Source organism: Chitinophaga sp. W3I9, from assembly GCF_050434025.1.
GTDB lineage: Bacteria > Bacteroidota > Bacteroidia > Chitinophagales > Chitinophagaceae > Chitinophaga.
Genome location: NZ_JBNPWC010000001.1, coordinates 5,846,791 through 5,904,461, shown reverse-complemented (window position 1 = coordinate 5,904,461; position 57,671 = coordinate 5,846,791). Strand labels below are relative to the sequence as shown.

Annotated in this window: 47 protein-coding genes and 1 tRNA gene (2 of these 48 only partly in view); 22 read left to right on the top strand and 26 right to left on the bottom strand. The window is 48.4% G+C overall.

Annotated elements, in window-relative coordinates; genetic code table 11:
• The 3 genes from QFZ51_RS23905 to QFZ51_RS23895 form a co-directional block, all read right to left on the bottom strand.
• A protein-coding gene (locus QFZ51_RS23905; RefSeq protein WP_429049706.1) for a TonB-dependent receptor crosses the window boundary here: on the bottom strand, positions 1-1,102 show its beginning. 2,369 nt of this gene lie to the left of the window's left edge; the window shows 1,102 of its 3,471 coding nt (coding positions 1-1,102); the start codon lies at positions 1,100-1,102; its stop codon lies beyond the left edge, outside the window.
• A 254-nt stretch (positions 1,103-1,356) separates the two neighbouring features.
• A complete protein-coding gene (locus tag QFZ51_RS23900; RefSeq protein ID WP_429049703.1) occupies positions 1,357-2,421 on the bottom strand; it encodes a FecR family protein in 1,065 nt (354 codons plus the stop codon).
• A gap of 116 nt (positions 2,422-2,537) precedes the next feature.
• The gene (locus QFZ51_RS23895; RefSeq protein WP_370907496.1) at positions 2,538-3,131 is read right to left on the bottom strand and encodes an RNA polymerase sigma-70 factor; all 594 of its coding nucleotides are present in this window, start codon (positions 3,129-3,131) and stop codon (positions 2,538-2,540) included.
• A gap of 166 nt (positions 3,132-3,297) precedes the next feature.
• Between QFZ51_RS23895 and xseA the strand changes: the two genes are divergently transcribed.
• The gene (xseA, locus tag QFZ51_RS23890; protein WP_429049699.1) at positions 3,298-4,737 is read left to right on the top strand and encodes an exodeoxyribonuclease VII large subunit; all 1,440 of its coding nucleotides are present in this window, start codon (positions 3,298-3,300) and stop codon (positions 4,735-4,737) included.
• A complete protein-coding gene (gene xseB / locus QFZ51_RS23885; RefSeq protein ID WP_370907494.1) occupies positions 4,715-4,918 on the top strand; it encodes an exodeoxyribonuclease VII small subunit in 204 nt (67 codons plus the stop codon). The genes xseA and xseB overlap by 23 nt, the downstream gene beginning before the upstream one ends.
• Before the next feature lie 191 nt (positions 4,919-5,109).
• Here xseB and QFZ51_RS23880 read toward each other — a convergent pair whose 3' ends face one another.
• The 4 genes from QFZ51_RS23880 to QFZ51_RS23865 all read right to left on the bottom strand — a co-directional run bounded on the left by QFZ51_RS23880 (position 5,110) and on the right by QFZ51_RS23865 (position 8,823).
• Positions 5,110-6,264, bottom strand: a complete 1,155-nt coding sequence (locus tag QFZ51_RS23880) for a BamA/TamA family outer membrane protein (protein WP_429049696.1) — start codon at positions 6,262-6,264, stop codon at positions 5,110-5,112.
• A gap of 134 nt (positions 6,265-6,398) precedes the next feature.
• A complete protein-coding gene (locus tag QFZ51_RS23875; RefSeq protein WP_429049693.1) occupies positions 6,399-7,289 on the bottom strand; it encodes a hypothetical protein in 891 nt (296 codons plus the stop codon).
• Positions 7,276-8,628: a hypothetical protein gene (locus QFZ51_RS23870; protein ID WP_429049690.1), complete on the bottom strand. Its 1,353-nt coding sequence runs from the start codon at positions 8,626-8,628 to the stop codon at positions 7,276-7,278. The genes QFZ51_RS23875 and QFZ51_RS23870 overlap by 14 nt, the downstream gene beginning before the upstream one ends.
• Positions 8,629-8,706: 78 nt before the next feature.
• Positions 8,707-8,823 (bottom strand) — tRNA-OTHER (locus tag QFZ51_RS23865).
• Between the two features lie 241 nt (positions 8,824-9,064).
• On the opposite strand from QFZ51_RS23865, the gene QFZ51_RS23860 reads away from it, so the two are divergent.
• On the top strand, positions 9,065-10,075 hold the full coding sequence (locus QFZ51_RS23860) for a helix-turn-helix transcriptional regulator (protein WP_429049688.1): 1,011 nt from the start codon (positions 9,065-9,067) through the stop codon (positions 10,073-10,075).
• Between the two features lie 21 nt (positions 10,076-10,096).
• Here QFZ51_RS23860 and QFZ51_RS23855 read toward each other — a convergent pair whose 3' ends face one another.
• The 6 genes from QFZ51_RS23855 to QFZ51_RS23830 form a co-directional block, all read right to left on the bottom strand.
• Positions 10,097-11,536, bottom strand: a complete 1,440-nt coding sequence (locus QFZ51_RS23855) for a c-type cytochrome domain-containing protein (protein ID WP_429049686.1) — start codon at positions 11,534-11,536, stop codon at positions 10,097-10,099.
• Positions 11,533-12,465 (bottom strand): sugar phosphate isomerase/epimerase family protein, encoded by a 933-nt coding sequence (locus QFZ51_RS23850; protein WP_429049683.1) that lies wholly within the window; start codon positions 12,463-12,465, stop codon positions 11,533-11,535. Before QFZ51_RS23850 ends, QFZ51_RS23855 begins: the two co-directional genes overlap by 4 nt.
• A 7-nt stretch (positions 12,466-12,472) precedes the next feature.
• Positions 12,473-13,960 carry a DUF1501 domain-containing protein gene (locus QFZ51_RS23845; protein ID WP_429049681.1) on the bottom strand — a complete coding sequence of 496 codons (1,488 nt, stop codon included), beginning with the start codon at positions 13,958-13,960 and terminating at the stop codon, positions 12,473-12,475.
• A gap of 6 nt (positions 13,961-13,966) precedes the next feature.
• Positions 13,967-16,705, bottom strand: coding sequence for a DUF1553 domain-containing protein (locus QFZ51_RS23840; protein ID WP_429049678.1), 2,739 nt, complete (start codon positions 16,703-16,705; stop codon positions 13,967-13,969).
• Between the two features lie 76 nt (positions 16,706-16,781).
• Complete coding sequence (locus QFZ51_RS23835; RefSeq protein ID WP_429049675.1) at positions 16,782-17,663, bottom strand: helix-turn-helix domain-containing protein; 882 nt, start codon at positions 17,661-17,663, stop codon at positions 16,782-16,784.
• Between the two features lie 449 nt (positions 17,664-18,112).
• Positions 18,113-18,697 carry a pentapeptide repeat-containing protein gene (locus tag QFZ51_RS23830; protein ID WP_429049673.1) on the bottom strand — a complete coding sequence of 195 codons (585 nt, stop codon included), beginning with the start codon at positions 18,695-18,697 and terminating at the stop codon, positions 18,113-18,115.
• Positions 18,698-18,821: 124 nt separating this feature from the next.
• On the opposite strand from QFZ51_RS23830, the gene dinB reads away from it, so the two are divergent.
• Positions 18,822-19,940 (top strand): DNA polymerase IV, encoded by a 1,119-nt coding sequence (dinB, locus tag QFZ51_RS23825; RefSeq protein ID WP_429049670.1) that lies wholly within the window; start codon positions 18,822-18,824, stop codon positions 19,938-19,940.
• Between the two features lie 21 nt (positions 19,941-19,961).
• On the opposite strand, the gene QFZ51_RS23820 is transcribed toward dinB, so the two are convergent.
• The 5 genes from QFZ51_RS23820 to QFZ51_RS23800 all read right to left on the bottom strand — a co-directional run bounded on the left by QFZ51_RS23820 (position 19,962) and on the right by QFZ51_RS23800 (position 24,771).
• On the bottom strand, positions 19,962-20,369 hold the full coding sequence (locus QFZ51_RS23820) for a contact-dependent growth inhibition system immunity protein (protein ID WP_370907483.1): 408 nt from the start codon (positions 20,367-20,369) through the stop codon (positions 19,962-19,964).
• Positions 20,370-20,701: 332 nt separating this feature from the next.
• Positions 20,702-21,013 (bottom strand): hypothetical protein, encoded by a 312-nt coding sequence (locus tag QFZ51_RS23815; RefSeq protein WP_429049667.1) that lies wholly within the window; start codon positions 21,011-21,013, stop codon positions 20,702-20,704.
• A 94-nt stretch (positions 21,014-21,107) separates the two neighbouring features.
• A complete protein-coding gene (locus QFZ51_RS23810; RefSeq protein WP_429049664.1) occupies positions 21,108-22,010 on the bottom strand; it encodes an NAD(P)/FAD-dependent oxidoreductase in 903 nt (300 codons plus the stop codon).
• Between the two features lie 72 nt (positions 22,011-22,082).
• Entirely contained in the window at positions 22,083-22,919 is an 837-nt protein-coding gene (locus QFZ51_RS23805) for an ankyrin repeat domain-containing protein (RefSeq protein ID WP_429049662.1), read from the bottom strand.
• A gap of 91 nt (positions 22,920-23,010) precedes the next feature.
• Positions 23,011-24,771 carry an ABC transporter ATP-binding protein gene (locus tag QFZ51_RS23800; RefSeq protein ID WP_429049660.1) on the bottom strand — a complete coding sequence of 587 codons (1,761 nt, stop codon included), beginning with the start codon at positions 24,769-24,771 and terminating at the stop codon, positions 23,011-23,013.
• A 135-nt stretch (positions 24,772-24,906) separates the two neighbouring features.
• On the opposite strand from QFZ51_RS23800, the gene QFZ51_RS23795 reads away from it, so the two are divergent.
• Both QFZ51_RS23795 and QFZ51_RS23790 read left to right on the top strand, forming a co-directional pair.
• Positions 24,907-25,428 carry a DUF4251 domain-containing protein gene (locus tag QFZ51_RS23795; RefSeq protein ID WP_429049658.1) on the top strand — a complete coding sequence of 174 codons (522 nt, stop codon included), beginning with the start codon at positions 24,907-24,909 and terminating at the stop codon, positions 25,426-25,428.
• 494 nt (positions 25,429-25,922) lie between these two features.
• On the top strand, positions 25,923-26,543 hold the full coding sequence (locus QFZ51_RS23790) for an HAD family hydrolase (protein ID WP_429049656.1): 621 nt from the start codon (positions 25,923-25,925) through the stop codon (positions 26,541-26,543).
• Between the two features lie 105 nt (positions 26,544-26,648).
• Here QFZ51_RS23790 and QFZ51_RS23785 read toward each other — a convergent pair whose 3' ends face one another.
• Positions 26,649-27,017, bottom strand: coding sequence for a hypothetical protein (locus tag QFZ51_RS23785; RefSeq protein ID WP_429049653.1), 369 nt, complete (start codon positions 27,015-27,017; stop codon positions 26,649-26,651).
• A 100-nt stretch (positions 27,018-27,117) separates the two neighbouring features.
• Here QFZ51_RS23785 and QFZ51_RS23780 point away from each other — a divergent pair, with 100 nt between their 5' ends.
• Together QFZ51_RS23780 and QFZ51_RS23775 are read left to right on the top strand one after the other, a co-directional pair.
• Positions 27,118-28,977, top strand: a complete 1,860-nt coding sequence (locus QFZ51_RS23780; protein WP_429049652.1) for a family 16 glycoside hydrolase — start codon at positions 27,118-27,120, stop codon at positions 28,975-28,977.
• A 21-nt stretch (positions 28,978-28,998) separates the two neighbouring features.
• The gene (locus QFZ51_RS23775; protein WP_429049650.1) at positions 28,999-30,942 is read left to right on the top strand and encodes a hypothetical protein; all 1,944 of its coding nucleotides are present in this window, start codon (positions 28,999-29,001) and stop codon (positions 30,940-30,942) included.
• Positions 30,943-31,338: 396 nt separating this feature from the next.
• Here QFZ51_RS23775 and QFZ51_RS23770 read toward each other — a convergent pair whose 3' ends face one another.
• Together QFZ51_RS23770 and QFZ51_RS23765 are read right to left on the bottom strand one after the other, a co-directional pair.
• Positions 31,339-32,031 carry a response regulator transcription factor gene (locus tag QFZ51_RS23770; protein WP_370907473.1) on the bottom strand — a complete coding sequence of 231 codons (693 nt, stop codon included), beginning with the start codon at positions 32,029-32,031 and terminating at the stop codon, positions 31,339-31,341.
• A gap of 4 nt (positions 32,032-32,035) precedes the next feature.
• Positions 32,036-33,466, bottom strand: coding sequence for a sensor histidine kinase (locus tag QFZ51_RS23765; protein ID WP_429049648.1), 1,431 nt, complete (start codon positions 33,464-33,466; stop codon positions 32,036-32,038).
• 199 nt (positions 33,467-33,665) lie between these two features.
• Between QFZ51_RS23765 and QFZ51_RS23760 the strand changes: the two genes are divergently transcribed.
• Positions 33,666-34,583 (top strand): hypothetical protein, encoded by a 918-nt coding sequence (locus tag QFZ51_RS23760; protein ID WP_429049645.1) that lies wholly within the window; start codon positions 33,666-33,668, stop codon positions 34,581-34,583.
• Between the two features lie 32 nt (positions 34,584-34,615).
• Here the strand turns inward: QFZ51_RS23760 and QFZ51_RS23755 are convergent, their stop codons facing one another.
• Positions 34,616-35,083 carry a hypothetical protein gene (locus QFZ51_RS23755; protein ID WP_429049642.1) on the bottom strand — a complete coding sequence of 156 codons (468 nt, stop codon included), beginning with the start codon at positions 35,081-35,083 and terminating at the stop codon, positions 34,616-34,618.
• Positions 35,084-35,357: 274 nt separating this feature from the next.
• Here QFZ51_RS23755 and QFZ51_RS23750 point away from each other — a divergent pair, with 274 nt between their 5' ends.
• The 5 genes from QFZ51_RS23750 (at position 35,358) to QFZ51_RS23730 (ending at position 40,962) form a co-directional block, all read left to right on the top strand.
• Positions 35,358-35,990 (top strand): TetR/AcrR family transcriptional regulator, encoded by a 633-nt coding sequence (locus tag QFZ51_RS23750; protein ID WP_429049639.1) that lies wholly within the window; start codon positions 35,358-35,360, stop codon positions 35,988-35,990.
• Complete coding sequence (locus QFZ51_RS23745; RefSeq protein ID WP_370907468.1) at positions 35,980-37,341, top strand: TolC family protein; 1,362 nt, start codon at positions 35,980-35,982, stop codon at positions 37,339-37,341. The genes QFZ51_RS23750 and QFZ51_RS23745 overlap by 11 nt, the downstream gene beginning before the upstream one ends.
• 28 nt (positions 37,342-37,369) lie before the next feature.
• Positions 37,370-38,500 carry an HlyD family secretion protein gene (locus QFZ51_RS23740; RefSeq protein ID WP_429049636.1) on the top strand — a complete coding sequence of 377 codons (1,131 nt, stop codon included), beginning with the start codon at positions 37,370-37,372 and terminating at the stop codon, positions 38,498-38,500.
• Between the two features lie 174 nt (positions 38,501-38,674).
• Complete coding sequence (locus QFZ51_RS23735; protein ID WP_370907466.1) at positions 38,675-40,252, top strand: DHA2 family efflux MFS transporter permease subunit; 1,578 nt, start codon at positions 38,675-38,677, stop codon at positions 40,250-40,252.
• Positions 40,253-40,389: 137 nt separating this feature from the next.
• Complete coding sequence (locus QFZ51_RS23730; protein ID WP_370907465.1) at positions 40,390-40,962, top strand: hypothetical protein; 573 nt, start codon at positions 40,390-40,392, stop codon at positions 40,960-40,962.
• A 5-nt stretch (positions 40,963-40,967) separates the two neighbouring features.
• Here the strand turns inward: QFZ51_RS23730 and QFZ51_RS23725 are convergent, their stop codons facing one another.
• Positions 40,968-41,429 (bottom strand): DUF962 domain-containing protein, encoded by a 462-nt coding sequence (locus QFZ51_RS23725; RefSeq protein WP_370907464.1) that lies wholly within the window; start codon positions 41,427-41,429, stop codon positions 40,968-40,970.
• A gap of 159 nt (positions 41,430-41,588) precedes the next feature.
• Between QFZ51_RS23725 and QFZ51_RS23720 the strand changes: the two genes are divergently transcribed.
• Entirely contained in the window at positions 41,589-42,476 is an 888-nt protein-coding gene (locus QFZ51_RS23720; protein ID WP_429049633.1) for an NAD(P)-dependent oxidoreductase, read from the top strand.
• Here the strand turns inward: QFZ51_RS23720 and QFZ51_RS23715 are convergent.
• From QFZ51_RS23715 to QFZ51_RS23705, 3 genes are all read right to left on the bottom strand, one after another.
• Complete coding sequence (locus tag QFZ51_RS23715) at positions 42,473-42,877, bottom strand: winged helix-turn-helix transcriptional regulator (protein ID WP_079472767.1); 405 nt, start codon at positions 42,875-42,877, stop codon at positions 42,473-42,475. The two genes, QFZ51_RS23720 and QFZ51_RS23715, sit on opposite strands and share 4 nt — an antisense overlap.
• 166 nt (positions 42,878-43,043) lie before the next feature.
• Positions 43,044-43,340 (bottom strand): hypothetical protein, encoded by a 297-nt coding sequence (locus tag QFZ51_RS23710; protein ID WP_429049629.1) that lies wholly within the window; start codon positions 43,338-43,340, stop codon positions 43,044-43,046.
• Positions 43,300-44,955, bottom strand: coding sequence for an SPFH domain-containing protein (locus QFZ51_RS23705; protein WP_429049626.1), 1,656 nt, complete (start codon positions 44,953-44,955; stop codon positions 43,300-43,302). Before QFZ51_RS23705 ends, QFZ51_RS23710 begins: the two co-directional genes overlap by 41 nt.
• Positions 44,956-45,471: 516 nt before the next feature.
• Between QFZ51_RS23705 and QFZ51_RS23700 the strand changes: the two genes are divergently transcribed.
• The 7 genes from QFZ51_RS23700 to QFZ51_RS23670 all read left to right on the top strand — a co-directional run.
• Positions 45,472-46,350 (top strand): ROK family protein, encoded by an 879-nt coding sequence (locus QFZ51_RS23700; protein WP_429049623.1) that lies wholly within the window; start codon positions 45,472-45,474, stop codon positions 46,348-46,350.
• Positions 46,351-46,550: 200 nt separating this feature from the next.
• Positions 46,551-47,168 carry an RNA polymerase sigma factor gene (locus QFZ51_RS23695; RefSeq protein WP_429049620.1) on the top strand — a complete coding sequence of 206 codons (618 nt, stop codon included), beginning with the start codon at positions 46,551-46,553 and terminating at the stop codon, positions 47,166-47,168.
• 70 nt (positions 47,169-47,238) lie between these two features.
• Entirely contained in the window at positions 47,239-48,360 is a 1,122-nt protein-coding gene (locus QFZ51_RS23690) for a FecR family protein (protein ID WP_429049617.1), read from the top strand.
• A 120-nt stretch (positions 48,361-48,480) separates the two neighbouring features.
• Entirely contained in the window at positions 48,481-51,753 is a 3,273-nt protein-coding gene (locus QFZ51_RS23685; protein WP_429049614.1) for a TonB-dependent receptor, read from the top strand.
• 18 nt (positions 51,754-51,771) lie between these two features.
• Positions 51,772-53,370, top strand: a complete 1,599-nt coding sequence (locus QFZ51_RS23680; RefSeq protein ID WP_429049611.1) for a RagB/SusD family nutrient uptake outer membrane protein — start codon at positions 51,772-51,774, stop codon at positions 53,368-53,370.
• Positions 53,371-53,536: 166 nt separating this feature from the next.
• Positions 53,537-54,814: a Gfo/Idh/MocA family oxidoreductase gene (locus QFZ51_RS23675; protein ID WP_370907454.1), complete on the top strand. Its 1,278-nt coding sequence runs from the start codon at positions 53,537-53,539 to the stop codon at positions 54,812-54,814.
• 19 nt (positions 54,815-54,833) lie between these two features.
• On the top strand, positions 54,834-57,671 hold the 5' portion of the coding sequence (locus QFZ51_RS23670) for a DUF1080 domain-containing protein (RefSeq protein WP_429049608.1). Its footprint extends 519 nt past the window's final position; only the first 2,838 of its 3,357 coding nucleotides appear in the window; its start codon is at positions 54,834-54,836; its stop codon lies beyond the right edge, outside the window.

Genomic DNA, 57,671 nt, shown 5'->3' with positions numbered 1-57,671 from the left:
CGTCGGAATAGTTTACATAGTCCCACGGCGTATTATCGGTAGCTGTTTCCAATACGCGTGAGTAAATATAGGGATCGGTGATAGCGTCCGGCATAATGGTGCGGCGCGACATGGCGAAGTAGTTACTATAGCTGACGGTTTGTTTGCCGCCGGTGGTACCTTGTTTGGTGGTGATGAGAATAACGCCGTAGGCCGCGCGTGCACCGTAAATGGCGGCAGAAGCGGCATCGCGTAAAACGGAGATGGACGCGATATCTGCGGGGTTGATGCGTAACAGGTCGTCCATTACTGCGGCAATACCATCGATAACGATAAGCGGAGCAATATTACCGTTAGAAGAAGCGATACTGGCCACACCCCTGATGTTGATGGTAGGCGTTTGTCCGGGCCGGCCGCCAGGGTAGCTGATATTCAGCCCGGGACTGAGGCCCTGCAAGCCCTGCATCACATTGGCAATAGGACGGGCAGCCAGTTGTTTACCGGAGATCTGGTCGATGGCGCCGGTTACGTTCAGCTTTTTCTGCGTACCATAACCTACCACAATCACTTCTTCCATAGAATTTTTTGAAGGTTCCATGGTGATGGTAAGGGTTTCGCGGCCGCTGAGTGACACTTCCTGCTGATCAAAGCCTACGTAGGTAAGCACGAGGATGGCATTTTCAGGTACCTTTAATTCAAAGTCGCCTTTTACATCCGTAACAGTGCCTATGGACGTGTTTTTAAGCCTTACGCTTACGCCTGGCAATACCTCGCCGGTAGGATTCACTACGTGTCCTTTTACCAGGTTGTCTTTACTCACCACCGCCTCCGGGGCAATCACGATCAGTTTGTCGGACATTTTCCGGAAGTGAAGGGAGGTATTGTTGAGGATTTCGTTCAATACTTTGTCGATAGACCAATCTTTTGCATCGATGGATATTTTATGGTTTAACGGAAGATTATCATCGTTATAAACAAACCTGTAATGGCTGTTCTTCTCCAGCAGGGTGAGGGCTTTATCCAACTGCACCTGCGTGAGCTTCACTGTTATGGTGGATTGAGAATGTACCTTTGCGCTTACGTGTAAACAGGCAACGGTGACAAGCAGCATAGAAAGCTTCATAAAAATTAACAGTTTATACAACCTCCGGCCGGGCGGAAGCCAATTGTCCACTGTACTTTTTTTCATACATTTGTTTTGTTGGTTAATTAATTTGTTGATGGAAAGTTTACCCAATACAAAGCTGTTAACCGATATTTACACGGGGAATGGTGCGAACATTTCCCGTTTTTTTTCGGTTTTAAGCGGTCCTTGATAAATTAGTAATTACTCGTTGTTCAGACTGTCAGTTTGATTTTTTTACAGGTGAAGAAATGTTAGTCAATCCATATTTTGCCTTCTGCATCTTTATGCCATGAAAACGATAGGGTTGTTTCCAGGGCATTCAATACTTCTTCCAGGCTTTCTGATTCGAAAACACCAGTAAAGTAGAGTTGTTTTTTACGGTTGTCACTAAAGTTGATTTCCACCCCATACCACTGCTCCAGCATATATACTACTTTGTCGAGCTGCATATGTTTAAAGGCCAGTTTGTTTTGTACCCAGGCCGTTTCCGGAATGATGCTATCTCTTAATGTGGTGAGTTTGGTTTTATATACGACGACAGGGATATTTACTGTGGTGGTGTTTTCTGTTGTTGCGGCTGTTTGCGGGTGTACAGGCACTGTCAGTTTTTCGTTGGGCTTCAGCGATACTACCTGGCTGGAAGCATCATTCAGCACCACTTCCACGGAGCCTTGCACGAGCGATGCTACTGCACTGTCTTCCTGCGGATAGGCCCTTACATTAAAGGAAGTACCGAGTACTCTTACATTAAAGGCTTTCGTATGAACGCGGAAGGGGCGTTCCGCATCGGCGGTTACCATGAAAAAGGCTTCTCCTTCCAGGGTAACTTCCCGTGGCTGATGTGCGGCGAATTGTTGGGGATAGTCCAGTTTACTGCCGGCATTGAGCCATACCCTGCTACCATCGGGTAACAGCACCTGTGAGCGCATGCGTTTGTCGGTAACCAGCTGTGATAAAGCCGGTGGCAGTTTTGCTTTTTGTGTGTACCGCCAATATCCGCCCAGGGCGAAGAGCAGGAGAAGTCCTGCTGCGATGCCGCTGTACAGCAACCATCTGCGTCCGCCTGCGGGCGTTTCCTCATAGGGCGTAGTGTCGGGCAGGTTTTGCAGGCGTTGCTGGTGTTTTTCCAGTTGCAGCTGCACCTGCATTGGTGTGTATACTTTACCTGCCGGTGCCCAGTTTTGCGCAAACACTTCCCGGATGTAGCTGGCATCCGGGTATTGCTGCAGCAATTGTTCCAATGCAGCAGCTTCTTTTTCAGTTAATTCGCCGGCCATTTCGCGGGCCAGCAACGCATAAAGTTTTTCCTGATCCATAGTGTCAGTGAAGAACAAAAAGGCGCCTGTTTTAGTGTAGGAGGCAATTTTGTTCCTGCATCTATAAGAAGGACAAACTAAACAGTGAAAGTTCCCTAAAGGAAATCAAAAAAAAATTATGAGTCCAGCCGGAGGTAGGTTTGGGCGGTTTCGTCGGAGAGGTCGAAGCGGATGGCCTGGGATATTTTTTTAACGGCGATGGTGAGTTGTGCGTCTACCGTTTTAGTGGAAATATTCAGTAGCTCTGCTACTTCGCGGTAGCTGAGGCGGTCTTGTTTTATTAAGCGGAAAATCAGCTGGCAGCGGGACGGCAGGCTGCGGATGGCCCTTTCTATTTTTTGAGATACTTCGGCGGATACCATCCCGTTCTCTGCATCGGGGGCAATGGCCAGCATGTCTGTATTCAACGCATCCAGTGAATGATGCTGATGTCTTTTCTGTTGGCGGAGCGTGTTCAGGGAAAGATTTTTAGTGCTTACATAAAGGTATACCACCGGGTTTTGTACATGCGACAAATCATTCCGCTTTTGCCACAATGAAAGAAATACATCCGACACAATTTCTTCTGCCAGATGGAATGATGAAACAATGGATGCAGAAAAGTGTATCAGCCGGGCACATAATGCTATGTATAGTTCATTGTACGCCTGGATACTGTTGTCATAGCAGACCCTTTCAAAAAGCCCTTTTATCTGCTCATTTTCTCTCATGGCGCAAAAATATATAAATCGGAATAAGTCTGTTATTAAGTGTTTGTTACGGTTTTGGTTGATCCGGCATTCTTTTCATAACTCAATGGACAGCAATATATACATTTCCCCCGGTATTCCATGAGAGGGTTCATAATAAACGTTTTACTTATCTTTACCTATTAGCATGACCGATTCTCCATCCATAAAGTTATCTGTTCTTACCGGGAAAATCCAGCAGGCGCTTCAACAGGTGTTTGCGGAGCAAACTTATTGGGTAGTGGCAGATATCACCAATCATTCTTATTACCAGCAAAAGGGATATCATTATTTCGACCTGGTGGAAAAAGAAGAACATGCGGGTGGTATTGTGGCCAAAGTTTCGGCGGTTGCCTGGGGAAATGGCGCTATCCGGGTAAAGGAATTTGAAATTGTTACCGGGCAGCAGTTTAAGAACGATATTCACGTATTGGTAAAGGTATCTGTAGGATACCACCAGGTGCATGGATTACAGATCACGCTGCTGGATATAGATACCAGTTTTACGGTGGGATTGCTGGAGCAGCAGAAGCAGCAAACCCTGTTGCGGCTTACCACTGAATGCGCCGATTATATCCGTAAGTCGGGCGACCGCTACATTACCCGCAACAACCAGTTGCCGTTGCCTGCTGTGATCCAGCGGCTGGCGGTGATTACATCCGGCAACTCCGCCGGGTACCAGGATTTCCGGCACACACTGGAGCACAATCATTTCGGGTATACCTTTAAAATCGACAACTATTTCACCGTAGTGCAGGGGGAAACAAAAGCGGAGCTGGTGCAACAGCGGCTGATAGACATCTACCAGCGCGGGGTGCCATACGATGCTGTGGTAATTATCCGTGGGGGCGGTGCGCAAACCGACTTCCTGATCTTCGATACTTTTATCCTGGGCAGGGCGGTGGCAAAGTTCCCTATCCCCGTGATCACCGGGATAGGGCATCAGAAAAATGAAACCATCACGGATATGATGGCGCATACCGCCACCAAAACGCCTACCAAAGCGGCGGAGCTGATCATTGCGCACAACCGGTTGTTTGAAGAAGCGGTGGTCAATATGCAACAGAATATTATCATCCGTTCGCAGCAGTTGTTTTCCGCGCATTTCCAGGCATTATCTTATCTCAACAATGCCATCATTAACCAGTCGCGCACACTGCTGGCCAATCATAAAGAAGCGTTGCATGCGCGTAACAACGTGGTGCTGCATACTTCGAAGTCGATATTGCTGAACCGCCACCGGGAGCTGATGACTGTATCCAACGCGGTGTTATCCAAACCGCGGATCATTGTTTCCAACCGGCTGAATGACCTTAGCAATATGGTAGGTCGTTTCCGTTCGTTCAGCAGGCTATTTATTCAAAGCAAAAGGGGGCAGGTAGCGCATTACGACTCCCTGTTCAAACTGATGAGTCCTGCCAGTATCCTGAAACGCGGCTTTGCCATTGTATACCAGGACGGGCACATTCTTCCCGATGCAACCTCCCTCCAGCCGGGAAGTCATATCACGGTGCTGTTGCAGGATGCATCGCTGGAAGCAACTATTACTGAAAAAAATACTGTACATGAGCCAGGAACTGACATATGAAGCTGCCTATAATGAATTGCAGCTGATCGCTGAAGAAATAGAGAATGAAGCTGTTTCGGTAGATCTGCTGGCAGAAAAGGTAAAACGGGCGGCTATTCTTATTGAATTTTGCCAGCAAAAATTACGCGCCACCGAAACGGAGGTGAATAATATTATTAAACAGATGGAGGGGAATAAGTAAGCTTCTTACCAGGTAGCCATAGGGGCAAACCTGCTTCGCAGTGGCTTAGGACATACCTGGCGCATGCCTTATTCATGGAGGAAACACGGAGGTGATGTGGAGGTGACGTGGACTTGATCTGGGAACCTTCTGCTGTAAAGGATTTGAGGCCGGTGAAGCGATGGTGTTTAGACAGAAAAGCTGCCTTCTCCCTAGAAAACCTCGTTAATGCCAAAGTAAAAACCCTGCTGATCTTTTCCCCTGCCATAATCCAGCCGGATATTGACTCTTTTTTTAAACTCCCAGCGGTAGCCGATGCCATAGCTGACCAGTGACTGGCGGAATTCAAACTCATTGAAGCGGGGAAACACGTTGCCGCCACCTACCCATAGGGCCAGACCGCTGCGGTTGTAGATCTTCTGGCGGAGTTCCACCTGTGCGGCCACGTAGTTTTTGTCGCGGAACCGGCCTTCATAATAGCCCCGGAGACGGCTGGAGCCACCGGCTTCACCGAGCAGGCTCCAGGGAACATCGCCACTGCGTTCTTCTGCATACAGATCGGTGGCCAGTACGGCGCCTTTCCATAGTTGTTTGTACCAGTCGAACTGCAGATCCAGTTGCGAAAATACGGCTTTATTGCCCATGAACGAGGGGAAGAAACGGTATCCCAACCGTATATACATGCCTTTGTAGGCATTGGGAATAAAGTCGCGGGTGTCGTATACAATAAATGGGCCGGCCCCGATGCCGAGTACCTTTCCGGGAACCATCAGGGGTTTGCCGCCGGCAGTATCCAGTTTTTTGGTTTGTACGTTCTGGATTTGTGTGCAGAGGCCCACGAACAGGTTTCCGTTCACGTTGATGCTGAAGTCGGCCTGGAGTTTTTCTGTGAGCTGCACGTATTCCGTATAATCATCTTTGCGGCTGCCGGCTTCATAGCCGATGCCCCAGTATTTATTGGGCCGGGAGCTGAAGGAGGCTTTTAACGCCAGCCGGAACCGGTCGTGCGGAAATATAGTGGTGTTGCTGATGCCGATTCCATAAAAGCCGGTGAGGGCGCCGGAGGCGTACACGGCGGCGTTGGAAACGGGCAGCAGGGAGTCGTTTTTATCTGTTTTGTATTGTGCGGCCATCATTACGGCCAGTCCGAAGCTGGTTTCGGGAGTGTATACGGGGCCGCCGATGAAGCTGAGATCTACCTTCTTCTTTTTCTTTTCTACGTTGGTATGCTGGAGGTAATACTTGATGTTATCAAAAAAACCTTTGGGCGCTGAGATGGTGGCTGTTGAGTCTGCCGTGCTTTCCTGCTGGGCATACCCTACAGCAGGCGTAACCAGTAGCAGTAGTAGTAAAATCTTTCTATCCATGTATGACAATGGAATGAATATAGGACGATTTTCAGAAAATTGACGTGGGGGTATGCAAAAAGTGTGTTAAAACATATAACGGACAGCAGCACGGGGCTGGCCCGGCTGCTGTTGTTTTATAGGGGGAAAACAAATTAATCGATGAGCAATTGTGTCACGGCGGCGGTATTCAGGGCCCATTGCATGGTATACACTTCGTCGGCGTTTGTGTCGCTGGTCAGTTGTAATTGCTGGGCCTCCGCTTTGGCGGCTAACAGCTGGCCAATGCTTAGTTTGCTGTCCAGTTTTTTCAGGATAGCCTGTACATTGGCGGTGCTGAGGTCCTGTATCATCTGGCCATCGAAAGCCATTTCCAGCCAGATGATTTCCCGTGCGGCTACGTCCAGGACGCCGAATACGAGTCCTTTGGTTAATCCGCCCGTAACGCGCACCATATGATCCACGCAGGATGGGTCGTAGGCTACCCCTTTCGCGGATACCTTCATCGGGTGTTTGCTGTTCATCCATCCCAGTACCAGGTTCACGGCGATGGCGCCCTGGCTGTAGGCATTGCAGGTGAAAGTAACATATTGTGCGCCAGCCTTGGCCAATGCAGGAATGTCTATTTCAATGTATTCCGCTGTACCTACTTTTTCCGGTATCGAGCGGATATCCCCGCTATGGATACACCCGGTTGTTTTCAGATATTGGAAGGAGCAGGTATCTGTACGGTTGTTTTCGTAGGCAATACGGCAGCTCAGGTCCATATCTAGGTGCTGGGCGGCTAATCCTTTACCCCATTGCATGAACAGGATGATTTTATCGCTTTCCACTTTAAACCGGGTACCCATTAACGCGCCTGGCAGGTCTTGTACCTGTTCGCTGCGGTCGCCGATAGCCAGCGGTATTTTAAACAGCTCCGGTGCAATGTAGATGCTTTGAGCAGTGGTGGCCACTGCGGCAAAGCGTTTCTTCATGGCCAGGATGCAAAGGTCAGTTACTGCCTGCTGCATTTCCTGCAACTGCTCGTCTTCATAGATGTTCATCTGCCGGTTGGCAAGGATGCTTTTCCCAATACCTCCCAGTGGTTTTTACCGCACGGGTGGTGGATTTATCAAAATAATACCCTGCGTACATCTGTAAGGTCAGCAACAGCCGGGCCGGCACTTTATCCGTAATTTCCGCAAAGGCGGCGGTCACCGCTTCCGGTCCGAACCACAGCATGTTGGCAAACAGCGAGCGGGCAAAAAGACCCGGACGTTGTTTCAGCAGCTGCAGCGTGGTAGCTTCATCATAGCGCAAACGGTAGTAGTTCACCCGTTCCTGCCACACGGTATAATCCTGGCGGTAGAACCGGTCCATCAGTTCACGCAGTTTACCAAACCCTTCACGTTTGCTGAATTCCGCCAGGCGCAGGGCGCGGATGAAGCGTACCCACATCCCGCGTTGCGGGTGCATGGTTTCGCACATGGTAGTTATGTCCATTTCCAGGTTGTTCAGCCAGCGCGCGGCTATCAGTCCCTGCTGACGGCTGTATTTCAGTTTCAGGGCCGCAGCCGTTGATGCCGTTTGTACCGTAGGGTAAATATCCGGGCGGACCTGCCGCTGGTTTTTGGTTTTCCGTTTAATGATCACACCGGGTTTGATCAGCTGGAGGAACCCCGTATGTTTGTACCACAGGTAACGGAGTATATCCGTTGGCGTAGTAAACAGTTTCCCTGCCTGTTCCGCTTCATCTTTTTCGATCAGCACATCTATTACGGCTATTACGGTTTCTTTCATCCCGATTTTTACTGCTGGCAGCGGGAAGGTATGCATCAATGCCTTCAGGCTTTCCACCTGGGTAGCATCCAGTGCGGTTTTGGAGGTCAGCAGATCTTCCAGGTATTGGGCCGCCAGTTGGTCATCCCAGCGTTTCAGCACGCGGATCTTACTTCCCTGGCCTATGTTTTCCAGTTCGCCGGTTTCAAACGGTGTACCGCAGTAAGGACAGCCGTTATATCTTTCCAGCGGAAAAGTATTGGGAGGAATGATATGGCCGCATTGGAGTGTAGTACCAGGACCGTTAAATATATTAGTGAAATAAGTGACCAGGTGATCAACGAATGATTCATTGGTAGGCACCTGCCAGTTTTTTATCAGCGGGGTCCAGTTGGTGTTTACGCCCATCACTTCCCGGAATGTTTCCAGGATCGTAGCCTGGTAAGCCGGTGTGGTATGGTTCAGTGCATGCAGGAGATCTTCCGTTACGCCGAATCCCAGTTTAGCGAGATTGGCCACCAGCAAGCCGGCTGCAGGGGTGATCTGTGAGGTGTTTTCCTCCACCACTGTTTGCGGAATGTAAATCGCCTGTTGTGTTAATCCTGTTCTTAATAAAGTGTTCATTGTAATGGTATTTAATAATCAGATAATTTTGCTGCTGTTTATCCAAAAATGAAGTAAGCAACAATTGACCTCGATTCGTAAAGCAGGCTGGATTCGAACCAGCAACTCCGGATTGGAGTCTGGAAGTAAGTTTCAATTGACCCTTTGGTAATTTTAAAACTAGCGACCGGTGTTCAACCATTGAACTACTGCTTTCCCATCTTCTGCGTTAATTATAAATGTGCTTTAGGTTCGTGAAGTAACATTTATTTGACCGCTTCCGATGACACAAAGATGCGCATGTATCTGCGCAGTATAACTGCGCACTTTAATATTTATTGAAAAATAATTTTAAAGAGTTGGTTATCTGTGGTTTGTATTTCCTTCTTTCTAAAAAGAAAAAATACTACGCAGGTATAATGCGCAGTATTTTTGTTTCTTTGTACAAATTATTAGTATGTCCATCAATAAACTGGCGTTGATCCGGTACAAAGCCATTGATGAGTGCCTGCGTAACCGTTATCGTAAATGGACGCTGGAAGATCTCATTGAAAAAGTAGCGGAGGTGTTGTATGATCTTGAAGGCATCAGCAGCGGGGTGAGTAAACGCACCATACAGGCGGATATTCAGCTGATGCGCAGCGATAAACTGGGTTATAATGCGCCTGTTATTGTGAAGGACCGTAAGTATTATGCTTACAGTGATGCGGCCTATAGCATTACCAATGCGCCCATTAACAATGCAGATGTAGATAAAATGAAAGAAATAGTAGCGGTGCTGAAACAGTTTAACGGCTTCAGTTATTTCGATGATATGAGCGACATGATTGCCCGGCTGGAAAACAACCTGTATAAATCTACGGACGCACATCTCAACTGCATCCAGCTGGAAAATAACCATCGGCTGCTGGGCTTATCGCATATCAACCCGCTTTACCAGGCAATCCTGCATAAAAAAGCCCTCCTGGTAGAATATAAATCTTTTAAAGCCAGTAAAGCGCAGGAGTTTATCTGTTATCCCTACCTGCTGAAAGAATACCGTAACCGCTGGTTCCTTATTACGCGGAATAAACGCACCCCGCAGCTGGTTACCCTCGCGCTGGACAGGATCATCAGCATACAGGAATTACCGAAAGAGCAATTTATGGCCTGGGACGGAATGCCCTTTGACGAATATTATGATAACCTCATTGGCGTTACCAAAACGGAAAAAGATCCTGCACATAAAGTAGTGCTGCAAATTGATAACAAGCATGCACCTTATGTGCTTACAAAGCCGCTGCATCATTCGCAGGAAATATTAAAGGAAGATGAACAGGCCACCATCGTGAGTATCGACGTGGTGCTGAACTTTGAACTGGAGCGGGAAATCCTGGGATTCGGGGAACATATAAAGGTACTGTCCCCCAAATCCCTGGCTAAAAAAATTGCATTGCGACTGGCACAAGCCGCGCAGGAGTACGAATAACGCGTATGCCTGCACGATAATTTACCCGCTGATTTTATGATAGATGACTGTGTCAGAAGCCAGTTGTTGTAAACGGTAACCACCGGTATCCAGTTTCAGTTTGGGTAAAGCTTGCTGGAGTTGCCAGAGTGCTGCCGGTGTAAAGCCTGCCTGGTATACATATAACTGTTGCAGTTTTTTATTTTGCTGCAGCGATAATAATCCTTCTGCATTTACCGCCGTCCCGGCGAGATTCAGATACCGCAGTTCCCTGCAGTTGCCCAGCTCATTTAAGCCATTACCTTTAATGGCAGTATTCCTCAGATCCAGGCGGGTGAGCTTCTTCAGCTGACCGAGCACGGCCAATGCGCTGTCGGTAATGGCCGTACCGGAAAGGTCCAGCCAGATCAGTTGGTCCTTTAAGCCCAGCAACAACTGCATATCACGGTTGCTGAAGCCGGCGGCATTGATGGCGTCTACAGTGAGGTAATGACTGCCAGCGCCCACCGGCATTACTTTTACTTTTAGTGCTTCCAGGGCAGCCATCTTTTGTTCACTGGCCGCACCGGTATTTTCTTCCGGAACAAATTCCTGTTTATCCAGTGGGGTAGCGGGTTGCATTCCTTCCAGCACCGCCATGATCCGGGGCGTTTTTTCCAGCTCTTTTACTGTTTTGCCCGCAGGAGCGCCTTCCGCTATCCACCAGTGCAACAGTTCCAGTTCCTGCGGCGTTACGGACGGTTTGCCTTTTGGCGGCATCCGGTGTTCGTCTTCTTCAGGGAGTATCAGACGTTTGAATAATTCGCTTTCTTCCGGGAGACTGTCCTTTAGCACTGGTCCGTGCTCTCCGCCTTTACGGATGAGGGCAATGGATTCCAGCCGCAGACCGCCTTTCAGCTTCTGTTCATTATGACAGCCATAGCAACGGTTGGTGAGTACCGGCCGCACCAGGTCTTCATACAAACGGGCATCGCCAATATTCGTATAGGCGGCGGCGTTAGTCACTGCTTTGTTCATGCCGGTGATCCGCTGTAACGGGGCGGGCATGGCCTGGGTGAGGTAGTCATCGCCGTGGGTAAGACTACCGCCGTAATGCCCGGCGGCGCCCAGCAGCAATACCATCAGCAGGGCAGCAGGCAGTTGCAGGCGGGGAAAGCGGTGTTTGTTTCTTTCCAGCAGGTACAACCCGGTGCTGATAACGGCTACGCCTATACCGAGATATTTATGCGTTTGCATTAATGTTTCTTCGTACCCTCCATCGAGAGACAGGAGGTAGCCGGTGATGCAGCTGAGTATGGCCGACAAGGCAGCCGCCAGCAATACTGCCGGCAGGGCTGTTTGTACATGCCGCCACTTTTCCCTGCGCGCCAGCAGTGTTAATATAAATGCAATAATTAAAATGCCGATAGGCAGGTGTACCAGTAAAGGATGCGAACGTCCAATAAATATACTCCAGCTGCCGCTACTGATCAATAATCTCATGGTTTGCTGTAACGTTGTTTTAGCTGGTTCATCATAAATACATTAATATCCCATTGATCGGCTACCGGCTGCCGGGTATAGGGCAGGGTAGGCAGGTAATCGGCCGGACCAAACTCCGTGAGGAAGGTAAGCGGTTTGCCGGCGGCCTGGTGCCGTTGCACGATCTGATCCCACCAGCTGAAATGTGCTTTCACTGCGGCGGCCCATTCCGGCGCGCGGGGATCGTTCACCTGCGGTCCTTCCGGATGCCCGATGCGGGCGTGTATATGGCCTGCGCGTGCCAATGCTTTGGCTACTGTAGCCTGTTGGTCCTGCAATAAGGTTTCGTGTACATTGCACCAGTGTGAAATATCGAGGGTAAGGCGCAGGTCGGGTTTTGCATCGATGAATTTACCGGCAATATGTGCTGCAAACAACATGCGTGAGCGGTGTGTTTCATGGTATACCGGAATGCCTGTTTGTTTAGATATCCGGTTGGTCATATCTATTAATGCACTGTTTTGTTCAAAGGAAAAATAATCCCTTCCGGAGTGGCAGTTGATATACAGCGGTTTGATTTTATTATTGCCGGTGGCTGCTTTCAGCATGGTTTCAAACTGCTGTGCGTGTTTCGTATAGTCGCTGTCGTAACCCGCGCATAAATAACCTACTTCCAGTCCGTGTTGTTCCACTGCGGCAAATAGTTCCTGTTGGGCGGCAGTTTCGTTGGGCCACCATATTTCGAGTCCGTCGTATCCTGCCTTTTTTGCCTGTGCGCAAAAGTCGTTGATGCTGCCGTTGTAGCCCCAGTTGGTGGCCAGTACAATAAGGCGGTATCCGTCTTTTGCGGCGGCGGGTATTCCTGTGGCAAATGCCGGCAGGGAAGGGATACATAATGCGGAACCCAGTATGGCTGATTGTTTGATAAAATTTCTCCTGTTACTGTTCATGTACGGTTTAGCTTAGTATGGGTGTAATTACTTTTCCGCCGGTGTCTGTGAGGCGGAATGGCCGGCCCTGGAACTGGTAGGTGAGCTTTTCATGATCGAAGCCCAGCTGTTGCAGGATGGTGGCATGAATATCGTTGATGGCTACTTTTCCTTTCACGGCGGCATAGCCTATTTCATCGGTTTCTCCGTAGGAAAATCCTTTTTTGATACCGGCGCCCGCCATCCACATGGTGAAGGCTTCTACGTGGTGATCGCGGCCCAGGAAGGGCATGTCTTTGCCGTCCCTGTTTTCCTGCATAGGTGTTCTGCCAAATTCGCCACCCCATACTACCAGGGTTTCATCCAGCAAGCCGCGTTGTTTCAGGTCCTGCAGCAGTGCGGTAATGGGACGGTCAATTTCGCGGCATTTATTACGGAAGCCGTAGTCGATGGCCAGGTTTTCATCTGTACCATGACTATCCCAGCCCCAGTCGTACAGCTGTACAAACCGTACGCCTTTCTCCACGAGCTTGCGGGCCAGGAGGCAGTTGTTGGCAAATGATTCCTTGCCTGGCTGTGTGCCATACATTTCATGAATATAATCCGGTTCCTTGTTGATGTTCATTACTTCGGGTACGGAGATCTGCATTTTATAGGCGAGCTCGTACTGTGAGATGCGCGACAGGGTTTCCGGGTCGCCAAAGGTGGTGTATTCCTGTTTGTTGATTTCGTTGATGGCATTGATAGATTCCTTGCGCAGGTCGCGGCTCATGCCTTCCGGATCGGTGAGGTACAGTACGGGTTCTCCCTTGGTGCGGCATTGTACGCCCTGGTATACGGAGGGAAGGAAACCGCTGCCCCATACGCTTTTGCCGGCGTCGGGAGTTTTACCACCGGAGGTAAGTACTACAAAGCCGGGGAGGTTATCGTTTTCGGAACCGAGGCCGTAAGTCACCCATGAGCCGATGCTGGGCCGCCCGAGCCGCGCGCTGCCGGTTTGCATGAGCAATTGAGCGGGGCCGTGGTTGAACTGGTCTGTTTGCACGGCTTTCAAAAAGCTCACGTCGTCCGCCATGGTAGCGAAATGTGGCAGGTGGTCGGATACCCAGGCGCGTGATTCCCCGTGTTGGGAGAAGACGGCCTGTGGTCCCAGCATTTTAGGAACGCCGCGGATGAAGGCAAACTTTTTACCTTCCAGCAGGGATGGAGGACACAGTTGATTATGTAATTTTTGCAGGGCGGGTTTATAGTCGAACAGTTCCAGCTGGGAGGGTGCCCCTGCCATGTGGAGGTAGATCACGCTTTTTGCCCGTGCGGGAAACTGTGGTACGCGGGGCGCCATTGGGTTGCCCGCGAGGTCCAGCAAGGTTTTGGTGCTGCTGCCGCAGCTGGCCAGGAAAGAGCTGAAGGCGGCTGCGCCCAGGCCTTTCACACAGTCCGTGAGGAAGTGGCGGCGGGTGAAATACCGCAGTGTTTGATCGTTTGCTTCCTTTATCAGTCGTGCATGCTTAGTCATACCGGGTCAGGATTTAGTCAGGAATTCATCCAGGTTCATAATAGCGTTGGCTACTACGGTGAGTGCTGCCAGTTCCGCTTTTTGTGGTGTATTATCTTTGTGTTGCAACAGTTTGTCGGCTTCCGCGGGTTTTTGTTTGTATTCCGCGAGTGCCTGTTTATACAGTGTTTGCAATACTTTCAGTTTATTTTCAGGCAATGGTTTGTACATAGCGGTCTGATAACCCCAACGGATACCCGCAGTGGCGTCGTTGCCGCCATTTTTCAGCATATGCCTGGCCAGTGAGGCAGCGGTTTCCACATATACCGGGTCGTTGAGGGTAACCAGTGCCTGTAGTGGCGTGTTGGTGCGGATGCGCCGTTGCAGGCATACTTCGCGGCTGCTGCCGTCGAAGGAGAGCATGGACGGATAGGGGCTGGTACGTTTTTGGAAAACATATACTGCCCGGCGGTACTGGTTGCCGTCGTCGGCAGTTTTCCAGTAGGCGCCGCTCCAAACGGATTGCCAGATGTTATCGGGTTGATATGGCATGATGCTGGGGCCGTGTAGCTGACGGTTGAGGAGGCCGCTCACGGTGAGTGCCTGGTCTCTTACTTCTTCTGCTGTAAGCCTGAAATGCGGGCCCCTGGCGAGCAGGCGGTTAGCCGGATCTTTTTCCTGCAGTTCCGGTGTGCTGGCAGAGGATTGTTTATAAGCGGCAGATAATACGATTTCGCGCAGCATTGGTTTTACATGCCATTTGTATTTGTGCATAAACTGGTAGGCCAGGTAATCGAGCAGTTCGGGATGCGACGGGGTGAAACCCTGTGTGCCAAAGTCTTCTATGGTTTCCACGATGCCGGTGCCAAAGATCTGTTCCCATAAACGGTTCACCATTACGCGGGCCGTGAGGGGATTTTTTGTATCGGTGAGCCACATGGCGAAACCCAGCCGGTTGCGTGGCGCTTTTGCGGGGAATGGGTTCAGGGAGTGTGGTACATCCGGTGTAACTGCTTTCCCTTTTACCATCCAGTTGCCGCGTTCAAACACGTTGGTGACGCGTGCCATTACCGGCGGATTTTCTATCATCACCGGTACGTCGTCTGGGTTTTGGTTAATGAGTGTTAACCAGGTGTTGTTGATCTGATCATAACCTGGTTTTCCTTTACCGGGAATGTCGTCGAGGTAGGCGAACCATTCCACGCTGCACACCGCATCTGCGGGGTTGAGGGAAGGGTTGCGGAAAATGAGGTAAAGATCATGTGTGCCTGTTACCGGTGGGAGTGGCATACTGATGGCGAGCCGCCCGTTGGTGGGGGCCAGTGTATGTTTGATAATGGTGCGGCCATTTAAGCTGTCGAGTCTGAATTCTACGGAGCCGCCTTTGCTGCCGGTCCAGTAGTTCATGAGCAGTTGTGTTTTGCCTTCCAGGTTCTGTTTGGGAAGGCGGCAGCTGCCGTTATTCCGGATGCCCATGTATTTGGTATCCAGCAGGGCGCCGTTGATATAGTTATCGGCAACGTGGGCGTGTACTTTTGGTTCCAGTACTTTCAGGAATTCCTGTACATCTTTTGCCTGTTGGGCGGTACCGTTTTGCGCTACCCAGTCGCTTACCTTTTTTACTTCTGCCGTACTAACGCTGTCGTACAAACGAAGTTTAGGATGTTCCATGTGGGTATCTTCATCACGGGTATTATTAAGGAAGGCCATCAGTTTATAATAGTCTTCAAAGCGGAAGGGGTCGTAAGGGTGGCTGTGGCATTGCACGCATGCGATGGTAACGCCCTGGAATACATCCATGGTGGTGCTTACGCGGTCCATTACGGCGGCGGTGCGGAATTCTTCATCCTGGGTACCGCCCTCGTCGTTGGTCATGGTATTGCGGTTAAATGCCGTAGCGATGAGCTGGTCGCGGGTAGGATCGGGGAGCAGGTCGCCGGCCAGTTGTTCGATGGTGAAGCTGTCGTACGGCATATCGCTGTTAAATGCGTCAATCACCCAGTCGCGGTACCGCCATATTTTCCGGCTGTCGTCCCTTTCGTAACCTTTAGTATCGGAGTAGCGGGCGAGGTCGAGCCACATGGCGGCCCAGCGTTCACCGTAGTGTGGCGATTGCAGGAGGCTGTCCACTATTTTTTCATAGGCGTGTTCGTCGGTGCTGGCGGCAAACTGCTGTGCCATTTCAGGTGTTGGCGGCAAACCGGTAAGATCGAGGCTTACGCGGCGGAGCAGGGTCATTTTATCTGCTTCCGGGGAGGGCTTCAATCCTTCCTGTTTCAGTTTTTCCTGTATGAAGTGGTCTATTTCGTTGCCGTTGGTAATAGTAATATCAGGTACCGGAACATTTTTGGGAGATATATACGCCCAGTGTTCTCCCCATTCCGCGCCCTGTTTCACCCAGCGGGTGAGGATATCTATTTCGGCGTTGGTGAGTGGTTCTCCTTTCTGCGGCATCCGTTCTTTTGGATCTTTGCAGGTAAGGCGGCGGATAAATTCGCTTTTTTCGGGATGACCCGGAATGATGGCGGGTTTGCCGGATTTGGTAATGCCAAGGGCTTCTTCCCGGAACAGCACACTGAATCCGCCATTTTGTTTTACTCCTCCGTGGCAACTGATACAATGCTTGTTAAGCACTGGTTTTACCTCGGTACTGAAGTCTACTTTTTTATCGGTATGGCAGGCGGCAAACAGCAGGCCTGCCCCCACTGTTATGGTGAGGCTCACTGTAATCCTCAACGTGGAGAAATGGAACATTGTTTTTTTCATTGACGTCTGTAAAAATAAGCCGGGACCATCGAATAGTGGCTAGATGATATGCTGATTATGATGGATTATCTTACGGTCAGAACTTCCTTTCCCTGTACTGATTGGGTGATACACCCATCACCTTGGTAAACATCCGGGAAAAGTAATAGGGATCTTCCATGCCAAGCAGGGCGGCTATTTCTTTGATACGTGATTGGGTGAAGAGCAGGTACTGGCAAGCCTTTTGAACCTTCAGCTGGTTGAAATATTCGATGGGAGAGAAGCCCGTATTGGTTTTAAAGAGATAGGAGAAGTGCGATTGGGAGAGGTTTACCGCCTGTGCCATCTGTTGCAGGGTAAGCATCTGATCGAGGTGTTTGTTCATATAATCGATGCACTGGTCAATGGCATCGTGTTGCTGGGCGGGCTTTCCGGGCTGTGTGAAATCCGGGTAAATGCAGGACGACAGGAACGACCAGAAATTCATGTTGGACCACACCAGGTTTTCATCGCGGTAACCCCGCTGCAGTTGGTGATAGATCCGTTCAAACAGCTGGATCCGTTCCGGGGAATGGGGAAGGAATACCCGGTTGCCATTCCATTCCCTGACCGCCGATTGTACGATCCCATCCGCGCTGGTACCCTGGAAATGCGCCCAGTAGATGGTCCAGGGATCACTCTCATCTGCGCTGTATTCATGCGCCCATTTGCGGGGCAGCAGGAAGCAATCGCCCGCCTGGATAGTATATACCTCTTTTTTCAACGTGATACTGCCCTTACCCTCCACGCAATAAATCAGGATGTGCTGCTCCGCCCCCTGCGCTCTTTTGCGGTGGTGGAACAATGCTTTCGGATAATAACCGATATCGGTGAGGTGCAAGGGTGTGAGTACCGCTTCCCGGGCACATTTCCTGCTCAGGATATTACGCGGGATCACGATCATCCGCTGGCCCTGAAATCCTTCTTTCTTCCTGATCATAACGCAGCCGGTTTTCTTCCCAAAGTAAGAAAATCCATTTTTATAACAATACTCGGTAGCGGGTTTTGTCTTACTCAGGATTAAACTTATTTCACTGATTACGCTGATTTGATCACTTTGGATTTTAAAAGATTTGGGGAGATAAAAGCGGATATTTTCGCTTATATCTCCCCAATCATTTAAAATCCTTTATAAAATCTAAAAGTAAAAATCAGTAAAATCAGCGTAATCAGCGAGAACGACAAAATCCGCGTCTCCGCTTTTATCTCCCAAAATCATATAAAAATCCAAAGTGATCAAATCAGCGTAATCAGTAAAATCAGCGTAATCAGCGAGAAAGACAAAATCCGCGTCTCCGCTTTTATCTCCCAAAATCATATAAAAATCCAAAGTGATCAAATCAGCGTAATCAATGAAATAAGTTTAATCCTGAGTAAGACAACCTCCGCTTATTCCACGATCTCCACACCCAACCCATCCAGCAGCGACAACGCATCCGGCAAACTGAACTTCGCCTTTCTAATTTTATTGGTGTGTACATCAATGGCATACCGTTGTGCACCCACAAAGTTAGCCTGGGTGAGGTCTGTGTCGGAAAAGCGGGCTCCCGCCAGATCGGTGCCGCGGAAATCCGCCTGCGATAAATTACAGCCGGAAAAATCGGCTTCGTCAGCCTGGCAGTGGAGGAAGATCCCTTTTTTCAGATTCTTACCCGAAAAACTGCAGTAGCTCAGGCGGCTGTGGTGAAACTCTACGGTAAGTGAGTTGCGGGCATTATGCCAGGCAATACCAATGGCTTTGGTATGTTGCAGGATCACTTTGTTGAAAGAAGTTTGTTTGAATTTTATCAATGATAAATCGCATTCTTCAAAGGTGCATTTATCAAAAGTACATTCTTCAAAAACGCATTCCTTCAAACTGCATTTATAAAAATGGCAATCGTAGAACTCCCTGCCCGAGATGGTTTTGCCCTCCCAGATGATATTTTCAAATTTTTTATGTTCGTGCGAAATTTCCTGATCGTAGCCGGACACGGTGAATAGTTTAAGGTGTGAAGGTAGGGATTATGTTTTAGCAGTGAAGGCGTAAAAAAAATCATTTTGTGAGCCTGAATAGCTAAATACTGAATATCTTTATGTTTGCTTCCGGGATGTAGAAATGGAGAACCGTTCAAACAGCATACAACGAAAAATTATTCATATTGATATGGATGCGTTTTACGCATCTGTAGAGCAGCGCGATAACCCCATCTACCGCGGCAAAGCCATTGCGGTGGGCGGTTCGCCGGAAGGCCGGGGTGGAGTAGTAGCCACTGCCAGCTATGAGGCGCGCAAATTTGGCGTACGTTCCGCGATGCCTTCCAAAAGAGCGTTGCAGTTATGTCCTGAGTTGATTTTTGTCCGCCCCCGGTTTGATGCTTACAAGGAGGCTTCGCGGCATATCCGGGAAATATTTTCCCGGTATACCGATCTGATTGAGCCTTTATCGCTTGATGAAGCTTACCTGGATGTAACGGAAGACAAGCAGGGTATCGGCTCTGCCATTGAAATTGCCAAACTGATCAAGCAGGCCATCCGGGATGAGTTACAGCTGACTGCATCGGCGGGCGTGTCTGTCAATAAGTTTGTGGCTAAAATAGCGTCGGACCTCAACAAGCCGGACGGGCTTACGTTTATCGGGCCATCGTCTATTGAATCGTTTATGGAAACGCTGGTGGTAGAGAAGTTTCACGGAGTGGGAAAAGTGACGGCAGATAAAATGAAAAGGATGGGACTCTTTACCGGGGCTGATCTGAAGAAATTGTCGGAGCAGGATCTGAAAACCCATTTTGGCAAGGTGGGCAGCTTTTACTACCGGATTGTGCGGGGCATAGATGACCGCGAGGTGCAGCCGCACCGGGAAACCAAATCGCTTGGCGCAGAGGATACGTTCCCCTATGATCTTACCTTGATCGCCGATATGGAAGCAGAGCTGGAGAAGATCGGGAAAACCGTATACGACCGGTTGCAGCGCTATAACCTGAAAGGCCGCACTATTACCCTGAAAATAAAATACAGTGATTTTAAACAGATCACGCGGAATCAGTCCTTTCCGTTTCCGGTAGGAGATTACGATATCATTGTAGACACGGCAAAGCAATTGCTGGCAGCTACTTATCCGGAAGATAAGCGAATCCGCCTGTTAGGCATTACTCTGTCTAATTTCAATGATGCGCCGATGAACCAGGAGAAACTTCCTCCGTCAGGACAGCTTTCGTTGTTCAATTTTGATGAATAGCGAATGTGAAAACAGCCATGGTTACATGACCAGGTTGTTACGCCAGAATTCAGGTAAGTCTATTTCTGTTTCAATTTCTTCGCTTCGTTCCTGCATCAGGTCGAGCAGGTTTTTGTGAAGATCGGGATGTTCTTCCCAGAAAGCAGCAGGAACGTCGAGTACAGCTTTCAGCAGGTCGCCAGGATACATACCGGCGGTTACCAGTACATCATTTTGTAATATCTCCAGTGCTAAAGGAACCAGGTAGGAAGGATTAAAGGATTGTCCGATTAAGATCCGCAATTCGCTTGCGGCTAATTTTACTACTGGTACTTTAACTAAGGCAAGACATTTCTGAACTATTCCCGAATCTTGATCTGTGGCCGGTGCCCAACTCTTATTCTCCAACTGCTCCAAAGATTTATATCTCCAGATATCTTTCTTATTCATAAAAATGTGTCTCTCTTTTCGTGCTAATAAAATAATTAATTATGAAGATGATTTCAACGCGCAATTTTTTCTTTTGATGGTGATCATCTGTCAGAACCTGCGGAGTATTGCAGGTGTTGCGGTAGCCAGTCAGCGCCGGCGGTTATAAGAAACCAGGATCAACAGGTATAAATATAATGAATATTGTTGATGGCGAAAGAAAATTTTCCACCTTTAACATTTTATGTAACAAAACGGACCGTTAAATGAACATAAATGGTCGTGCAGGTATGATTTATATATAAATCCCCTGGCTGTTCCGCCGGGGGATTTTCGTATAATCTGTTCCGTTATTATACGGCCCGTTGGTATTTTGGCAGCACCAGCAGTTTCACGATGCTGTGCGCTGTGGCCGACAACACCAGTGCTATCAGGATAAGCAGGGACGCTTTGCCGGGGGTATCAAATACATCGATTACGCCGGAAACATTTTTACCGGCAAAAAGGACGGCAATAACGCAGGCCAGGCCTCCTGTAATCCACAGGGTAATATGCGACCATAGATATTTTTGTTTTTGAAATCCTTTTTTTCCAAATGAGGTAAACAGGAGATAAACGTGGGCCAGGAAGAATAGGGCGGCTAAGACAGTAAGTGTTGTGAGCATTCTGGTTAATTTAGGTAATGGAAAATAATCACTTGTTCTAAAATATAGAATTATTTCCACATGTACAAATGACTGCTCACAACACTGGTCTGTTTTATTCAAATTCACTGATAATGAGTTCCCGGCTGATCATCGCGCCGGCCAGGGTTCCTGCTGCTACTGATATGGCAACGCTCCTGAAAGGATTAGTGGCATCGCCGGCTGCGTATACGCCTGTTACCGTGCTGGCCTGGAATTCGTTCACTACAAGATACCCTTCCGGCGTAAGTTCGCAGCCCAGTGCTTCTGGAACGTTGCAGTGTTGCCGGAAGGCAGGTTTGTGATATAAAGCGTTCAGCGCCTGGGTGCTGCCATCTTTAAAAAGGAGTTCACTTATTTGTCCGCCTGCCTGTTTGATTTCCGTGATTTCTTTTTCATCGACCGCGATCCGGTGTTTCTGCAGTTTTCCGAGTTGTTCCGCGGTGAGTGTGGATGGGCCATTGGTGAATATAGTCAGCTGATTGGTCCAGTTGCGGATCATTTTAGCGTATTCAAAAGCGCCGTCGCCATTGGCCAGGATACCGGTGGGGGTGTCTTTTATTTCATAGCCATGGCAATAGGGGCAATGCAGTGCGGAAATCCCCCAGCATTCTGCAAATCCTTTGATAGCGGGCATTTCATCTTTTACGCCGGTAGCAAACAGGAGTCTTTTAGCTGCAAACTGTTCGCCTGCAGCGGTGGTAACTGTAAAGCTTTCCGTGGTGGGAGTGGCGCCGGTTATTGTTCCTTCCTGGAAACGTACGCTTGGGTATTGCAATACTTGGGCTTTGGCCGCAGCCGCTATGGCGGCGGGTGTAGCGCCGTCCTGGGTGAGAAAGTTGTGGGAATGCGGCGTTTGCCGGTTACAGGGTTTGCCGCTGTCTACTATCAGTACCTGCCGACGTGCGCGGCCCAGGGCCATGGCGGCCGACAACCCCGCATAGCTGCCCCCGGCAATGATCACATCGTATGTTTGCATATGGTGGTATTTAATAATGATGTAAGAGGACAAAAATAAGATATTGCAACTTTGTTGCAAAATTAAAATGCGTCACACGTTGTCGCCGGCGTTGGCGCGGATAGTGGAAATATGTTCTGCGATGAGGTGAAGGCGGTAATAGTATTTTTCAAAGATATCATCGTACATGCGGTGCCTGTTTTCCAGGAAAGCGTTCAGGGCTTCATAAATAAACTCTTCAAAAGTATGGTGTTCACTCACTTTGATCACGCATTCAAAGACGGGCTCCATGCTGGTGGCAAACTTCGTTTTCACCTGGATATCCGCCATACAGGTGATCATATCTTTATACAGGTGAGGGGCTTTGGCGAACGGAACATAATGGATAGCGGTAAACCCATCTTCATCATACACGTATTTATTCACTTCTTCCGACAATAAAAACTGCACTACCTCTCGGTTATTATTATGACGGGTAGCCAGCAGCAAAGGGGTATCCATACTGGCCAGTACAAAATTGAAGTGGATGTTGTGCTCGATGAGGATCAGCAGTATGTCCGTGATGGCCGCCAGCCGGTGATGTTTGAAGATATAGGCAATGGCAAACAGGTAATCGGCGTTGCTGACGTGAAGGGAGGCGCCTTTTTTCAGCAGGTATTGTACAGCCTGCGGCTTATTGGCGCCTACTGCACAGAAAATGATTGGAATAATACCTTCCTTTTTATAATGGATGTCGGCCCCGCCTTCTTCAATCAGCAGTTCTGCTGCCTCAAAAAATATTTCCTGGTATTCCAGTAAATCGCATAGTAGTTGCGACCGTTCCTCCAGTGAAAAAAACGAAAGGTTATATCCGAGGAGGGTGATCATTTCATCTGGCTCCTGACTGTTTCTTAGCTTACGTTTCAGGTCGTACAGTGAAATTTTTTGCATAGCGTTTTCATAGTGTAATATCAGCTGGGAGAGAACCATTACATAGGATGAAAACGTGACTGTAATGATACTGCAATATTAGTAAAAAAAGCTATTTGTTTTCCTGGTGTCTCCAAAGCTCCTGGAAAGCGGCGCTATTGGCGCGCAGGTAATGGAAAGTACCTTCAGACACAATGCGGCCCTGGTCGAGCACATAGATATAATCGAACTGCGGGAGCAGATGGAGTCTATGCATGGCTGAAATAATGGCTTTGTCGGAGAATGCCTGGAACATTTTTTCGTAGATCATGGCTTCGGTTTTGGGATCCACACTGCTGGTAGGTTCATCCAGGAGGATCACCTGGCTGTTGCGCGCTGCGAGGATGCCACGGGCAAGCGCCAGCCGTTGTTTTTGTCCGCCGGAAAGGTTCACGCCTTTTTCACGGATATCGGAAGCCAGTCCCTGTGGCAGCATTTCCACTACTTCCGAAAAGTGGGCGCTGCTGCACACAGCCATGATTTCATCCGGCTGAAAGGGCAGGCCGAGCGTAATATTATATTCGATGGTATTTTCAAAGATTTCGGGTTCCTGCGGGAACAGGGTGACGCTTTCATTCACGGTAGCCAACGGTAATGCGGCTCCGTTTACCTGTATCATCACGCCGGGTTCGGGTTCATAGAGTCCGCGCAAAATAGCCAGCAGCGTACTTTTTCCACTGCCGCTTTCCCCAATTAAAGCGATCTTTTTCCCTTTCTCCACCAGGATGTGGAGGTCGTGTAGGCGTTGCGGCGCTGCGTTATCCTCATAGGTAGCCGTGTGCGAAAAGCTCAGGGAGCTGATGGTGATCTGCTGCCAGTCGACCGGCAGTTCCGGTGCAGCGTCTGCCCGGTGGTGCTGCGTATAGGCGTCGCTGATATTGCCGGCGGTACCCACCGCGGTATTGTATTGCACTACGTCGGTATATTGCCAGGCAACATCCTGGAACACGCTGGTGAACTGGTTTACATATCCCAGGAGGGTCACGAGTCCCGCTACATAGAATATTTCTCCCGGTACCCAATGCTGGAAAACATAACCTATAGCAATAACACAGTAAATAAGTGAAATCATCATTTCTGCTACAAACCATTTCCATTCGTTGATCACGGTGTTTTTCCGGAAGGGTGGCCATATGCGTTTTATCTTTGCCAGTAAACCGTTTTCCATGCTCTTTTCCAGCCGCAGGGTAATAACGGTCATGATATTGGAAAGGCTATCGAACAGCGTGGCAGATACTACGTGTTCGCCTTCATTTATTTCATTGAGTGTTCTGATAAAGGGGCGGTCGAACCGCAGCACAATCCATATACATAGCACGCCCAGCGCAATGCCGATACTTCCATAGAGGGGAGAAAAATACAGCATGGCGATCATGGAAAACAGCAGTTTACAGATCGCGTGGAGGTACATAAAGCCGCGTTCAAAGAACTCTTTCAGGGCTTCGTATGCTTTTCTGATACGGTTGATCACGGCGCCGCTATGGTTATCCTGGTGCCATTTTACGGGAAGATGGAGGGCCTGGTGATAGCGTTCCTGCAGGAAGTTCCGGCTCAGGTTAAATGCCAGGTGGCGCTCCATTACGCGGGCGGGGCCATGGAAGCACCATTCCAGGAATTTAAGTCCGAAGTAGGCGGCGCCAAAGATCATTGTATACCGGGGCAGATGGGCGCTGTCGCGTTGTATGCTCCCGATAAACCAGCCGAACAGCACCGGGTTCAGGGAAAAGATTACATTGGCCATCAGGAAAAGGAAATAGACCAGCAGGTATTTCTTACGCTCTTTCCGGGCATATTTCCAGGCGGTTTTCAGTAACGAGACATATGGGTTGGGCATGTTTCCGGGTTTAATCATTGGCCCTTAAAAGTAATGTTTTACGCTCAATTTGTATCGCAATGGCGATGAACAAAACGAAGTTCCTTACTGTTATGGTACGATATTAGCACTTCCTCTTACGTAAAAACTTACCATATGAAAAGGTTCTTTGTATTAAAAACAATGGTGCTCCTGCTGATGGGAGCCGTTATATCTACCGGCCTTTTTGCACAGGAAACAAAAGCGCAGCAAAAAGCGGATAAAGTAGCTAAGATCAAATCCCTGATTGACTCGCAGAATTACGTTTTTGTAGCGCAGAATGCCCTGCCCATGAGTGGCCGCATGCGTAATCTTACATCGGAGTACAACGTAATAGTAGCGGCCGACTCCGTAATCAGCTACCTGCCTTATTTTGGCCGTGCCTATACATCGGTGGACTATGGCGCCACCAGGTCGCCGCTGGATTTCAAAACCAAATCTTTCGACTATAACGCCACTCCCGGCAAAAAGGATGGCTGGAATATTACCATTAAGCCCAAAGATCACAGATCAGTACAATCGATGAACCTGAGCATTTCCAGCGAAGGCTATGCATCGCTCCAGGTAACCAGCAGCGACAGGTCGCCGATCAGTTTTAACGGGTATATAACAGAAAGAAAAGTTAAAAAGAAGAAATAACGCAGAGCGGAGGTTGTCTTACTCAGGATTAAACTTATTACATTGATTGCGCTGATTTGATCACTTTTTGATTTAAAAGATTTGGGGAGATAGAAGCGGAGGTTGTCTTACTCAGGATTAAACTTATTACATTGATTGCGCTGATTTGATCACTTTTTGATTTAAAAGATTTGGGGAGATAGAAGCGGAGGTTGTCTTACTCAGGATTAAACTTATTACATTGATTACGCTGATTTGATCATTTTGGATTTTAAAAGATTTGGGGAGATAAAAGCGGATATTTTCGCTTATATCTCCCCAATTATTTAAAATCCTTTATAAAATCTAAAAGTAAAAATCAGCGTAATCAGCGAGAAAGACAAAATCCGCGTCTCCCCAAATCTTTTAAAATCCAAAGTGATCAAATCAGCGTAATCAATGTAATAAGTTTAATCCTGAGTAAGACAACCTCCGCACAAATCCTTACATTAGCGTAGCAATAAATTTTTCTGCAGATGGACAACCATGTAAAGATTACGACGCTGTTCCTCGACATAGGCGGCGTATTATTAACTAACGGATGGGACAGGTCCGCGCGTAAACTGGCTATACAAACTTTTGGGCTGGATGCATTGGAAACGGAAGAACGGCATCACCTTACCTTTGATACTTACGAAGAAGGTAAACTCACGCTGGACGAATACCTGAGCCGCGTAGTGTTTTATGAAGACAGATCCTTTAGCCGCCAGGATTTCCGCGAGTTTATGTTTGCCCAGTCAGCGCCGTACCCGGAGATGCTGGAGCTGATCCCACAGCTGAAAGAAAAATACAAACTGAAAATTGCTATTGTTAATAATGAAGGCAGGGAGCTGAATGAACACCGGATCCATCATTTTAATATCAGCCGTTTTGTTGACTTTTACATTTCTTCCTGCTTTGTACATTTCCGCAAACCCGATGCAGATATCTATAAGATAGCGCTCGATATTGCACAGGTTAAACCTGCGGAAGTGGTGTATGTGGAAGACCGCTCCATGTTCATCGATGTAGCTGCGGGTCTTGGTATCAACGGCGTTTGCCATACAGATTATGAAAGCACCGTAAAAAAACTGGCGGCTTTCGGATTGGCGTTGTAGCGGATTTTGTCTTTCTCGCTGATTACGCTGATTATACTGATTTTTACTTTGGATTTTATAAAGGATTAAGGGAGATAAAAGCGAATTTGTCCGCTTATATCTCCTTTAATTATTAAAATCTAAAAATCCAAAGTAAAAATCAGTATAATCAGCGTAATCAGCGAGAAAGACAAAATTCGCTTTTATCTCCCTTAATCCTTTATAAAATCCAAAGTAAAAATCAGTATAATCAGCGTAATCAGCGAGAAAGACAAAATCCGCTTTTATCTCCCTTAATCCTTTATAAAATCCAAAAGTAAAAATCAGTATAATCAGCGTAATCCTGAGAAAGACAAAATCCGCCAGGTTTTTTACCGCTGGTGTAATTTTTTTGCCCCCACTGACTACTTTCTTGTAATTAATTTCTATTTTGGCACCCGTGATCAAAATTAGTCCAGTCCCACGTTTAGCGATAGTTGAGAATTTAAATTTCATTAACAATTGGGGTTGCCTATATAGAAAATAATGATGTATTAGCTATAGAGCTAAATGCATTTAGCAATCAATGTAAACTTTTTAAAAAAAATCCAGATCTATGCTTAGATGGAACAAGTTCCGTCCAAAGTTGAAACAGTTACGTGTGTACGACCGGAGAACTTTGGTATTGATTTTAAGTATTGGCAGTTGTCAACAGATGATGGCACAGAACAAATTGCCATTAACAAATTTATCTGCATTTCAGCAGCCCGCAGCCAACTGGCGTATAGCCGGTGGCGTTAAAGCAGACCTGCAACAGAACAACCTGCTGCAAACAACTGCAGGTACAGGCATCCTGGTAAACCTGCCTGAAAAGAATGCACATGGACAGGACCTTTTCAGTACACTGCAACATGGCGACCTGGATCTCGAACTGGACTATATGATGTCCAAAGGCTCTAATTCAGGTATTTATTTACAGGGAAGATATGAAATCCAGCTACTCGACAGCTGGGGCACTTCAGCTCCCCGCGCTTCCGACAACGGAGGGATCTACGAACGCTGGAACGACAGCAAACCGGAAGGACAGCAAGGCTACGACGGTCATGCTCCCCGCCAGAATGTAAGCCGCGCGCCCGGCTTATGGCAGCACATGAAAATTTCATTCCAGGCGCCCCGCTTTGATGCCGCCGGCAATAAAACCGCCGATGCCGTTATCCTGAAGCTGGAACTGAACGGTGTAACTATCCAGGAAAACGTAGTGCTTTCCGGACCTACCCGCGGCGCCGTACAAAATAATGAAGTAGCTTCCGGCCCGCTCCGTATCCAGGGAGACCACGGCACCGTAGCTTTCAGGAACATCGTGATTAATAACTACAGTGCTCCCAGACCAACACTGGAAGGCATAAAATACAGCGTGTACAAGGGAGGCTTTGATAAAGAACCCGACTTTGCTACCCTGAAACCCTTAACTACCGGAACTTCCGCGCTGCTGACCTCCAACATTGCAGGCTTGCCGGACAACGACTTCCTGGTGCGTTACACCACTACCATCGCCATTAAAACCGCTGGTAAATACAACTTTAACCTGCATACCTCCGGCGGCGGCGGCGTATTGAAGGTAAATAACCAGCCTGTTGTCACACCACGGGGCTGGGATGGCCACGGCAGCATTGAATTACAACCCGGCAGTTACCCGGTGGAAGTGCTGTATGTCAAAAATACCGACTGGGCAAAACCGTCCATCACTTTATCCGTGAGCGAAGCCGGTATCCGCGAATTTGTGATCAGCGATGCCAACGTACCGGTGGATGATCCTACTGATCCTATCCTGGTAACAGCCAACGAAAACACCGTGTTGCGCAGTTTCATGGATGTACCTGGTGGTAAACGCGTGGTACACGCCGTATCTGTGGGCAGTCCTGCTAAAGTGCATTACACCTACGATATGGACAATGGCTTACCCTTCCAGGTGTGGCGCGGCGAATTCCTGAACACCACGCCTATGTGGCACGACCGCGGCGATGGTTCTTCCCGTCCGCTGGGTACTGTGCAGGTAATTACCAATCAACCTGCGCTGGCCATTGGTAAACTGGCCACCAAAGAAACTGCCTGGAGCACGGATACCGCCGGTACCGGCTTCCGTCCAACCGGCTATTCACTCGATGAAAGCGGCAAGCCTACTTTCCGCTACAATATCTATGGTACTGCGGTAACAGACGATATCAGCGTGCTCCCGGAAAACCAGGGTATTCACCGTACCGTTACGGTGAAGCAACCTGCATCCGACCTGTATCTGCGTATAGCCGAAGGCGATAGTATTGAGCAGGTGTCTCCCGGATTATATGTGATCGGCGACAAATCTTATTATGTGAAGATGGATGATGCCAAAGCGAATCCTATTATCCGCAACCAGAACGGCCGCGCGGAGCTGATAGTGCCGGTACAGGCGAAAACAGGTTATGCGGTTATCTTCTAAGCAGCAACACTAATGACTATTATGAAACTGAATTATAAAAGAATTACAGCAGGAATAGCCGCAGGTATGTTCCTGATGACAACGGCCATCACGCCTGTAAAAGCACAGGAGTCCCCAAAGGAAGAGGACTTTTTCCGCATCGCGCGTATCAGCTCACCCGAAGGCACCCTGCTGGAAGTGGGTGGTTTATGCACTCTTCCCAATGGCGACCTGGGTGTAGCTACCCGCCGCGGCGATATATTTATAGTAGAGAATCCTACCAGCAAAACACCCTACTTCAGGAAAGTGGCCTCCGGGCTGCATGAAGTACTGGGACTGGCTTACAAAAACGGTTCCCTTTACTGCGCACAACGCGGTGAACTCACCAAAATGACCGATACCAATATGGACGGTAAAATGGACCTGTTTGAAACCGTATACTCCTGGCCTTTATCCGGTCACTATCATGAGTACAGCTTTGGTCCGGTTCTGGGCACAGACGGCTCCTTCTTTGTTTCCGGCAACGTTGCCTTTGGAGATGAAGAATGGTGGCGTGGTGAAAGCAAGGTACCCTGGAGAGGCTGGATGATGCATATTACAGAAGACGGTAAAATGGAACCATTTGCGACCGGTTTCCGCTCTCCATGCGGACTTGGTATGATCGATGGAGAACTGTTCTACACAGAAAACCAGGGCGACTGGATGGGATCCGGTGGGTTAACCCACGTGAAGAAAGGAAGTTTTGTTGGACATCCTGCGGGCTTACGCTGGACCAATCTGCCAAATTCCCCGGTAAAACTCACCACGGAAGAACTGTACAGCAAAGTAGATCCGCGTTTCCGCAGAGATGCAAACGGTCGTGCTATCAAGCCTGAAAACGTAGAGAACGAAAAGTTTGTGACGCTGTTTGATATGAAGAAATATTTCCCTGAAGTACAAGTGCCCGCTGTTTGGCTGCCACACGGTATTTTAGGTATTTCCAATGCACAGCTCACCACCATCCCCGAAGGTGCTTTTGGTCCATTTGCCAAACAGGTACTGATCGGCGATCAGGGACAGAGCAAAATTGTACGTGTATTCCTGGAGAAAGTAAAAGGTGAATACCAGGGCGCTGCCTGGGATTTCAGAAGCGGCTTCCAGTCGGGCGTACTGCGCCTCGCCTGGGGTAAAGACGGTTCCCTCTTTGTAGGTGAAACCAACCGTGGATGGGGTTCTGCCGGTGATGCCAACCAGGGCCTGCAACGCCTGGTATGGAACAACAAAGTACCGTTTGAAATGAGAACGGTAAGCGCCATGCCTGACGGTTTTGAAATTACTTTCACTTTACCGGTAGATAAAAAGTATGCAGAAGATATCGCTTCTTACAATGTAGAAAGCTTTATCTACAAATATCACCCGGTGTATGGCAGTCCTACTGTTAATTCAGAAAAACTGACCATCAAAGGTGTACAGGTATCTCCCGATGGTATGAAGGTTCGCCTCGTGATCGACGGGCTGCGCCAGTACTACATCCATAAGCTGTCGCTGAATGGTATCCGTACCCAGGAAAATTCCTATTCACTGGTACATCCTGATGTGTACTACACCCTGAATAACATTCCTGATGGTGCAAAGCTGGCAGTTGCCGCACTGAGCACTAAAAACTCTGCTACCAAACCGACTACTACGGCTACCAAGGTAGCAGATGCAAAAGCAGCTTCCACAGCAGCCAAACCAGCTCCTGCAAAGACGCTGACCTACGAGCAGATCAAGCCATTGCTGAACAAGTACACCTGTTCTTCCTGCCACAATCCTGATAAAAAGCAGGTGGGACCTGGTTTCCGTGATGTAGCAAAAAGAAATTATTCTGTTGCCAAGATCCTGTCGCTGATTAAAAACCCACAGGCGGAGAACTGGCCTGGCTATGCTACGCCAATGCCTCCGTTCCCGCAGGTGCCGCAGGCAGATGCCACGAAAATTGCTATGTGGATCAATTCACTGAAATAAGCGGATTTTGTCTTTCTCAAGATTAAACTTATTACACTGATTACGCTGATTTGATCACTTTTTGATTTTAAAAGATTTGGGGAGATATAAGCGAATATACCCGCTTGTATCTCCCCTTACTATTAAATCTAAAAATCAAAAAAAGTAGAATCCGAAAAATCATTAAAATCAGCGTAATCAGCGAGAAAGACAAAATCCGCTGAACTTTTTTCCGTTATCCCTGTTAACTATGTATCACTATGAAAAACACCTATAGCGGCAATGCCCTCCTGTATATGTTTTTCCCTTGCACGATATTACTGAAATGATGAAGATACGGTTGATAAACAGGCACAACATCTTGTAAGAGATGTGCAGGGGCGGGCCCTTAAGCGATGTAGCGCCCGCCCTTTTTTATTAAGTAAGGCTGAACATGAACCCAATCCCATAAATATTCCGGATACTGATATTTTCATTCCCCTGGAAGTATTTGCGGAAGCGGGATACAAACACATCTAAACTTCTTCCTACAAAATAATCATTTGCTCCCCATACCTCGTGCAGGATATCTTCGCGGCGGATTACCTTATTGCTGTTGTGATAGAAGTGCAGCAGCAGGTCGCTTTCCAGCGGGGTGAGAATAGTTTCCTTGCCATTACCAATGAGCTTCAGGGAGTCTTTATGAAAGCGCATGCCTCCAAGTTCAATGGCATTGCTGGTGGCGATGCTGTTTACGATCTGGTTTCTTTTCAGGATATTTTTTATGCGGAGCACCAGTTCATCCACATCAAATGGTTTTACAATGTAATCGTCTGCCCCGATCTTCAGGCCGTACAGGCGGTCCTTCTTTTCACCACGCGCGGTGAGGAAGAGGAACGGAACGCTGGGTTGTATTTTCACCAGTTCCTGCGCCAGTTCGAAGCCGTCCATTTCGGGAAGGTTGATGTCTATCAGAATAATATGCCAGGCTGTAGGAGTAGCGGTAAACGCCTCCAACGCCGATCGCCCGCTTTGTTGCCAGTCGACAGTAAAGTCCATCAGCTCCAGGTATTGCTTTACAACGTTACCCAGGTCCGTTTCATCTTCTACCAGCAGAATGTGATGTTTCATAGCGTTATATTTTTGAAGGTATGTTAATTACGAAAGTACTGCCAGCACCGGGTTCACTGCTCACCTTAATCGTCCAGCCATGCGCATCCACGCATTGTTTTACATAATAAAGGCCCAGCCCCAGGCCTTTGGTGGGCCTGGACAGGTTAGGCTGGTGCCGGTAGAATTTTTCAAAGATATGGCGGAGGGTAGCAGCGTTCATGCCGATACCATTGTCTTGTATGATCAGTGCGATGGATTCTTTTTCCTGCAGCGTGGTAATGGTAATGACCTTCTCTGCCTGGTCGTTGTACTTCACGGCATTATCCAGGATGTTTTGCAGCAGGGTGGTAAAATGAAAGGTGTCTGCTTCAATCATTACCGGTTGGCCGCTGTTGTGAAAATGGAAACGGACAGGCTGTTTCATGGTATTAAGACTATACACTGCCAGTATCCCGCTGATCAGTTCATTCAGATCCGTGGTGGTGGTTTTGAGCGCCAGTTTCTCTGTGGCTGCAATATTGATCACCTTTTCTACCAGTAGTTTCAGGCGTTCTGCCTGGCGGTGGATGATTTCGGACAGCGCGGTAACGCTTTGTTTATTATCCAGTGTTTTTTCATTCTGGATATTTTTATTAGCAACGATGATAGCAGTGATGGGCGTGTTAAACTCGTGCGTAATATTATTGATGAAATCGGATTTCATATCTGACAGATGCTTTTGCCGGATCCATTTGAAGAGTGTGATGGCAAACAATGTGATCACCGCCAGCAGGGTAAGCAGGCCGGGGAGGATGGTATATTTCATTTGCCGGAGCACCAGGGTGCGGCGGTTATAGGGATCTGCGTAAAATGAGAACGACAGGGAATAAGAATAGGGCAGGGGCGAATTGGCCACCAGCGAAGACGCTGCGCTGTTTTCATTGAGCTTCGGCAGGTTGCCGCAAATAAAGAGTCCCATTTCCTTTTGCCTGTCGGCCGGGATGAGCGGGTACTTTTTAAAGCGGTTGTATACGTTTACATACTGGCTGTCTTTGAACTTGATATCCAGCCGGTGAATACATAAAGCAAACAAGAGGGAGTCTTTGATCCCGTCGTTGGCCTTGATGGCTTTCAGCATGCTGTCGGTGTTCTCATGCTTTACCAGTTCCCGGATGATGCGGTTCACGAGATGTTGTGCGGCGGTGTCGAAGCCGTGGCGGTTGGTGTTATACAGTTGTTCCAGGTAAGGGTACTGCGGCACAATGATACTGTCCAGCAACGGCTGCCCTCCCGGGAACAGCTTATCATTGGCGATGGCCAGGTTATAGGCTTCGCCGATCCTTCCTTTTTCCACGTAGTTAAAACGGCTGTCCAGCAACTGATAGGTATTATATATCAGGAAAAACTGTACAATAGCCAACGCGATAATACAGATAACAGCTGTCAGGATATACAGCTTGATAGAATGCCTCATGCTTCGCTTTATTACTTTTGGTTGACCTTTCCTGTTCTTCACTTGATAACGACGTCCGTTCCCGATGCTTTTAAGTTTTGTTTACAATCCGTTAGGGATTTTTTAAAATTGATTCGATTCCTGTTGGCTATTTTCACCATTAAGATACTACTTTTTTGATATCAGAAAATCGATTTAGCATTTTTTATAAAATCCCTGTATGAAGAGATATTTATGTAATGTATTATTAGCTGGTTGCAGTCTTTTTACCCTTGCCGCTTTTGCTGCAAAAAATGGAGGATGGATGGCGCCCGTGGTGAAGGATACTACCGCTATGCCGCCGCTTACCTGGAAAGAGCATTGGTTTGAGCATGCGCAGGTGATGCGCCGGGTATTCAGCAACTCGTCGGTGACGGTGTATTACGACAAAGAAACGCCTGAAAGCATTACCTGGCCGGACACGTTGTTAACGAAGGTATGGAACTACACTACTAAAACTTATGGCGCCTTTGGTAAGGATAATCGCCTGTTTGTGCTGTTGCATACCGGCAAATATGGCGGCGGGCACCCGTCTACCTATTTCGATGGTAGTCACGACTACCGCAACGTGATTGATGTGGGGCATGAAGGTGATTGGGTGAGTAATACCGGCTGGAACCTGGATGCCGCTGTGCATGAGGTGGGGCATATTGTGGAGGGCGCCGCCAAAGGAGTGCATGGGTCGCCAGCCTTCCCGATATGGAAAGACAGCAAGTGGATGGAGATCTATCAATATGATGTATACCGCGCATTGGGCTGGGATGCGGAAGCGCAGCGATGGTTTGATACGCAGATGAAGAATACAGATAATTTTCCACGGCCGGGTACACAATGGTTTAAAAACTGGTTTTACCCGGTTTACCATCAGTATGGCGGCGCCAAAGTATTAAACAATTTCTTTACCATACTGGCCGCCAATTTTCCCCGTAACGGTAATGGCTATACGCGCGATATGAACTGGGGAGAGTTCATACACTTCTGGAGCGGCGCTGCAGGTGTAAACCTGAAACCGCAGGCCACCATTGCTTTCGGCTGGCCCGCCAGTTGGGAGGAAGAGTTCCTGCAGGCGCAAAAGGAATTTCCGGGCGTAAAATATTAAAATCAAAAGCGGAGGGAAATTTCCCTCCGCTTTCAGCGTGTATAATACTTGCGCGCCATGAAGGAGAGTGGTAATCCGATCATGACCATCAATATGAGAATATTAATAACGGAGTTGACTAAACGCAGTGGTCCATGCGGTACCTGGCTTAACGGCAATACCACCAGGTTCATCACGCACCACACCAGTAACCCGTAAACGAGCCCTGTTGCCACCGGGTGCTTACGCAGTCCCGGTATCTTCGGATAAATGAGGAAGAAAACAAACGACCAGGCGAGCGCAATAAGATAGTGAAACAGTAATCCCCACCACATCATGGCCGGCTCCCCGCTAAAGGCCGCTTTACCAAATACACCGCTGCTGATGTATACCAGTATCCTGGTGACCGGCTGACCGTGGGTAACAATAAAAAAATGTACAAACGCAGAAAGAATGTCCAGGGTACCGGCAATAAGGCCGGCCAGTAAAACAGTTCCCGGAAAAGAGGAAACAGGACGCATGTGATTTGTTTTTATATGGTAAAACAAGATAGTGTGACTACATCTCTTAAATTAAAAAATTTTACTATAAAAACCTCACCATTGATAAGATTTTCACCGCTTTTATTAATAGATTATTAATAAATATTAAAAACAGCTTAAAATTTCAAGTATTTTTATTGATAATCAAACATATATAGTTATAAATAATTAAAATTTAAACAAAGAGTTAAATAAACGCTTGTTTAAATTAAACGTTTGTTTAACTTTGTGAAGTCAAATTTAAAAAAGGAACATGGAAGAGTATAGTGAAAAACAGCTCTCAATTTTAACGGTTGCGGAGCGGCTATTTGCCGATCAGGGCTTTCATGGCACATCGGTAAGGGATATAGCCCAGGAGGCAGATGTGAATATCGCCATGATCTCCTATTATTTCGGTTCAAAGGACAAATTGCTGGAATCTATTTTCAAATATAGAATGGAGACTTCCCGGAAGTTCATCAATGAATTGTTGGAGAACGATACGATGGAGCCACTGGAGAAGATAAACAGTCTGATTGACCGGTTCGTCAACAAAATGCTCGGGGAGCAATACTTCCAGTGCATTATGAGCCGTGAACAGTTGAACAGCCAGCAAAGCCCGATCAGGGATCTTATCTGGCAACTGAAAGGAGAAATGCTCGGTCTGATGCGCCCCATCGTTACAAATGCCCAGGAAGCAGGCATCTTTTATAAAGATGTAGACGTGGAAATGCTGATGACTTCTTTATTCGGGACTATTCATCAGGTAATACCTGCCAAACATATATTGAGAACAAACCCTGAGGCGAAGGATTTGAATGACGATGAATACAGGGAGTATTTGAAAAACAGAGTAGGTACACATTTAAAAAAATTGTTCAAAGCAATCCTAACACATGAATTCTAAAAGCATATACACACGATTATATGCGCTTGCATCGGGAATACTGCTGACTTTTTTCTTTCAGACAGCATCCGCACAACAGAGCGTAAAACCGCTTTCGTTAAATGAAGCCATATCGCTGAGTATACAAAACAGCAAACAATTAAAGGTGAGTCACGCTAAAGTAGATCAGGCTACTGCCTCACTGAAAGAAGCCCATGAACGCCAGTTACCGGACGTAAGTGTTTCCGGTTCTTATTTGAGGCTTGCACAGCCTAACATCGACATGAAACTTAAGTTGGGAGATGATAGTAATGGTGGCGCCAAAAGTGAAAGCCCCAAAGTGAATTCGGCAGCTTATGGTATCGCCAGTGTATCCCTTCCCATCTTTTCCGGTGGATTGATACAAAGCGGTAAAGAATCTGCCCGTTACCTGGCAGAAGCTGCACGGCTGGATGTGGACAAAGACCGTGAAGATGTAATTCAGAATACCATTGCTGCCTATAGCAATCTTTATAAGGCAAAAGCCGCAGTAGCACTGGTACAGGAAAACATCCGGCAGTCGGATGAAAGAGTGAAGGAGTTTTCCAACAAGGAAAAGAATGGTCTCCTTGCCCGTAACGATCTTTTAAAAGCGGAGCTACAGCAATCCAATTACCAGCTGGCATTAATGGACGCTGAAAACAACCTGAAAATTGCCAACCTGAATATGGATATCATGCTGGGCCTTCCGGATAACACCGTGATCCAGGTAGACAGCACCGTATTTAAAGTAGATGATAAAGTAGATGGCCGCGGAGTGGCAGAGTTTGAGCAACTGGCTTACCAGAACCGTAAAGATGCAGCTTCTCTCAGCGCACGTGAAAAAGCCGCCAATGCAGGAATCAAAGGAGCGAAAGCAGATTATTTCCCGTCACTCGCAGTAACCGGCGGATATGTGGCAGCTTACATTCCTAATGTAATCACCATTACCAATGCGGTAAATGCAGGCGTAGGACTGAAATACAATCTTTCTTCCCTCTGGAAAACAGGATCAAAAGTAAGTAATGCAAAGGCGCAACTGGCAGAAGTGCAGGCCAATGAGGCGAAGCTCGTGGATGGTATTCACCTGGACGTATATCAATCTTACGAAAACTACCTCCTGAGCCATAAGAAGATGGATACTTATATCAAAGCGATAGAACAGTCGGAAGAAAATTACCGGATTACGAAGAACAAGCATGATAACAACCTGGCTACCACAACAGACCTGCTCGATGCCGACGTTGCAAATCTGCAGGCGCATCTCAACTATGCGTACGCGAAGGCAGATGCACTGGTAGCATATAACAAACTGTTACAGTCTGCAGGTATACTGGAATCCAACAATAAATAATACCAACAAACCAATAAATATCAAAGCCGTGGAAACGCAAACTCAAACAAAACCTACTAACAATATAAACATGCAGGAAACAACCGCCCCTAAAAAGAAAAGCAAAGGGTTCGTCATAGTGCTGGCAGTGCTGGTGCTGGGTGGCGGCGCATTCGGTATCACCAAGTATGTTCATGGTCAGCATCATGAAGAAACTGATAACGCGCAGATCGATGCCAATGTGAGCCCGGTTATACCCCGTGTATCCGGTTATGTGAAAGAAGTAAGGGTGAAAGATAACCAGGTAGTGAAGAAAGGAGATACGTTAGTGATCCTGGACGACCGCGACCTGGCCATTAAAGTACAGCAGGCTGAAAACGCCCTCTATGCCGCACAGGCTAACCTGGGCGCCGCACAGGCTACCACCGCCGCTGCTGAAGCCGGTATCAGTACCGCACAGGCGCAGGTAGGAACCATTGATGCACAGATCGAAGCAGCAAAAGTAAACCTCTGGAGAGCCAGCCAGGATTACGACCGCTACGCCAACCTGATCAAAGATCATTCGATCACCCAACAGGAATTTGAACAGGCTTCTGCTGCAAAACAAACTGCTGAACGTCAGCTCGACGTACTGGCCAGGCAAAAAGCTGCTGCCAGCCGTCAGACAAACGTAGTTAGCTCCCAGAGCGGCGCTACCTCCAAGCAGATCAACGTAGCCAATGCAGGTATCAAACAACGTGAAACAGATGTGGAAGATGCAAAGCTGAATCTCTCTTATTCCGTAATCCTCGCTCCGGAAGATGGCGTATTATCAAAAATATTCGTACAACCTGGACAGTTTGTTACGGCGGGCCAGTCTTTATTCAGCGTGGTACTGAGCACTACTCCATGGGTAGTGGCCAACTTCAAGGAAACACAGCTGGATAAAATGAAACTGGGTCAGAAAGTGACCGTGCATATCGACGCTTATCCTGAAAAAGGACTGGAAGCAAAAGTAACTTCCTTTTCTCCGGCAACCGGCTCTAAATTCGCCCTGCTGCCTGCGGATAATGCCTCTGGTAACTTCGTAAAAGTAGTGCAGCGCTTACCGGTAAAAATCGAGTTCGATAACCCTAACGATGAACTGGTAAAACAGTTGCGCCCGGGTATGAACGTGCTGGTAGACGTGCATCTCAACTAATCATATACATGAATAGCAACGTATCCGGAGTTAATAATTAGTGGGAACCATGCAATAATTAACAGGCAGGCGTAATCGATTAGCTCTAACAACAGATCCTCAACAGAAAGGTCATGTTCGTCATTAATTATTAACTCCGGGTAGGGTTGTTCTCATTCAAAATATAATTGCTGCATGCAACAAGAATCATTGATAGAATACGGCTCACGCAGGGTGATCATTACGATCACCGCTATATTCTGCGCTTTGCTGGAGATAGTGGATACCACTATCGTAAATGTGGCGTTGAATGACATGCGTGGTAACATGGGCGCTACGCTCAGTGAAATCGGATGGGTCATCACTGCATACGCTATCGGTAACGTAATCATAGTACCGATGACCAGCTGGTTATCACAGCAATTTGGTCGTCGTAACTACTTCGCGGCGTCTATTATTATATTCACCGTTTCCTCTTTCCTCTGCGGTAACGCAACTGCCATGTGGGAGCTGATCATATTCCGCTTCATACAGGGTTTGGGTGGAGGTGCTTTGCTGGTAACTTCTCAAACGATTATCACAGAAAGTTATCCGCCTGAAAAACGCGGTATCGCCCAGGCCATTTACGGGTTGGGTGTAATCATCGGCCCAACATTAGGCCCTCCGTTAGGCGGTTTTATTACCGATAACTATTCCTGGCCTTATATCTTTTACATCAACATTCCTATCGGTGTAATCGCCACCCTGCTTACTTTGCAGTTTGTGCGCAGCCCGAAGTACGGAGCGAAAAGAGCGATGTCGGAGATAGATTTCCTCGGTATAGGGCTCCTGGCGGTGATGGTAGGAAGTTTGCAGTTTGTGCTGGAACGTGGGCAGGAAGACGACTGGTTCAATGACTCCACTATTACGGCCCTCACCGTTACAAGTGCATTGGCCCTGTTCTTCTTTGTATGGCGTGAGCTTACCTATAAGAACCCTATCGTGGAGCTGAGGGTGCTCAAAAACGGGAACCTCCGGGCAGGTACCATTCTCTCTTTCATCATGGGCTTTGGATTATACGGATCTACCTTTATTATCCCGCTGTACACACAGGGTTCACTGGGATGGACCGCTACCCAGTCGGGTATGCTGATGATCCCTGCGGCATTGACTACCGCAGTAATGATGCCGCTGATAGGTAAAATGCTGGAGAAAGGTATTCCACAACAATATATGGTGGCAAGTGGTATGTTCCTCTTCTTTGTTTTCTGTTTCTGGGGATATAAAATTATCACACCGGCAGATACCGGCTCAGATGCCTTCTTCTGGATGCTGATCGTTCGCGGTATAGGTATGGGATTACTCTTTATTCCTATCACCACGTTGTCACTGTCTGGTTTGAAAGGGCAGCAGATTGGCCAGGGAGCAGCTTTTACTGGTATGATGCGTCAGCTGGGAGGTTCATTTGGGGTGGCTTTGATCACTACCTTTATGGCCCGCCAGAATATGCTGCACCGGAGCGACCTGGTATCAAAACTGGATACCAACAACCCTGATGTGATTAACCGGGTAAACGGCTTACAGCAAAGTTTTGGCGCGAAGGGAATGGACCCGCACCAGGCACTGAATACAGGTTATAAATTACTTGATTTTAGTGTTACGAAACAGGCCGCCATATTATCTTATATGGATGTGTTCCTGTACCTGGGCCTGATATTCCTCATTTGCGTACCGTTTGTACTCATGGTAAAAGCTAAGAAAGCTGCGAAACTCGATCCGTCTGCTATGCACTAACGGAAACAGTTTTTCAAGATAAAATATTGTTGCAATAACAGTGTAACAGTTGTAGGTTTAGGTAAATAAGCCCCGATTTTAATCGGGGCTTTTGTTTTTTCAGGGGCAATGAATTAAATTCATAGAAATACCCCGCTATGGAAACATTCGGCCATGTAAGAATGGTGATAGGATTTATCCTGAGCCTCAGCATTGCACATCTGCTCAAAGGCACTGCCAAATTCATCCAGCATCCCAACCGGGAAAAGCCTTACTGGATACACCTTTCATGGGTAGCCTACATCTTTGTGATGCTGGTGCATTTCTGGTGGTGGGAAATGCCGTTGCACGCACTGAAGAAATGGACTTTCCCGGAATATATCTTTATCATCTCCTTTATTACCACCTTTTTCCTGCTCTGTGCACTATTGTACCCCGACGATCTGAAAGATTATAAAGGATACCAGGACTACTTTTACTCACGACGAAAGTGGTTCTTTGGGGTGCTGGCGTTTTCGTTTATTGCAGATGTAATAGATACGCTGATAAAAGGGCACGATTACTTTCATCATTTCGGGATAGAATACCCGATCCGTAATATCACGCACATTGTCCTCTGCCTGCTGGCCATCAGGATCAGTAACCGGACCTTTCACGGGGCGCTGGTTATTTTATTTATCTTATACGAGATGAGTTATGTATTACGGCTTTATTTGTCGGCCGCCACATGAGGCATTTACAGGCGGATGCCTACTTTTTTATAGATGAAACTCAGCAGCCATGCCGGCCCGATGAGCAGAAATTGCAGGTCCTTGAAGAAGGAAGGTTTTGCGCCTTCTATTTTATGGCCGATAAACTGCCCGATCCAGGCTGCTACAAAAATAAACAGCGCCACCTGCCAGATCACCAGCTGAGTGGCCGCTATAAGGCGCCATAGCCATAAGCAGATCACCCCTATCAGCAACATGCCAGCCGCCAGAGAAGGAGAGAGGCGCAAATAGTAAATGATCAGTAACAGCAATACCACATGCGCTACCGAAATGTAGGAACGTACGCCACCAATGGGCAATGGGATCGCGTATAAAAATCCGACGATACTAAAAAAAATAGCGGGTACACAAATCCAGTGAATCAGTTTGTTGGTATGGTTACGGTGGCTGCTGCCGTACTCGTCCAGCCATTGATGGATTGTTCTCATAGCGGTGGCGGTTTATAAAGTGCTGGTATTAAAATACGTTAAATAAGCGAAAATGAGTACTTCAGAAATTTCTTTACCAACAAAGCAATATCCAAATATGTTCTTATTAATCGTTTTGAATTGATAGATTTGAATCAGGAAGTCATTAACTGAAGTATTATGGAAACCATTGGATTTATCGGCACTGGCCATTTAGGCTATCCCATTGCAGAGAACCTGCTGAAGGCAGGATACACTTTAAGAATTTATAACCGTACGAGGGAGAAGGCGTTGCCGCTGGAGCAGCTGGGCGCTATACTGGTGGGCAGCCCGGAAGAAACTGCTGTTAAAGGAGGAATTGTACTGAGCCTGGTAGCGGACGACAAGGCGCTGGAAGCAATAGCTACCGATGCGCTGGTGCAGGCCCTTGGTGAAGGTGGTATCCATGTGTCTATGAGTACGGTATCACCGGATATTTCCAGGGAGTTGTCGGCGGGTCATGCAAAGCACGGGGTGTTATTTGTAGGGGCGCCGGTATTTGCGCGTCCGGAAGCGGCGACCGCGAAAGCGGGTAATTCGGTAATTTCCGGTCCGGCTAAGGCTAAAGAAAGGATCCGTCCTTTATTGGAGGCTGGATTTGCCCGCAACATTTTTGATCTCGGAGAAGACGCGGGCAGCGCCAATGTGCTGAAGCTGATGGGTAATTTTATGATTGCCGGGGCGTTGGAACTGATGGCAGAAGCCTTTGCGCTGGCGGAGAAAAACGGGGTAGATCCCAGGGAGGCATATGAAATGCTCACGACTACTTTATTTTCGGGTCCCATCTTCAGGAATTATGGAGCCATGATCCTGGACCGTAAATTTACCGGTAATCCTTCTTTCAGTGCGGAATTAGGGTTGAAAGATATGGACCTGGTATTGCAAACGGCGCGGAAATCGCATACGCCGATGCCGCTGGCTAACCTGGTGCAGAACCGGCTCACAACCATCCTGGCGAAGGATATACATGATGCCGACTGGACCGCGCTGGCTTCCGGTGCGCTGGAAGACGCCGGACTTACTGTTTAACCTTTATCGGCCATAGCCGCTACGGTCTTTTCTTTGGACGCCTGGCGCGCTATGGCGTCTTCCCGGTGCATGGTTCCCCAGTCGGAGATATGCTGCAACATACTTTCCATACTCCATCCCAGCGGGGTGAGTTCGTATTCCACCCGCGGGGGCACTTCCGGGTACACGATCCGCTTAACGAGGTGGTCGTTTTCCAGTTCCCTTAACTGCAATACCAGCACTCTTTCCGAAATGCCGGTGATCGACTTTTTCAGTTCGTTATAACGTAGTTTACCATCCAGCAATCGCCACAGTATGCTGGGTTTCCAGCGTCCGCCGATCAACGACAGGGTATATGCTGTGCCGCAGTCGCCGCGCAGCTGCTTTCCGTTGATGGCATTAGAGGAATTTTCTTTTCGCATACGTTCAAATTTTCTTTTTCCGGGTATAAACGGGTATAAAGATACGCAATGCGCTGCTATCGTAAAGGATAACGCTATCCTTTTGGTAACCCTGTCCAGGGGAGCTTTATTAAACAACAAGGGAAGGCATCACGGCCTCCCCTTTTTGTTATGCCTGCGGCAGTGACTATTCTGCCTGTTTACCGGCTTCGTTTTTCTTTGCCACGTCTTCCAGCAGTCTGAGTCTGAGCAGTCCGCTGATCGGTCCGTTGGCGCTGTCTCCACCGTTGATGAGTACATCCGGCATGATACGGATCTGCTGCGTGCCGATGGCTTCCATTACTTTCAGTTGGGTAAAGTTGTTGCCACCCATTGCTTCCACCGCCAGTTTATAGGATGCTGCGCTGGACTGACCAATAGCCAGGATCTTTTCTGCTTCTGCTTTACCAGTGAGGGCAATTTTTTCCGCATCCGCTTTTTGCAATCCATTCAGTACGCTCCGCTTCTGCCTTGGCCAGCAGGCGTACTTTTTCTGCTTCACCGCCGGCCAGTAATTTCATCCGGTCGCTTTCCGCGTTGGCTTGCAACCGCACGCTGTTGGCGTCACCGGTCGCTTTTTTCACGGAGGCGTCTGCATGTCTTTCCGCAATCCAAACACCCTGGTCGGCTTTTACAATTTCCTTCTGCATTTCTGCAATGGCGGTTTCTTTTTCCAGCGTCTGGCGGGTTTCCTGTGCCAGTCGTTCTGTATCATAGGTGATTTTCTGTTCTTCCGCAATTTTACGGTCGGTCAGTGTTTTCATCAGTGTTTCCGGTGGCACAATGTCACCAATGAGGGTATCTACCCCGAACACATTATACTGGTCCAGTACCTGGCCGATATGCTCCTTCGCGGAGGTTTGCCGTTCCTTACGACTGGTGAGGAAACTGATCACATCTGATCCCTGGGCGGAGTTACGGAAGTAGTTACCGATGGTGGGTTCCAGCACCTGTGTGACCAGGTTGCTCATATTACCAAATCGGGCAATTACTTTGGGGGCTTCGGTAGTAGGGATGTGGATGATCTGTGCCACGTCGAGGTTAAAAGTAAAACCGTCGCGGCTCCTTACGGTGATGGTAGAGAGGTTCTTATCCAGCTGGTGGGCTTCACTTCTGGCGGTGGCCCAGTTCAGCACCAGGTTGGTGGTAGGTACCAATTCTACTTTCATGATATAGGGATTAACAGGATACTTACCGGGTCCCAGTGGTTCTGCCCATACGCCTTTGGTACCTTTGGCCACAATATTACCGTGTTTGAATTCTGCGCCGCTGAGATCCACGCCATCATTACCCACGAAGGAAATGACCACGCCTACATGGCCGATCGCGATTTCCGTCATGCGAACCATTTCCAGTTTGGCAAACCAGGGGTTAATAAAGTAGGAGCCGGCCAGGATCACCTGTTCCTGCAAGCCTTTGTAACCGCCTTTTTCGAGGAAGGCATCCACATCCTGGAAGTTGTTGTGTTTGTCGATGGTTTTACCCGCAATGGAGCCGGTTTCAATGGCTTGTCCTTCGAGGGTAGTCACAATTCCTACCGCATTGTCGGGGATGGACAGCATGTCCGTGATTTCCACTTCAAACAGGAAGGTATTGATACGGTATGATCCGGGCGTGATAATAGCAGTTTGCCGGCCTTTGCGGCCACCATTCCGGAGAAAGGCCACTGCGTCCTGGAAGGAGTCGCAGGGAACCTTGCGGGCCAGGATAGCACCTGTTTCCAGTTCTGAACCGTCTTTAGCCAGTACCAGTCCTATTTTACCGGTAGGGATGATGGTAAATGGCTGGAAGGTAACGCTGTACTGCCAGATCCATTTCCAGAAGTATACGCCGGGAGCGAGTGTTTGCGCCTGGAAGCCAGCTTCGCCGTTGGTGGCGAGGATGCGGCCTTCCGGCAGTTCCTGTTTACCGATCAGTACAAATTTTTTAGTAACCAGACCAATACGGTCTTCCGGTACAATGACTACGCCAAAGCATATACGAAGAATTACTTTGTACAGTACAAGGCAAAGAATGGGCAGGCCGATAAGCAAAGCCCATCTGAGAAATGTGTTTTCCATTTGCAGGGTTGTTGTTAAGGTATGTATTTGTGTAAGATGAATTTAACGGCATGGCGATACGGCTGACGGACTTGTCAGATCAGGGTTTGGGCCATGCAGGTATGTTTCAGAAAAGTGGGGGCGAAGTGTTGAAGTTCGTAGCGATATAAGATATAAGGATGTTGTTGCCGGAGCAATGATCAGATTCCATTGAAGAATGAATTACGATGTAAAAGTGATGATTATTTTTCATCTGTCAAAATAATTCCGGGCAAACGATAGTTCCTTTAGCACGGATTTTCAGATAAGTTGTTCCGGATCATTTTTGCAAACTGTTTCAGATAATGCCGGGCAGTTTTTTTTGATATCCGTTGAAAATTTGTCCGTTTTTTTTGATTTTTGGAAAAACGCCCTATATTGGGAAGAGTTTAACCATTATTCACTCTGCTAAAACGATTTTTCCAAGCATGTCAACCAAATAGTTTTTTATATTTGTATAGCTTTAACGATTTAGCAAAACATTCTATTATTGAATTTATGACAAATTCCACGGCGTTAGGAATAGATATCGGCGGCTCTCACATTACCGCAGCACTCGTAGATCTTGGCACAAGATCCATCATAGAAAGTTCATGGAACCGCACACGTATTAACTCACAGGGCGAAGTAGCAGATATCATCGATGGCTGGGCGGCTGTTATCAGTGAGGTTTTCACCCACGCTTCTGAAGATGTACGGCACATCGGCATCGGGATGCCTGGCCCGTTCGACTATGAGCGGGGGATCAGCCTCATGAAAGGGCAACACAAATATGACGCTTTATACAACCTGAATGTAAAGGAATTACTGGCAACGCGCCTCGGAATTTCCCCGCAGCAAATCCGCTTTATCAATGATGCCGGCTGCTTCCTGCAGGGCGAAGTATTCAGCGGCGCCGGCAGGAATCACCAACAGGTAATTGGCCTTACACTGGGCACCGGACTGGGTTCCGCCATCTATCGCGACGGAGCAGCCAACGATGCCAATCGCTGGTGCGCTCCCTTTAAAGAGGGTATGGCGGAAGACTATCTCTCTACGCGCTGGTTTGTAAAACGCTATGAAGAAATAAGCGGCGAAGCAATAGCAGATGTAAAAGCGCTGGTAGCACGTATAGGCGTTGACGATAGGATACCGCAGCTGTTCAATGAGTTTGCGGTAAACCTCGGTACTTTTCTTACCACCTTTATTAAAGAAGAACAACCTGAAATTGTAGTGATCGGCGGAAATATCGCCAATGCGGCAGACCTGTTTCTTCCCCAACTAAAAAAAGAACTGGAAAAACAACAGATCACCATCCCGGTAGTTATAGCTACCCTCGGCGAAGCCGCAGCACTGATCGGCGCAGCCAGCTTATGGCATGCCTTCCAGGAAGCATAAGCGCCACCCGTTCAGCAAAAACATAAAATAAAAAGAAGCTATTGGCGCAATGACCAAAGCAGGTAAGTTCCCGGAGCATATTCATCTCCGGAAAAAATATCCGCTCCGGTGCCTGTGCCAGTAGCTTTTTGTTTATTGCTTTCAGCTTTCTGCTTTTTCCTTTATATTAGGGGCATCAACCACTTCTAAATATTTACTGTTTGAAAGACCGCCTAATTGCAGCTGATAATATTTTGTGGAACAATGTCATCCTGGGGGATCAACAAGCCTACAGGGAGTTGTATGAAATGTATGCGGATATGCTTTTCCGGTATGGCCTGAGATATATAAAAGATACCAGCACGATAAAAGACTGTATCCAGGAGCTTTTTACCAGTCTTTATCACTACAGGAATAACCTGGCGCATGACGTGAACATCCGGTTTTACCTGCTCCGGTCATTCCGCAGGAAAATCCACCAGGCCGTAAAAAAGAATGCCACTATGCTGCATACTGCCAATCCGGAAGACTATTTCTCGATCTTCTATGAGCCGGATGCAGAACAGCTGCTGATTGCAGCGGAACAGCAGCAGGAATTGCTCCGGCTGCTGGCCCGTGAACTGAACGAATTACCCGCCCGGCAGAAAGAAGTCCTTTTCCTCAAATTCAACTGCAGCCTGTCGTACGAAGAAGTGGCGGGAATCATGAAAATAAGTGTACCAACCTGCCGCACTCTCGCCTACAGAGCGTTCCGGCAACTGCGTGCCAACATGGAAAAGGTACCGGTGCTGCCGTTAATGATCCTCTTAATGTCCTGGATTTCCCGGGAGCATCCCTGAATAAAAAAAGTTTCGTTCCGGAGTCTATATCCTGTTTGTTTGTTGCTCTATATAGCAAAGATGCCGAAAGATGCCTGATAAGAAACACCTGAAACTGGAAGACCTGCTTGGTAATGACCATGAGCCGCCTGCACAAAGCGATGATCCCGTGCAACAGCAAATGGCAGATGCCGTGCAACGCATGATCACAAACGCCGCCACAGAAACGTGGGACCCGGCCGATAAAGCCCTGCTGTGGCAGGATATCGCCGCGGGGTTAGCAGCCAAACCATTTGTGCACAGATACCTGTTCCTCAAAATCGCCGCTGCCGTCTTGCTGTTGTTGTCCGTGGCCACCTGGTTGTTCTGGCCCCAGGCCCCGCACTCGCTGGTACAGTTTGCTCAGCAGCAACACCTGGAACGCGCCACCGATACCCGCCTGATCCTTGGGCAGCAACCCGCGATCGTGGTAAAAGGAAAAAACGCATCACTGGTATATGGAGGTCAAGGCGTAACCATCAATGCGGATAGTACCCTGTCGTCTACAGCTCCATACAATACGCTGTTGGTACCTTACGGCCGCCGCGCCCGCCTCCAGCTAGAAGATGGCACCATCGTGCTGCTGAATGCCGGCTCCCGCCTTGTTTATCCCGCTACCTTTCACCGGAAAAAACGGGAAGTATACCTGGAAGGGGAAGCCTTTTTTGAGGTAGCCCCCAATGCCGGATCGCCATTTTTCGTATATGCTTCACGTATAGAAACAGAAGTGCTCGGCACCTCCTTTAATATCAGCGCTTATCCAGACGACCACCAGCAAAGCCTGGTACTGGCATCGGGAAGTGTGCGCCTCCACCTGCCTTCACAGCGCCGCTTCGGGCAACATTCCCGTCAGCTGCAACCCAACGAAATGGCTACGGTAGGCATGGAAAGCGAAACCCTGCAGGTAAGCACTGTGAATGTAGCAACCTATACTGCCTGGAAAGACGGGCGCCTGCTGTTTTACAGTACACCGCTGAAAGAAATCCTGAAAAAATTAACGCGTTACTATAATATACAGCTGGACCTTGCATCAACACAACCCGGACTGGAAACCTGTTCCGGCGACCTTGACCTGGAAGATCATCTTGAAAACGTACTTGACGTGATATGCGCTACCAACTCGCTGCGCTATGAGCGCCAGGGACAGCGCATCGTACTGAAAGAGAAAGACTAATTATCATACATATCACCAAAAAAAAGCCGGAAGATGGTGGGACATCTTCCGGTTGCACAGCCCCGCCGAAGCGGGGACGGGCTTGTCTTTTTGTTTAACTAAAAAAACTGTAGTGAAGTTATGAAAAAAATCTATGCACAATGGCGGGTACCGCCAGGCAATGTTTTTGCCATTAAACTCCTGAGAACAATGAAACTGACTGTAATTTTACTGTTCATCGCTATCCTTGGGGTTTCTGCTACCGGCAAGTCGCAGGACGAACACCTCAACATCAAACTGCACCAGGGCACCTTGCCCCAGCTGTTTAACCAGATCCAGTCGCAAAGCCGCTGGCGTATCTTTTATAAAGATGAACTGGTAAACAGGGAACAACCGCTGACGCTTGATCTGCAGGATAAAAAGATCAACGAAGTACTGGACAAAGCCCTGTTAAATACAGGTCTCAGCTACCGCATCATGCGCAACCAGGTAGCCATCATTCCGAAGGAAAAAGGTAAGCCGGAGCAACGCCTGTCAACCATCTCGCTGTTGGAGGACAGTACCTATCTCATACGCGGACGGGTATACGATACGCATGAACCTCCGCAGGCGCTACCGGGAGTAACTATCCGGGTAAAAGACAATAACAGTCTTGGTACCACTACCGACGCCGATGGCTACTTCACCTTCCGCGCTAAAAAAAATGCGGTGCTTGTTTTTACGCAAATGGGGTACCTCGCGCAGGAATATACCATTATCCGGAGCCACAATGCACTGAATATTTCCCTGAAAGAAAACGTAGCTGCCCTCGATGAAGTAGTAGTGGTGGGCCTTTCAGAACAGCAACGGAAACATATTGCCAGCTCCATCAGCTCTGTAAATATTGCGCAGCAAACCAATGGCAAGCCCATTACGGCATTATCACAGGCATTGCAGGGAGGCGTTACCGGTTTGCAGGTAACGCAAAGTTCCGGTCTGCCCGGCGGGGATGCCGCCATAATAAAGATCCGTGGCATCAGCACGACGAACGCCTCCAATCCATTGGTAATGGTGGATGGTGTGCCGATGGACATGAACTATATTGATCCCGTTACCGTGGAAAGCGTTACCATCCTGAAGGATGCTGCCGCTGCCGCTGTATACGGCGCCCGCGCCGCTAATGGTGTTATACTGGTAACGACCAAACGCGGCGTAGCCGGAAGGGTAGCCGTTACCTATGATGGCTATTATGGCGTGCAGTCGCCCTCCTCCATGCCGGCGCTGGTGGAAGCGCCGCAATATATGCGCATGTTTAACGAAGCACAGGTGAATGCCGGCAACGCTCCATTCTATTCGGAAGAAGATATTCAACATACAGCAGCCGGCGACGACCCGGTAAAATATCCTAACACCGACTGGCAGAAGGAAATCCTGAACCGCGCGGCGCCTATTACCAGTCACTCGGTGGGAGTGAGCGGCGGTAACAGCCTCGCACGTTTTGCCTTAACGGCCAACTATCAGAACCAGCAAGGGATGATCCCCCTCAACCACTCCAATAAGTATAATATCCGCGCCAATACCTCCATTACCCTTACCAAAAAGTTCCTGGTATACATGGACATGCTGGCCATCAAACGAAATACTTTTTATCCTAACCGTCCCAATGGGAGTAATGGAAACAGGATATTGGAAGATATTTTCCGGGTACCGCCTACTATTCTTCCCAAATACCCGGCAAAAGATGGCGCACCGGTCATGTATGGCCGCTACGTGGATATTGTAAACCCGGTGGCCTACGCAGAACATGGCGGTCAATCTGCCAATGAGTACGGTCAATCCAGTATTAACCTGCAGCCTAAATGGGAAGTATTGCCTGGCCTGAATCTCCGCGGACAATTCAGCTTCCGGTTGAACAGCGACGTGACCCGCACTTCCCGTGACAATTATTACTTCTTTGATTATTATACCGGTAAACTGGTGCAAACATGGGGTGTGCAGCGGACTGCTGCTATGGATAGGACTACTTACTATTACGCAGGCGTAACGGCCGACTATACCTATGACCTGAAAGATCATCACTTTTATCTGATGGGTGGCTATTCACAGGAAGAGAACAATAGTAAATTCTGGGATGTAAATTCCCTGTTATCGTTTTATGGAAAAGTAAATTATTCTTATAAAGATAAATACCTGCTGGAAGGAGCCATTCGTACAGATGGTTCATCACGTTTTGGTCCGGGTCATAAATACGGTACATTTCCTTCCGTAGCGTTGGGTTGGAATGTACATAAGGAGTCCTTTATGGCGCCCGTATCTGTTATTAGCAGCATGAAGCTCCGTGCATCTTACGGCCGGCTGGGTAATGAGAATATAGACCTTTACCAGTACCAGAATATGATCAGCGCCACAGATGGCGTGGAATCAATTTTCGGTAACCCGGATATTACCTGGGAAACAGTGGACATGTTGGATCTGGGACTGGACCTGGCTTTGCTGCAGAGTAAACTGGAGCTTACGTTCGACTTCTACAACAAAACTACCAATGGTATTATTCTCAAGCCACCGGTATCTTATGTAGGCGGTATGGGCACTCCTCCCATCAACGCAGGCAAATTGCGGAACAAAGGAGTGGAGCTGTCGCTGAATTATAATGGTCGTATTGGTAAAGATGTCACCCTCTCTGTACGCCCTGGCGTTTCTTATAATAAAAACACCTTCCTGACGGTATTGGGCGGCCCTTATATCAGTGGCAGGAACATTGACAAGGAAGGATATGCACTGAAGAGTTTATATGGTTATAAAACAAATGGTTTGTTGCAGGCCGCGGATTTTAAACCGGATGGCACGCCGCTGGTACCAGTGATCGCTAATGCAAAACCAGGAGATATCCGCTACCTGGATCAGAACGGGGATAATATCATTGATGGCAACGACCAAACAGTGATCGGTAATCCTACACCGCGCGCCGACTTCTTTGCCAACTTCCGCATCACCTATAAAAAATGGGAACTGGAAATGCTGTTGCAGGGTGTGAGTAAAAGCGATGCGGTGCTGTCAGGTATGCTGGCCTATCCATTGGATATGTCTTTTGACGGAGGTGTTCCTACACAATATTATGCAGACAACTACTGGACGCCTGAGCGTACCAATGCCCGCTTTCCCCGCTTAACCACTACACCGGATATCAATAAGCTGTCGTCCGATTTTTGGATCCAGAACGGCGCCTACATCAGGATGAAATATATCCAGCTGGGTTATAATTTCAGCAGCACTACGTTAAAACGTATAGGCGTTAACGGTGCCAGGGTATACCTGAATGCACAAAATCCGTTTGTATTCACTTCCATGAAACTGGTAGACCCTGAAAGCCAGGGCAACCAATGGACGTATGGCATTATGAAAATGTATACTGCAGGGGTAAGTATTCAACTATAACCATTCAACTTTTTCGCAATGAAAATGAAATTCAACATAACGATGATACTGGGCCTGGTATTACTGTGTTCACCGGGCTGCAAAAAATTTCTCACCCACGATAACCCCTCCGGTGTTACTGACCTGGAGTGGTGGAAAACGGAGAGTCATGCCTATAATGCGCTTGGCTCTATTTATGCCGGGGTGCCGGCAGGTTCCAGCGGCAGGAATGTAATGTTCTGGTCGGGCCTGAGCGACGAAGCCGTTTGCCGCGGCGACTTCAGAGGTAACTACGATATTTACACCCGCGGATTGCAAAACCCTACCTGGGATGTGGCCGAATGGATCTGGCGGGATGATTATATAGATGTACGCCGCGCCTGCCGTTTTCTTGAAAACGTGGATAAATGTTTTATGGACGAGCAGCTGCGCACCCGTATGAAGTATGAAGCCCGTGCATTACGTGCTTTTTATCACATGGAGATCATGCTGTTTTTTGGTGACATTCCCATTGTGACGAAGTCCGTTACACCGCTGGAGAACCGACTGAAAAGAGATCCGGCCGAAAAAGTATATGAGTTTATCCTGAGCGAGTTAAAAGTGTGTGCGGAGAATTTACCGAAAGAATATGACAGCGATGAAACATGGCGTATTTCTGCCGGGGCCTGTAATGCACTGATCGTGCGGCTGGCGTTGTTTTTCCATCATTATGATGTGGCCAGGGATGCAGCGGCGAAGATCATCGGCACAGGGGTTTATAAATTACACCGTAGTGAAAAAGCAGGCGTGAACAGCTATGCAGAATTATTCAGTTACACCGGTGAATTAAACAAAGAACGTATTTTTTTCAAAGCTAATGGTTGCGATAACGCCTGGACCACCTTTGCGCCTTATGGTATTGGTGGAGAAACCTATGTGTCGCCCACTGCGCAGGTAGTAGATAACTTTGAAACAAAACAGGGTAAAACCCCGGCGGAGCTGGGCCCTGATTCCATGGCGATATACCGTAAAGATCCCAACTATAAAAATAACCGTGATCCCCGGTTGGCTGTGTCTGTCCTGTATCCCGGTCAGTCGTACCTCGATGCCAATTATATCCTTTCTCCTTTTGATAATGCTACCAACAACACCGATAAAATAGGTGTGCAGAAATCTACTGCCACCGGCTACTGGATCCGGAAATACCTTGATCCGCGCGACCGGCAGGGCAGGAGTGGCTCCCTCGATTTTATGTACATCCGTTACAGTGAGATATTGTTATCCTATGCAGAAGCCGTGATTGAGCTGGGCAACTGGCAGGATCCACTGATCATACAATATCTGAATGATGTTCGTACCCGGGCTGGCATGCCGGTGGTTGACCAGCAGCGCTACAATAGTGCAGCAATGCTGCGGCAGTTGGTGCGCCGGGAACGGCAGGCGGAGCTGGCATTTGAAGGACAGCGGTATTTTGATATCCGGAGATGGGGCATTGTTAAGCAGGTAATGAACGGACAGGTATTTGGCGCTACCAATCCCGAAACAGGTGTGGCCGTAAAGGTGCAGGACCGTTCGTATACCGACCGGGATTACCTGTGGCCAATACCGGAAAAGGAAATGTTATCTAACCCGGAAATGACGCAGAACACCGGGTATTAATTTTTTACCGTTTATCAAATTTTCGTTACTGTACTTGCATATCATCTTGTTAGATTATATCTTACCATTCATACAACCACGATGTGACAATACAGTGAATATATCATCATACAGTGAACTAATACTATCAATCAAAACAAATCCAGGCATTCAATTAAACTGAATTATGGCGAAACAAAACAGCGATTCAAGGCGGGCATTTCTCAAAAATTCCCTGGGAGCGCTTGCTGCATTTACAATTGTGCCCAGGCATGTGCTGGGCCGCGGTTACCTGGCGCCCAGCGACCAGCTGACCAAAGCCGTTATAGGCACCGGTGGCATGGGACGCGGCCACTTTGGCTACGCCGGCACCCGGGTAGTGGCGCTCTGCGATGTAGACCGCAGTCACCTGAAACTGGCAATGGACCAGCTGGGAGATAAAAGTAAAGGCGTAAAAACCTTTAGCGACTACCGCGAAGTGATCACCCTGCCGGAGGTAGATATTGTACACGTGGCTACGCCGCCGCACTGGCATGGTATCATTGCCGCAGACGCAGCACGCGCCGGTAAAGACATCTGGTGTGAAAAGCCGATGACAGCCACCATTGGCGAAGGCAAACGCCTCGTGGAAGCAGTACAGCAACATGGAAGGATCTTCCGCCTGAATACCTGGTTCCGCTTTGAAGACCGTTTTTATGGAATGGGCACCACAGTGAAGCCGATTAAAAAACTGGTAGACAGCGGCCTGCTTGGCTGGCCGCTGAAGGTAACCGTAAGCAAGCATACGGGCTTCGACTGGAAATTCTACTGGGTAGGCAAAACCAACCTGGAAGCCATGCCGGTACCGAAAGAACTGGATTATGATATGTGGCTGGGGCCTGCGCCTTATCGTCCGTATAACCCGCACCGTGTGCATCAAACCTTCCGTGGTTACTGGGATTATGATGGTGGTGGTTTGGGAGATATGGGGCAGCATTACCTGGATCCTATCCAGTATTTCCTGGGTAAAGATGACACCAGCCCGGTAAGTGTGGAAGTGGATGCACCACAACAGCATCCTGATGCAGTGGGCACCTGGAGAAGAATTACCTACACCTATGCAGATGGCTGCCAGATCATCCTGGATGGTGATGGCGCCGATGAAAAGGCCGCTTATATAGAAGGACCCAAAGGAAAACTGTACCCGGGTTTCCGCTCAGATATCCAGGACCTGGAAAAGAAACTGGCTGCATTCCCTGACCCCGCCCCACAGCAAACAGATTTTGTGGACGCTGTAAAGAACCGCCGGAAGTTTGCGCTGAACGAGGAAAATGGTCATCGCTCCGCTACCCTCGTAAACATGGGTAAGATTGCCCTGCGCCTGAACCGCTCGCTGAAATTCGACCCGGTGAAACAGGAATTTATAGAGGATGCTGGCGCCAATGCGCTGATCTATCAGCCAATGCGCGGACCGTGGACTATCTAAACAATCAAGTAAACGAATTATGAAAAAGATACAATACTTACTCGTTGCATTACTGGTTGGCTGGAGTAGCCTGGTTTCCGCACAGGGGCCATCAGATCAGCGTGCGTTTCATACCAAAATAGCCGATGTGCTGGCGTTGATGCCGGCACCCAATAAAACGCAGTTTAACGCCAATATGGAGTCGATTGCGGCGCTGGGGGAAGAAGGGCTTACTACTATAGCCGGTATGCTGGCTGCGCCCGGAAAGGGCAATAATACGCAGCTGGAATATGCGCTGGCCGGATATGCCTATTATGTTACCCAGCCGGGAAAAGAAACCGTCCGCAAACAGGCTTCTGCAGCGCTTTGCAAAGCACTGGCAAAAACAGCGGAACCGGAAAACAAATTTTTCCTGATCACGCAGCTGGAAACCCTGGCAGATGATAACGCCACCGGCACGTTGCAATCGTATCTTACAGATAACCGTTTGTGCGACCCTGCTGCGCGCGCACTGGTAAAAGTTAACACGCCCGCCGCACAGCAGGCCCTGTTACAGGCGCTCAGCGCCGCTTCCGGCAACAACCGCATCACCCTTACGGAAGCGTTGGGTGATAGCCGTTATACTGCCGCTGCTGCTACTATTGCGCCACTGGCCACCAATGCAGATAAAAAACTCGCCAAAGTAGCGTTGTATGCACTGGCGCAGATCGGCGCGCCGGCTTCTGCACCGGTATTAGCCACTGCCGCTGCCAACAGCGGTTATTCCTACGATGTAACCGACGCTACTGCTTCCTATCTGTACTACGCTGCCAATATCACTGATAAAGCAGCTGCAGCGAAAATAGCAGAGAACTTACTGAAGCAAACAAAAACAGACGCACAGGTACACACCCGTACGGCAGCATTAAAACTGCTCACTGCCATCCGTGGTGAAAAGAATATGCCGCTGCTGTTAGCGGCTGCGGATGATAAGAATGCGGAATACCGTGATGCTGCACTGAAATTTGCAGGTCAATACGGCCTGGCAGCTAATGCCTTGTGGCTGAAGAAACTGTCGGGTCCTGATAATGCCAATAAAGCTGCTGTAATAGCTATGTTGGGAGATAATAAAGTGGCCGCAGCTTTACCTGCCCTTCAGAAATTACTGGGTAGCAAAGAGGAGAGCGTAAAACTGGCTGCCATCAAAGCGGCTGGCAAAACCGGTGGCGCCGCTGCCTTACCTTCCCTGCTGCAAACCATGAAAACAGGAGATGCTGCTACCGTGGAAGCCGTAACGCAGGCACTCCTGATTATGCCGGGCGAAGAAGTAGCTGCACAATCCGGCGCCTCGCTGGCCACCATGCCAGCTGCAGCGCAAACAGCCTTACTAACGGTACTGGCCGCACGTAAAGCAGACAGCCGCGTAAATGATGTACTGCCCCTCACCGCCAGCACAGATGCCGGCACCCGCAGTGCGGCCATTGCCGCATTGAAGGATGTGGCCACAAAGGCAAATCTTCCGGAACTATTTACCTTACTCAATAACACCACCAGGGAAACGGATATCGCCAGCATACAGGCTGCGCTCATCAGCGCCGGCGCTACCAGCAGTGACGTACTTGCACAGATGAAGCAGGCGCCCGCCGGTCAGCAAGCCCGCTACCTTCCCGTATTGGCAGGTATCGGTGAAAAAGATGCCTTGTTACCGGTAGTTACCTCCTTTAATAACGGTGACGCAGCTACGAAAAAAGCAGCAGTAAGGGCATTGTCTTCCTGGAAAGATATGGCCGCTACCCCTGCGCTCTTAAAAATTGCACGCGAAGATGCTACCTATCGTGATGAAGCACTTGCCGGCTACGTGGCGCTTACCCGCCGCTCCGCTTTGCCCGCCGATCAGCAACTGCTGATGTTCCGCAACGCCATGGAGCTGTTGCCCTCAACAGTAATACAACAGAAGGTGCTGGAAGGCGTAGAGCGTTGCAAAACACTGCCTGCCTTATTATTCGCAGGTAACTACCTCGATAATGCACCCGTGCAACAGGCCGCCGCCAACGCTGTAATGAACATCGCACTGGCAGATAAAAGTTATAATGGCACCATCGTACGCGCTTTGTTAGAGAAAACATTCAAAGTGCTGAACGGCCCCGATGCCGATTACCAACGGCAGTCGATCCGCAAATACCTCGCTGAAATGCCCGATGGTGAAGGATTCGTTCCGCTCTTCAACGGTAAAGACCTTACCGGCTGGAAAGGGCTCGTAGAGAACCCAATAGCACGCGGAAAAATGGATGCCAAAGCACTCAGCAAAGCGCAGGACAAAGCAAACGACAACATGCGCAAAGGCTGGTCCGCAAAAGACGGCCTGCTGGTGTTTAGCGGCAGCGGTGATAACCTCTGCACCGAAAAGAAATATGGCGACTTTGAGATGCTGGTAGACTGGAAGATCACCTCACAGGGCGATGCCGGTATTTATCTCCGTGGTTCCCCGCAGGTACAGATATGGGACACCTCCCGCACCGATGTGGGCGCACAGGTTGGCTCCGGTGGCTTATACAACAACCAGCAACATGAAAGCAAACCACTGAAACTTGCAGACAACGCTATCGGCGAATGGAATCATTTCCGTATCCTCATGCAGGGTGATCGCGTAACGGTATATCTCAACGGAGAACTCGTAACCGATAACACCATCCTGGAAAACTATTGGAACCGCGGATTGCCGATCTTCCCCGAAGAACAGATCGAGCTGCAGGCACATGGTACCTATGTAGCATACCGTGATCTTTACATCCGTGAAATTCCCCGTCCGAAGCCTTATGTGCTGAGCGATGAAGAGAAGAAAGCCGGCTACAAAATGCTGTTCGATGGCACCAACATGCACGAATGGACAGGCAACACC

Bases quoted from the DNA above. Each gene is read 5' to 3' on its own strand.
- QFZ51_RS23900 (WP_429049703.1), bottom strand. From the start codon at position 2,421: ATGGATCAGGAAAAACTTTATGCGTTGCTGGCCCGCGAAATGGCCGGC.
- QFZ51_RS23895 (WP_370907496.1), bottom strand. From the start codon at position 3,131: ATGAGAGAAAATGAGCAGATAAAAGGGCTTTTTGAAAGGGTCTGCTAT.
- xseA (WP_429049699.1), top strand. From the start codon at position 3,298: ATGACCGATTCTCCATCCATAAAGTTATCTGTTCTTACCGGGAAAATC.
- xseB (WP_370907494.1), top strand. From the start codon at position 4,715: ATGAGCCAGGAACTGACATATGAAGCTGCCTATAATGAATTGCAGCTG.
- QFZ51_RS23880 (WP_429049696.1), bottom strand. From the start codon at position 6,264: ATGGATAGAAAGATTTTACTACTACTGCTACTGGTTACGCCTGCTGTA.
- QFZ51_RS23875 (WP_429049693.1), bottom strand. From the start codon at position 7,289: ATGAACATCTATGAAGACGAGCAGTTGCAGGAAATGCAGCAGGCAGTA.
- QFZ51_RS23870 (WP_429049690.1), bottom strand. From the start codon at position 8,628: ATGAACACTTTATTAAGAACAGGATTAACACAACAGGCGATTTACATT.
- QFZ51_RS23860 (WP_429049688.1), top strand. From the start codon at position 9,065: ATGTCCATCAATAAACTGGCGTTGATCCGGTACAAAGCCATTGATGAG.
- QFZ51_RS23855 (WP_429049686.1), bottom strand. From the start codon at position 11,536: ATGAGATTATTGATCAGTAGCGGCAGCTGGAGTATATTTATTGGACGT.
- QFZ51_RS23850 (WP_429049683.1), bottom strand. From the start codon at position 12,465: ATGAACAGTAACAGGAGAAATTTTATCAAACAATCAGCCATACTGGGT.
- QFZ51_RS23845 (WP_429049681.1), bottom strand. From the start codon at position 13,960: ATGACTAAGCATGCACGACTGATAAAGGAAGCAAACGATCAAACACTG.
- QFZ51_RS23840 (WP_429049678.1), bottom strand. From the start codon at position 16,705: ATGAAAAAAACAATGTTCCATTTCTCCACGTTGAGGATTACAGTGAGC.
- QFZ51_RS23835 (WP_429049675.1), bottom strand. From the start codon at position 17,663: ATGATCAGGAAGAAAGAAGGATTTCAGGGCCAGCGGATGATCGTGATC.
- dinB (WP_429049670.1), top strand. From the start codon at position 18,822: ATGGAGAACCGTTCAAACAGCATACAACGAAAAATTATTCATATTGAT.
- QFZ51_RS23820 (WP_370907483.1), bottom strand. From the start codon at position 20,369: ATGAATAAGAAAGATATCTGGAGATATAAATCTTTGGAGCAGTTGGAG.
- QFZ51_RS23815 (WP_429049667.1), bottom strand. From the start codon at position 21,013: ATGCTCACAACACTTACTGTCTTAGCCGCCCTATTCTTCCTGGCCCAC.
- QFZ51_RS23810 (WP_429049664.1), bottom strand. From the start codon at position 22,010: ATGCAAACATACGATGTGATCATTGCCGGGGGCAGCTATGCGGGGTTG.
- QFZ51_RS23805 (WP_429049662.1), bottom strand. From the start codon at position 22,919: ATGCAAAAAATTTCACTGTACGACCTGAAACGTAAGCTAAGAAACAGT.
- QFZ51_RS23800 (WP_429049660.1), bottom strand. From the start codon at position 24,771: ATGCCCAACCCATATGTCTCGTTACTGAAAACCGCCTGGAAATATGCC.
- QFZ51_RS23795 (WP_429049658.1), top strand. From the start codon at position 24,907: ATGAAAAGGTTCTTTGTATTAAAAACAATGGTGCTCCTGCTGATGGGA.
- QFZ51_RS23790 (WP_429049656.1), top strand. From the start codon at position 25,923: ATGGACAACCATGTAAAGATTACGACGCTGTTCCTCGACATAGGCGGC.
- QFZ51_RS23785 (WP_429049653.1), bottom strand. From the start codon at position 27,017: ATGAAATTTAAATTCTCAACTATCGCTAAACGTGGGACTGGACTAATT.
- QFZ51_RS23780 (WP_429049652.1), top strand. From the start codon at position 27,118: ATGCTTAGATGGAACAAGTTCCGTCCAAAGTTGAAACAGTTACGTGTG.
- QFZ51_RS23775 (WP_429049650.1), top strand. From the start codon at position 28,999: ATGAAACTGAATTATAAAAGAATTACAGCAGGAATAGCCGCAGGTATG.
- QFZ51_RS23770 (WP_370907473.1), bottom strand. From the start codon at position 32,031: ATGAAACATCACATTCTGCTGGTAGAAGATGAAACGGACCTGGGTAAC.
- QFZ51_RS23765 (WP_429049648.1), bottom strand. From the start codon at position 33,466: ATGAGGCATTCTATCAAGCTGTATATCCTGACAGCTGTTATCTGTATT.
- QFZ51_RS23760 (WP_429049645.1), top strand. From the start codon at position 33,666: ATGAAGAGATATTTATGTAATGTATTATTAGCTGGTTGCAGTCTTTTT.
- QFZ51_RS23755 (WP_429049642.1), bottom strand. From the start codon at position 35,083: ATGCGTCCTGTTTCCTCTTTTCCGGGAACTGTTTTACTGGCCGGCCTT.
- QFZ51_RS23750 (WP_429049639.1), top strand. From the start codon at position 35,358: ATGGAAGAGTATAGTGAAAAACAGCTCTCAATTTTAACGGTTGCGGAG.
- QFZ51_RS23745 (WP_370907468.1), top strand. From the start codon at position 35,980: ATGAATTCTAAAAGCATATACACACGATTATATGCGCTTGCATCGGGA.
- QFZ51_RS23735 (WP_370907466.1), top strand. From the start codon at position 38,675: ATGCAACAAGAATCATTGATAGAATACGGCTCACGCAGGGTGATCATT.
- QFZ51_RS23730 (WP_370907465.1), top strand. From the start codon at position 40,390: ATGGAAACATTCGGCCATGTAAGAATGGTGATAGGATTTATCCTGAGC.
- QFZ51_RS23725 (WP_370907464.1), bottom strand. From the start codon at position 41,429: ATGAGAACAATCCATCAATGGCTGGACGAGTACGGCAGCAGCCACCGT.
- QFZ51_RS23720 (WP_429049633.1), top strand. From the start codon at position 41,589: ATGGAAACCATTGGATTTATCGGCACTGGCCATTTAGGCTATCCCATT.
- QFZ51_RS23715 (WP_079472767.1), bottom strand. From the start codon at position 42,877: ATGCGAAAAGAAAATTCCTCTAATGCCATCAACGGAAAGCAGCTGCGC.
- QFZ51_RS23705 (WP_429049626.1), bottom strand. From the start codon at position 44,955: ATGGAAAACACATTTCTCAGATGGGCTTTGCTTATCGGCCTGCCCATT.
- QFZ51_RS23700 (WP_429049623.1), top strand. From the start codon at position 45,472: ATGACAAATTCCACGGCGTTAGGAATAGATATCGGCGGCTCTCACATT.
- QFZ51_RS23690 (WP_429049617.1), top strand. From the start codon at position 47,239: ATGCCTGATAAGAAACACCTGAAACTGGAAGACCTGCTTGGTAATGAC.
- QFZ51_RS23685 (WP_429049614.1), top strand. From the start codon at position 48,481: ATGAAAAAAATCTATGCACAATGGCGGGTACCGCCAGGCAATGTTTTT.
- QFZ51_RS23680 (WP_429049611.1), top strand. From the start codon at position 51,772: ATGAAAATGAAATTCAACATAACGATGATACTGGGCCTGGTATTACTG.
- QFZ51_RS23675 (WP_370907454.1), top strand. From the start codon at position 53,537: ATGGCGAAACAAAACAGCGATTCAAGGCGGGCATTTCTCAAAAATTCC.